Below are 57,671 nucleotides of genomic sequence, written 5' to 3' on the forward strand. Positions count from 1 at the left end.
ACAAGTCAGGATCGACGTCCACCATCACACCGTTTTGAATGGCGGTGTTATTGGTTAAGGTGTCGTGGGTAGAAGTCAGCAGGTTAAAGCGAACAGGTTCACCTAGGGTAAGCGAGAAACGACGACCACTTAAGCGGATCTCGTGTCCTTCTTCTGTACCTTTTGCAAGTAAACAAAGTGCTTTGCCCATCTTGTTCTTTTCTTGAAGATGTAAGAAGTAAGAACGCGCTGCACCACCACCAATTTTTAGCTGTGCACCACGACGTGCTTTACCAAACGCAACAGCACCTAGTGCAACAGACCAATCTGGATGTGGGTTATCTAATACCGTAACCGGAGCGCCGCGCCAATCGGACAGTAGGGTAGTGACTCGCTCAGTCACAAGTTCACTATTGAACACACCACCGTTAAGTAGCAAACCTACCGGAATTGCATTTTGTTTGTCGTCTTCAATGCCAAGAGCGGCACGAGCAACTTGTTGGTGCTGAGTTAAGAACTCGGCTACGTGTTTGCTCACTGCTGGGTCAGCAACGTATGGAAGACCAAACTCGACAACGGCGCTGCGGCGTTTGTCTGGTACTTCACTGAAATCAGAAAGCGGGAAGAAGCCATCCAAAGCGATTTGGTGCACTTCTTGTTTGCTCAGCCCAATACTCTTTGTTCCGCCAAGAAGTTTCGAGCCGCTGCCTAGCATGGTGATTTTTACTTCTTCAGGTGCACTTGCTGAAAGCAGGTTTTCTTTCGCCTTACGAGTTTGCTGAATCAGCTTAGTCAGGCTTGCAGCAGTGAGCTTCTTACTTTGGTTGAAGCGGCTTTCCGCAAGGTGCGCTAATGCTAAGTCGAGGTTATCACCGCCCAGCATCAAGTGTTCGCCAACACCAATACGATCAAGGGCTAGTTCATCTTGAGAAGAGAAACTTGCTTCAATCAAGCTTAAGTCGGTAGTACCACCGCCCACATCACACACCAGAATCAGCGGCAACTCTTTGAGTTCATCAGCTGCGGTTTGCTGGTGGCGTGCGTACCAGTCGTAACATACGGCTTGTGGCTCTTCGAGCAGGACGATTTTCTTTAAACCAGCCAGCTGTGCAGCTTCAAGCGTGAGTTTACGAGCGGTTTCATCGAACGACGCTGGAACGGTCACAACCACATCTTGGTCTTCTAGCTTATTGCTAGGATGACGGTAGTTCCATGCTTGGCGAATGTGGTTGAGGTAGCTTGCGCTGGCAATAACGGGTGAGACTTTATCTACGTCTTGCGCGCCAGCCCAAGGAAGAATGTCTGAGCTACGATCCACTGCTTGGTGCGATAGCCAGCTTTTAGCACTGGATACCTGACGTCCTTCCACCTTAGCGCCTAATTCACGAGCCCATTCACCCACGATCACATTGCTAATGTCGCCAGAGACAGGTTCGTTTTCCCAAGGAAGTGTTAGGTCAGAAGGGGAGATTTGACCAACTGCAGGGTGATAGCGGAAAGAGGGCAGCAATGGTTTACGAACCACTTCACCCGGACCAATCAATTGGTCGATGTCGAATAGGGATACTTCGGATTGTTCAAGGTTGTCGGTGATTTCACAGTACGCCACCACAGTGTTTGTGGTGCCAAGGTCAATACCAACAAGAAAACGAGGAGATGCCATACAAACCTTCGTGTATTTAAAAACGGCACCCGATTGGATGCCGTTTGATTTCTATTTATTCTTCTTCGTTTGAGTTGCTTTTCGCGTCTTCGCGCACATCGAACTCAACATGCCATTTTTGACCGTTATCAGCGGCAATGGCTTCTAAGTAAAGCGTACCAAGCTCTGTGACGCGAGAGGCTAGGGTTACCGGAACCACTTCACCTTCACGACGACCTTCAGATACAGGCAGCGTTACTTGGATTTCTGGAAGCTCTTCAAGCTCTTCTGGAGCCCAGTAGTCTAGGTGAGTACCTGCTAGGTCATCACGACGAACCGTTGAGCCGAAGAATTGGAAGTTAACAGGCTGACCGATGATCAAACCAAACTCTTGGCTTGGTACGTCAACGCTTGAGCCTTCTTCCATACCAAATGGTGCAACACAAAGTGCTTCCATTGGAGGCGCCATGCCCGGAATCGCTGGCATTGCACTTTCGATACCCACGTAGTACGCCGAAGCAATACCACCACGGATACGAACGCCTTGACCACGACGTACAGAGCCGTAGTAAGCCGCACCGCTAGCAACCGCAAGGTCTAGATCCACACCGGTTAGGCGTTTTGCCATTTCTGCATCTGCTTCAATTAGCCATTCGTTGATCGTGTCTTCTAGACGAGTTGCTAGAAGTTTCGATTTCAGAACTCCACCGTTGAATAGGATTGCGGTTGGCTTGATGAAGTCAGCTGATTGCGCTACATCCGCACCTGGCATACCAGGCATGTTCGCGAATGGGTTGAAATCTTGAGCTGCTGCTTCTGCGCCATTTCCTGAAGTAGAAAGAGCATTGGCTTGTTTAGACAAGAACGCAGCAATGTGACGAGTAATGCCTGCATCTTGTGCGTAAGGCAGACCCATTTGCGTTAGTGCACCACGGTTACGTTGAACAGGGTGGTCCGTAATCGCAACTTGAGGGAAGAAGCCGTCAACCAGTGTTTGTTGTACTTCTTCTTGAGTCAGTTCTGTTTTCAGTGTTGCGCCAAGCAGTTTAGAACCACGGCTTGGTACTACGATTGGCACTGACTGAAGTTCGCTGTCGTTCAATAGCGCTTCTTTCGCGTCACGACATGCGTGTGTCATTGCCTGAACCTGCCATGGTTGTAGCTCTTTGCCTTCTTGCGCTAGCTTCATCTTCAAGCGGTACGCAAGTGCAAGATCCATGTTGTCACCGCCAAGTAGGATGTGTTCGCCTACCGCGATACGGTTCAGAGTTAGGTTGCCGTCGTCTTCAGTTACTTCAACCAAAGAAAGGTCGGTTGTACCACCACCGATATCGACCACAAGCACGATGTCGCCAACTTCAACTTCGTCGCGCCATTTGTCGTTGCTGTTATCGATCCAGTTGTAAAGTGCAGCTTGTGGCTCTTCTAGAAGTGTTAGGTGCACAAAACCAACGTTGCGTGCTGCTTCTGCAGTTAGATCGCGAGCAGCAGGATCAAAAGAAGCAGGAACCGTAATGGTTACGTCTTGATCGGCAAGGTTGTGATTTGGGTTCGCGTGATTCCAAGCGTCTTTTAGGTGCTCTAGGTAAAGCTCTGTCGCACGAAGAGGGGATACTTTTTCCACTTCTTCTGGGCTACCTGCTGGCAGGAAAGCATCACGACGGTTCACACCTGCGTGGCAAAGCCAAGATTTCGCACTTGCAACAAGACGAATTGGTGTTTTTGAACCTAGGTTACGTGCAATTGCACCAACTAGAGCTTTTGGCTCGCTCGACCACGGAAGAACGCGTGATTGCGGGTTCATTTCGTGTTCGTGTGGTTGGTAAAGGAAAGAGCCTAATTGGCTGCGAGTCTCTACCGTACCCGGCGCAGTCAACTGCGGGATAGGCATCACTTCAACGCGAGCGTCTTCGTCGTGAGTATCAACAAAAGACATCACACAGTGTGTTGTACCTAAGTCGATACCAACACTGAATTTAGGCGTCTGTTGAGTTTCAACAGACGCTTCTTGAGAATGGTTTTCTTGGTTCATGTGTTCCATTACAGCTCAACCTCAGCTGGAGCGATCACAGATGCGTCGTAGTTCTCAGCCAGTTTAGGCAACGTCATTGATGTTGCCTTCCAACCTTTGTGAACTAGCGTGCCGTTAAATGGCGCGCTGCCTGTTACGTTGCCAGTTAGGCGGATTTCTTGTGGGTTGAAGCCTTCTTCAACCGTAATGCGAGTTTCTTCGTCTTCGTTACGAACGTGCGCTAGCGTCACGTAGTCGTTCAGTACTTTCTGACCACCAGTGTGGATTACGCGAGCGGCTGCGCCTACTTCTTCATCAGAGAATGACGTTAGGTCTTCTTTTAAGAAGTCAATCAGACGAGCTTCTTGTTGCATGATAGAAAGCAGCTGCATTGCAGAGTCTGTTGATGCGGTTGCAAGTTTTGATTCAACTTCTACAACACGCTCTACGACTTTCTCTACTTCTACTACTTTTTCTACTTCAACGATCTTCTCAACTGGTTTCTCAACCTCGACGATTTTCTCGACTGGTTTTTCTACCACTTTCTCGACCACTTTTGATTTGCGCGACACTGCAACTAGAAGAAGCAAAACGCTCGATGCGGTTAGGCCAGCGTGAAGCATATCGAACGTTTGAGGAATTAGGTTCAAATCAATGTTCATGACGTTTTTTCTCTTTCTATTGATTTATTGGTGCTCAGTATTGGCTCATATTTGTTCACTAAAACGATCGTCTTTGCGATCTTGCACCAAGTTTAGACATTAAAATGATGACGGATGGTAGCATATTCAAGGCTTAAGGCTGTAATAATTCGTGACTATACCGTACGAACAGCGTGAAAAATCGACGATCAGACTCCCCAATATAGGTTGTTGCTTGATGTTTGTGCGTTGCTAACGCAGTATTTCAATAGATCCCGAAGTTTAACTTACGGAAGTATCAAAAATTACGATATGACACAAAGCACCGCTCATAAGAGCTTTATAAAACGACATTCAGACTCTATTTTAGCTTTTTTGGCGACTTTATGTGTCACTGCTGGTGTAGTAGGTGCTGCTTATACAATGCAGCAACGGTATACACAGACGACGTTTGATACTTTAGCCGACCGACAAGCAGAATCACTTAAAGCAAACGTCGAGAATGATCTAAAGTTCATTGGTGCGGGCGCAAACTTTTTCCATTCGATTGAGCGAAGCTATTGGCCATCGTTTCCTATGTATGCGGAACAAGTGATTAATAGCTCGCGAAGTCTCATTGGACTTCAATGGATGCAAAAGGTCGAATTCGAAGATCTTGATGAACATATTTTAAAGACCCGTCAAAAATTTCCAAACTTCCAACCGTTTACCGTTCCTAAAGATGGTCCCAAAACCTACGGGTACATTTTTGAACACAATGAGCCAATTTTTATCGCGTCGGATATCTACCCAAGAACACCGGAAAACCTTTCTCTATTGGGTTTCTATTTTTCGCGCAAACGCTTCGATTTAATCTTGGATGATATTTCCGAAAATGGGCGAGCGAATGTCTCGGATAAAGTTCGCTTACTGCAAGATGGTTATGACAAGTCCATACCTAAGACTGGGTTGCTGGTGTTCCATCCAGTGTTCGACTTCGAGAACAAATATTTATTAGGAGTAGTGACCGGCGTTATCCGAAGTACGGTTTACTTTGAGGATTTGATTACGAAAACCGCGACGGAGCTCGATATGTCGGTGCGCGTAGAAGATTTGGGATTCGACGCAGCAGATGACCCTGTTCTCTTTCAAAGTGCTAGCTGGGATAACATTCGAGGAACCGTTATAAGCCGAACCATTCAACTGCCTAACCGTGAATGGCGTATTGACTTTAAGCTTTCTGACGCAGTCTCAGCTTGGGAGCGTTCTATTTTAGCGGGCACGACGCTAGCCGGATTGGTAATCGCCTTTTTGATCAGTTGGATTGTGAATTTACAGTCTCGAGAAAAAGAGCGCTTAGCGGTCATGTTGGAGCTCAAAACCGTTGAATTAAAAAGAATGGCAGAGCGAGACCCTCTAACTCAACTACTGAATCGCCGGGCATTCAACGATCATTTGCTTAATCAGATAAACAAAGGTGTTAACTTCGCCTTGGTTGGTTTTGATATCGACCACTTCAAAGTGATTAATGACAAACACGGCCATTTAGGTGGAGATGAAGCGTTACAACATGTTACTAAGCTGGTCAGTGCTAATTTAAAACCGGGAGATAAGTTTTACCGAGCTGGTGGTGACGAGTTTTGTATTATTTCTAAAGTCATTGATAGAGCAGTGCTAGAAGCTTACCTAGAAAAATTACGGAGTGTTGTGGCAAGTACGGCTTTTGATTATGGTGATGCGTCAATCATCTGTACGTTGAGTATCGGTGCGGTTATCCATAAAGAAGAAGATCCTGAGAGCTTGTATCACAAAATGGATAGTCAACTCTATTTGAGTAAAAAAAACGGCCGTAATAATGTGTCGATCGGCGATTAAATGGGCGCACAAATTCGAGTTTTACGCCGTGTTACGATAGAATCGCACGCTTTAAATTTTTATGTTAGGAACCAAGGCAAACTATGAACCATAACCGTATTGTATGCTTCGATTTAGAAATGTGTTGCTGGAACGAAAATGGCGTCGGCAGCACGGGTGAAATTATCGAAGTGGGGTTAGCTGAAATAGATTTGTCTAAAGGTGAGATAGTCAAGCGTGCTCAATACTACGTGAAACCAGAACAAGATGAAGTGTCTCTGTTCTGCGCTGAGTTAACGGGCATCACACCACGTAAGATTGAAAAACAAGGACGCCCACTAGAAGAAGTGCTTAAATCCATGGTTAAGAACTTCGGTGGTCGCAACAAAATCTTTGCATCTTGGGGGCGAGATGACCTCATTCTTCTAGAAGAGTGTAAGCAAAAAGGTATTGAAGCACCGTTCACAGAGTTCATCAACTTAGCGACACTCTACCGTATTCAAAATCGTCTTAAAGATAAACGTATAGGCCATCGAGCCGCTCAAGAAGCAAAAGGAATAGACTGGGAAGGGCGTCAACACTCTGGCTATGTAGATGCATATAACTTAGCTAAGCTTGCTTTGACCATGTTTTAGTTATTCGAACCTAGCTAGCTTGTAATTAAATAATCATCCAACCATTGTTGTTTTGTCATGCAGTCTGTTTAGTGTGGAAAGAGCTAAACACATACCTTGACCAGTATTTTAATAACAATGTCGTTGGCTTATTGAAAAACGCGCAGAGTGCGCGTTTTTTTATGGCTACAGAAGCGATATCTGTTGTCATTCTAGGGGTAGCTTAGAGTTAGCCAGCGACTTATATACTCATCTCGTCACTTTACTGAGACTGTAACTTCGCTCGAATGAACTCGCTGTGATCAACATAGAGTAGCTCTGCTGTTTTACGGATCACCGCGTCTTCTAGCGGGTCAATTTCGCCGTCTGCGTAAGCGACTTCCCACATGCTTTTGATTAAGTTGTAACGAGTTTCTTGAGTCAGTTCTCTTAGTTGAGAGGTAAAGTCGTACAGCGAAGCGGAATCTTTAATTTTCTGTTGCGCTTGCTCTAACAAAGTATTTGATTCCTCTTCATTTAACGAAAGCAGTTTCATCAATAAAGAGCGCTTTGTTTCTTGTTCTCTATCATCGACACTATGGTCTGCGCCAGAAACTTCACAAAGCAAACACGCGATAGCCATGTTAGGGGAAAGTGTGTTGGTTTGGCTTAAATCAGAGCCATCAATGAGTTGTTTAAATAATGATGTGAGAGAATTAAACATAATGAACACCGAGCTATTGTTTATTTGGTTAACATGGTAATAAATACGGAAGATCTCAAGGTGCGATACCAAATTTAGCACGCCGTTGACATTTAAGAACGGCCACTTTCTCCCCAAAAAAACCTAAACTCCTGAGTTAGTTCAAGGTGACTTGCCTCTTACAAAGGGCAAGTCATTTTGGGATTGATACTCAGCTTTCAGCACGTGTCGGTGGAAAATGAACTTCGTCACCATCACTCGTCAGAATACTAATTTGACTTGGTTTGCCTTCATCATCAAGGCGTAGCTCACCAATGGCACTATGGTTAACCAAGCGATAAAAGTTGTGCGTACTTGGTGCGCGTTTGTAAATCTTGAGTCGTTTACGTTTTGTGAACCAGTTTAAAGGTGAGCGAGGGCTGTATAGCAGTCTATCTAGGCCATCACACATATTGAGCAGTTGTGTAGGGAACTGATTTTTAATTCCACTACAGGTGATTTGATAGATATTCGGACTGTTTTTTCGATAGCGGAGCTTAATATCGTATGCAAAAGAGTAGTGCACGTCGCCAGAGAGAATAACAAAGTTAGTTGGTGTCTTTGTGTGTGTGAAAATACTAATAAGAGTATTCGCACTTCCGGGGTGAGCCATCCAGTTTTCAGCATCAACCATCAATGGTTTACCAAGCATGGTCACCACACGTTGTAGTGCTTCGATAAATTTCACACCAAACATTGGCGCGGCAGAAACAATAACAACCTTGTCTTGATGCACGAGCTCCTGATGGAACTCAATCATCGCTTCCCAGTCCATTAAGCCAGAAGGTTTGTTCATTTTAGACTCAGAACGCCAGCGTCTGGTTCGTGTATCTAGCACGACAACTTTTGGTGTCGTAGGAATAGTGTAGTGCCAATTCTCAAAGCGATACAAATATTGAATAAATGCATCTTGGGTTTGCGAGGTTCGCTCATCGATAAAGCGTTGAGCGAGGCTCATAAATTCATCATTGAATTTTTCTGGCGCATTTCCCCAACCTTGGCAAAGCCAGTAAGCAATCAAGCTATTACCGATAATGCGTTTTGCAAACGTGTTGCTGTATGCGGCTTGTTCCCAGCCTATGGTGAGATTCCAATCGTCGGTGACATCGTGATCATCAAAAATCATATAGGTTGGAATGTGAGCGAGTAAGCGTTGAACCTTGTCCAGACCTGCGACGAATTTATCAATTTGTTTTTTTTCTTCGCGGCATTGCTGCTGCCATTTGGGTTCAAGAACTTCTCCGCCGACAGTAAATTCGTTTTCTAACAAACGATCCGTTCGAACAAGCTTCCACAAGGTCGGAGACCAAACCAATAAGTACATTGCAAAGCACTCAGCAAAGCTTATTAGGTGATTCTCACACTCTTTGGCGCTGAATATTGGTGTCCCTCGGTGTGGAAAAAACTTGCTTAGTAAACTGTCATCACTCACATAATGAGGCAACAATTTATCTCGACCATAATAGCAAGCAGGGTGTTGGTAGAGCTCATTGGTATTTTTTATCGGAGCTTGATCGAATTCTTCGCCTGGCAAACCCAATAAAGCTATGACTTGCTCAATGGCATCGAGAGTGGGGCCTGCAACATGGTCTGCATAGATTTGATCACCACTCATGATGAGCATATCTGGTCTCTCTTCAATGGATTGAGACGCGATTTTATGATCCGCAGCGACCAATGTATCATCACTGAAGTGATGGGGATTACGGCAAGAGCCATGTAAGAGATAATCCGCTTTTTCACTAACGAGGAACTCAATACCCAAGTTTGGCGTATTATCTCGCTCATAAGTTAGGTGAGGGAGCAGTTCCGTCACTAAGCCATATTGCGTTTTTATTTGATAGCGTAACGCTTGATGGGTTGGAAACTCGCCTTCTAATTTAAGTAAGCAACACCACGCATTGAGGCCGATTTGAAGCTGTTCTTTTTGTTCACTTAAAGGGGCTTGATAAAGGATGGAGGCATTTTCATCCGTAATTTGCACCATACCCTCCAAGCGTTGGGTGGTGACTAGCCAAATATTGATTTCAGTTGCGGTCACTTTACGTAGGATCGGACCTGCAACGACAAGAGGAAGTGAAGAAATTTCAGTCGTGTTCATCAATGCTGGCAAAACGGCTCCTTATGTGTCAGCTTCTTCTTCTAATATTTCGATAACTTGCGAGCTACTAAGTTCATGTCCCATAAGGAACAAACCAAGCATCGCATCGGCTTTTGACGCGTTATCACTGTCTTCATCCAAAATTTGCTGAAGCCGAGTTCTAATTAGGTCGATTTCGTGTTCGACGAAGCCACGCCCTTCTTCGTCACCTTGACCATCTTCTGGTGCATTATCAAAGTGCAAAAACAACATGTCACCATCGAGTTGAGTCCCTATCAACCTCTCTGGCAGCCATGCTTCTCCCATCACAATGTCTGGGTCTGTATCTGCGGGTAAATGATTCAAGGTAGAGATGAGTTCTGATGCTTTCACTTTTTACTTCATTATGTTTGATTTAGAACTAAGCTAGAGTTTAAGCGCTTGTTGTGATGGTAAAATACTCGCAAACAAGCTCACCTAGTCGTGCAATATTAATATGATCTTGGGACTCAAACTGTCACGAGGATGACAACATTTGCCATTGTAACGGCTATCATCAGCAGAACATAAGCTTTTAATGGCAAATCATTGATGTTTGCCTGCTTCTCAACCAACATTTTTCGAACTCATGAAGAGATTAATTCTAACAACACTCGCTTTACCTTTAGCTGCGGCAGTTTCTTCTGCGCATGGTTCAGAAGAACAAACGTGGGGGATTGCTGCGATGTATCGCACAGCATCGATTCCGTTTTACACCGCCGATAATGACTCTACGGTGAGTACATTTGTACCAATGATGTTCTTTGAAAACGAACATGTGTATATCAATGGCATTGAAGGTGGCGCTTTTTTGTATAACGAGAGTGATTCCGACTGGCGCGCGAGCGCACTCATGCGATTGAGATTTGTCGATATTCCCATGTCGCTACAAAATGCTAATGAAGGGGACAGAGTCGATTTCGGTGGGCAAGTGCGTTATAGCATTAACGACACTTGGCGCGCAGAAGTAGAGTTGATGACGGACGACGAACTCCAGTTTCACTCTAATTACCGCCTTGCTGCCAATTATGTATTTGGTGATTGGGAATTAGAGCCATCGATTACGATTCGATACAAAGACGCTGATTTCAATAGTGAATATTATTCCTTTAAGGATATTACTGGCGAGAGAATTGGAGCTGGGCTTGACACCAATCTTGGTATTAAAGCGCGTTACCATGTAACTTCAAATTTGTATTTATTGGGTGAGACGAGTGTTACTCGCTTAGATGATAACGCCTACAACAGTCAGCTTGTAGAAGATCGGTATCAGGGAGAAGTGTTTGTTGGTTTTGGCTTTTTCAACGATAAAAGCCAAGCTCCGAAACCAACACTGAGCAATAAAGCATATCTACGTATTGCGCATGGTTGGGCGACGCCTTCGAACATCGGTGAAATATTTAGCTTTGAGAGAGAAAGAGACCCATACGACAATCAACTTACTTCATTGTTTTATGGGCATCCATTAACGGATGAGCTGTTTGGTTTTCCTCTTGATATTTATTTAACGCCAGGGTTGGTTCATCACTGGTCGTCCAGTGTTCAGTCTGCGAGCACAGAATACGTCATGGCGATTAAGGCTTATTATACGGTTAATTGGCCTACGACTTGGCGATTTGGTGTAGCGGAAGGTATGTCATACATTGATAGCATTACCTATATTGAAGGCACAGAAATGGAAGACAAGGGTTATACACCAAGCAAGTTGCTCAACTACCTAGATTTCTCGTTTGATGTCAATGTAGGCGATCTCTTCAACCAAAAGAGCTGGAACAATATGTGGGTGGGCTATTCATTGCATCACCGCTCGGCGATTTTTGAAAGCGCTTCCCAGTTTGGGCGAATTAAAGGTGGGAGCAACTACAATACTATTTATTTCCAGTTCGAGTTTTAGCGCATCGCGAGATGCATATAGGTCGGATTTGCAACTGACTTATTTATCGCCCATTATGAGTAAAGATGAATAATACTATGCTGCTTTCAACGAGAAATTTCGTATATCGTGCCAGAGTTAAGGCTGTTTGTGATGCATCTGATGAATCGGATGGCATGAGCACCATGAGTATCGACTCCTCATTCAATATTCAAATTGAAACGATAAATTGTACTAACTATGAATTTGCTAAACGCTTTTTTGCCATTCACGGAGAAGGGCATTTGGAGGGAGATGAATGGTTGGTGTTGTACGTCAACTCTCTTGACGTTAAGGCGGGAGACAATATAGAAATCCGTAGCGATGTCGCGTTTAATGCGATGATCGAGAATATGATAAGCGAAGCTGAGCGGTCTTTAGAAAAAGTCTACCTCGATGCAATACGCAACTTGGAGAAAGTGAATCGTCTTTGACGATGTAAGAGACCCTATAAATACGATCAAGGCATCAGGATCCAAAAAGGGATTAGCGCGAACCAATCCCTTTTGTATTCTGGTTTATTCTAACTTACGCCATTGTTGCAAGTTGGCTTTGCGCTTCTGAAATGCCTTTTGCAGCTGCATCTTCACCCATGTTTAGCGCTTCTGCGTAAACAAATTCTACATCAGTGATTCCTACAAAACCCAGTACAGTGCGTAGGTATGGCGTAACGTTGTCAGTTGGTGAATCTTTATGAATACCACCACGAGTCGTTACTACAATCGCCTTTTTACCTTCAATCAAACCTTGAACGCCGTTTTCTGTGTATTTGAATGTCACGCCTGCACGAGCAATCAAATCAATCCAGTTTTTAAGCTGAGTCGGGATGGTGAAGTTGTACATTGGAGCGGCAATAACCAAAGTGTCTGCGGCCTTTACTTCTTCAATAAGGGTGTCAGACAAGTCGACTACCGCTTGCTGTTCTTGTGAAAGATCTTCCGTAGCGCGCAGTGCAGTCGCAACGGCGAAGTCCAAAACAGGTAGCGGGTTTGCAGCCAAGTCACGAACAGTAAGCTTGTCTTGGTCTACATTTTTGATGAAGTCTTCAACCAATTTGTTTGATTGAGAGTAATCGCCAAGGATGCTTGATTTTAGAGCTAGTACACGAGACATAATGGTTATTCCTTAAATAAGTGCTTTCGACTATGGGAGCCATTATAAGCAACGTGAGTGAGTTCAAAAGCCTAGCGATTCGCTGAACATGTTCGAAAAAATTGAATGAGCTTTCGGTTATCTTGTTACAGATCTTGTGTGATACAATCCGCGCAGTTTTTGTAATGAAAAGAATAGGAAACGCTTTGACTTCGTCACAGCCCCCAAAAAAGAATCTAGCTGAAGAGCAAGCGACACCGTCAAATGGTGCGCAAAAAGCGACAGCGAAACAAGCTCAAACACCTCAGGCTCAAGTGAATAGTGCTGCATCTCTGCGTAAAGCGCTGAATCAGTGCATGATGCGCGACCGTTTCCGCTTGAGTAAACGTATTTCTGGTGCAAGCAAAATTAAGAAGGACGCAGCGCGTAATGCTGTGTTCGACGAAATCGCATTAGACATCGCCAAATCCATGATGGTTGTGGAGCAACGTAGTAGCTACAAACCAACGATTGAATACCCTGAAATTCTTCCAGTCAGCCAAAAACGCGACGATATTGCGAAAGCGATCGAAGAAAACCAAGTGGTTATCGTCGCGGGTGAAACCGGTTCAGGTAAAACCACTCAGCTACCCAAAATCTGTGCTGAGCTTGGTCGCGGTAAATTTGGTCTGATTGGTCATACTCAGCCTCGTCGTCTTGCAGCGCGTTCGGTTGCTAACCGTATTGCCGAAGAGATGGAAACCAAGCTTGGTGAGTTTGTTGGTTACAAGGTTCGATTCAACGATCAGATCTCTGAAAATACCCAAATCAAATTGATGACGGACGGTATCTTGCTAGCTGAAATTCAGCATGACCGTTTCTTGAATCAATACGACACCATCATTATCGATGAAGCGCACGAGCGCAGCCTCAACATCGATTTCATCTTGGGTTACTTGAAAGAGTTGCTGCCACGTCGTCCTGATTTGAAAGTGATCATCACGTCGGCAACCATCGACCCAGAACGCTTCTCAAAACACTTCAACAATGCACCAATCATTGAAGTATCGGGTCGTACTTACCCAGTAGAAACACGTTACCGCCCACTAAGCGGTGATGACGACAATGATCGTGACCAGCTTGAAGGCATCTTCGAAGCGGTAGATGAACTGTGCGATGAAGGTTTAGGTGACATCCTGATTTTCATGAACGGTGAACGTGAAATCCGTGATACCGCAGATGCATTGTCCAAACGTAATCTGAAGAGCACGGAAATTGTGCCGCTTTACGCGCGTTTGTCGGCAGGTGAGCAGAATAAGATTTTCCAACCTCACACTGGTCGCCGAATTGTACTGGCAACCAACGTGGCAGAAACCTCGCTAACTGTTCCGGGTATTAAGTACGTTATTGACCCGGGTACAGCGCGTATTAGCCGATACAGTTACCGTACCAAGGTTCAGCGTCTTCCAATCGAGCCAGTTTCTCAGGCGAGTGCGAACCAGCGAAAAGGTCGTTGTGGTCGTGTGGAAGAGGGTATTTGTATTCGTCTGTACTCAGAGGAAGATTTTGAGTCACGCCCAGAGTTTACTGATCCTGAAATCCTGCGTACCAACCTAGCGTCGGTTATCTTGCAAATGACGGCACTTGGTTTGGGTGATATTCAAGCGTTTCCGTTTGTGGAAGCACCGGATAAACGTAACATCCAAGACGGCGTGCGTTTGCTGGAAGAGCTTGGTGCGATTAACTCTGAGGTAAAAGACCCGAAAAAGCGCCTGACTTCCATTGGTCGCCAATTAGCGCGTTTGCCAATCGATCCGCGCTTGGCGCGTATGGTATTGGAAGCGCCAAAATATGGTGCGCTTAAAGAAGTGATGATCATTGCAGCGGCCTTGTCGATTCAAGATCCACGCGAACGTCCTTCAGATAAACAACAATCTTCAGACGATAAACATCGTCGCTTCTTCCATGAAGAGTCGGACTTCCTGACATTTGTGAATTTGTGGGAATACATCCAAAAGCAGCAAAAAGCCTTGTCTAGCAATCAGTTCCGCAAACAGTGTAAGCAAGACTATTTGAACTACTTGCGCGTTCGCGAGTGGCAAGACGTGTACTTCCAAATTCATCAGTCGATGCGTGAGATGGAGTTCAAGCTTAACGATGAGCCCGCTTCTTACCATGGCGTACACAGTGCCATTTTGGTTGGTTTGCTGTCGCACATCGGCATGAAAGACCAAGAAAAGAATGAATATCAAGGCGCGCGTAACGCTCGCTTTCATATCTTCCCAGCATCGGGATTATTCAAGAAACAACCTAAATGGATTATGTCAGCCGAGCTGGTGGAAACCTCGAAACTTTGGGGCCGCATTATTGCCAAGATTCAGCCAGAATGGATTGAGCCGTTAGCTAAACACCTTATTAAGCGCAGTTACAGCGAACCGCATTGGTCGAAGAAACGTGCTGCGGTGATGGCGCACGAAAAAGTGATGCTTTACGGCGTACCAATCGTACCGAAACGCTTGGTCAACTACGGCAGTATCGATTCGATCGTAAGTCGCGAAATCTTCATTCGTAGTGCATTGGTTGAGGGTGAATGGGAAACCAAACACGCGTTCTTTAAGCAAAACCGTAAGCTTCTGCAAGAAGTGGAAGAGCTTGAGCATAAATCTCGTCGTCGAGACATCTTAGTGGATGATGATGAGCTGTTTGATTTCTATGACCAACGCGTTGGCACCGAAGTGGTGTCTGGTAAGCATTTCGATACGTGGTGGAAAAAGGCATCTAAAGAAAATCCGGAACTGCTGAACTTTGAAAAAGAGATGCTGTTCAAGGGTGATGCTAGCCATGTGACCGATTTGGATTACCCGAACTTCTGGCATCAAAATGGTTTGAAGCTCAAATTGAGTTACCAATTTGAACCAGGCGATGATAGTGACGGTGTCACAGTGCATTTGCCGTTGCCGATTTTAAACCAAGTTGAACCAGCGGGCTTTGACTGGCAGATCCCAGGTTTACGCCATGAGCTTGTGGTTAGCTTGATTAAATCGTTGCCAAAGACAATTCGTAAGAACTTTGTGCCTGCGCCGAACTATGCCGATGCATTATTAGCGCGCGTTACGCCAATGGAAGCGCCGCTGTTAGATTCATTGGAGAAAGAGTTGCGACGCATGACGGGCGTAGAAGTGCTGCGTGAAGACTGGAACTTGGAACAAGTACCTGAGCACTTGAAAGTCACGTTTCGTGCGGTTGATCACCGAAATCGTAAACTGAAGGAAAACAAAGACCTTCATGAACTGAAAGAAAGTTTGAAAGACAAAGTTCAAGAAACGCTTTCCAAAGTTGCGGATGACGATATCGAACAGCAAGGTCTGCATACGTGGAGTTTTGGAGAATTGCCGAAAGTGTATCAACAAAAACGTGGCGGCTACGATGTAAAAGCGTATCCGGCGCTTGTTGATACCAAAGACAGCGTTGAAATCAAACTCTACGAAACGGAGTACGAGCAGATAACGGCAATGCGTGCTGGTCAGCGTCGCCTAATTTTATTGAACGTACCGTCGCCAATTAAATATTTGCACGCCAACTTACCGAACAAATCGAAGCTGGGTCTGTACTTTAATCCATACGGCAAAGTGCTTGATCTGATAGATGACTGCATTGCCTGTGGTGTCGATAAGCTTATTGAAGAGCAGGGTGGTTTAGTTTGGGAGCCAGAGAAGTTCGAAGCGTTGAAAGAACACGTTCGTGCTGAATTGGGTGACACCGTTGTAGAGATTGCTCAACAGGTTGAGACTATTCTGACCACGGCGTTTAGCATCAATAAGAAGCTAAAAGGCAAGATCGACTTCACAATGGCGTTTGCTCTGTCCGATATCAAAGCACAAATTGAAGGCTTGATCTTCAAAGGCTTTGCAACGGAATGTGGCTGGAAACGCTTGCCGGATATTCTTCGCTACATGCGCGCGATAGAGCGTCGTATGGAGAAGTTGCCAATCGATCCAAACAAAGATCGTTTACATATGCTGAAGATTGAATCTGTGACTCAAGACTATAAAGAGTTGCTGAACAAGATCCCGAAAGGTGTGGCCATTCCTGAAAATGTAAAAGAAGTGCGTTGGATGATTGAAGAGCTTCGCGTGAGTTATTTTGCTCAACAATTAGGCACTCCTTATCCTGTTTCTGATAAACGAGTCAAAAACGCGATTGATGCTTGCTAATCAACCAGTAAAATAGTGTCAGGTTTGTAATTATCGCTTAAGAAGTTGCTGGTACACTAATTGCTAGTAACTCAATAAGCATTATTTTTTAGTTCTGGGAGGCAATAGTTCGCCTCCCTTTATTTGTAGTACCAACGACTGAGTTATGCAGACGTGGGAATAATAAAGAGTAAAGGTAGATGATGAAAAAAACTCTATTAGCAGTGGCGCTACTTGGCGCATCTTCTGCGGCAATGGCGGATTCTTGGATTTACGGTGGTGCAACAGTAGGTCAGTCTGACTACAAAGGTGAGACAGACACATCATACTCTGTTCACGTTGGTACAGGCATTCTACCTATCATTGGTGTTGAAGCTGGTGTAACACAACACGGTGAATTTAACGTAAATGGTCAAGACACTAAGCTAACTTCTTACTACGCAGCACTTAAGCCAAGCATCGACTTCGGTCCGCTACACGTGTACGCAAAAGGTGGTTTCCATCAGTGGGACAAAAAAGTTAAAGGCGGCAAAGACGATGACGATTTGGACCTAATGTACGGTGTGGGTGCTGAGTACTTCATTTTTGGCCCAATGTCTGTTGGTGCTAGCTACATGAACTACACTGCTGGTAAAGACGATATCAGCACGTTCTCTGTTAACGCAACACTACATTTCCTATAAGCGTCAAGCTTTCTAACACCATATGAAACACACCGGCTTTATGTCGGTGTTTTTTTGTCTGGAAGTCACAAAACAAAAGTTGAACATAAATTATTCACTTTTAGAGTCTTAAAATGCCTATGCTTTCCAATATATAGTGGCGATTAAATGCGCATATTTGCGTAATGTTTCGCTTAGGAATCGATCAGGAAGGGATAGTATGAAAAAAACACTCTCGTTATTCGCTCTAACGTTGTGCTCAACGTCAGCAATGGCTGACTCTTGGATTTACGCTGGTGGCCAAATTGGTCAGTCCGATATCGACAGCGAAAATGATACAACTTATGGTATTCATGTCGGTACTGGTATTTTGCCATTCATTGGCATTGAGGCAGGCTACTTTAACCACGGCAAAGTGGATTTATCTTTGAGTGGCAGCAGGGGTAGCGCTGATTTTGATTCATTCTATTTAGCGGCGAAACCTAGTATCGACTTCGGCCCGTTACACGTTTACGCAAAAGGCGGCATCAATGCATTCAACGTTGATTATGACGGTGGACTGAGAAACTTAGACAAAGATGATGGCGTCTCTTATATGTATGGTGTTGGTGCCGAATACTTCTTGCTTGACAATGTGTCTGTGGGCGCGAGTTATCAAGCGTTTGGCGTGGATATTGAAGGCGATAGCGATACCGTTAGCAGCGTAACAGGGAACATCACCTTCCATTTCTTATAACGCTCGCTGGATGAAAGGTTTGCTGATTTGGTTTCGTCGTTAATTGTGAAACCAAATCAGCGCAGGTCTTCTCTATTTGCGCAGTGACTGGCTATGAACTTAAGTATTTCTTGTGTCTTTTCTAGTCTACAACCTACGACAAAATAAATCGTTAGACCTCATAATTTTTGTGTTGATATTATTTCCCCTTCATCTGTCTCGAATTGAGCTTAAAATGCAATAAATCACGACTTTTTGCAAAAATATGTGATTGCTGCTAAAATTCTTCCCGCTTTAAAACTTTAGAGTTCAAATTAATGGAGGGCGGTATTGGAGTTCTTCTCACCTGAGGGGCGTTTCAAATTCACGTTAAATTTGTATTTATGGATAATGCATTTAAAAAATATAGTATTGATACAACCGATTATCAGGTTGGACAGGATAACGTTCAAAAGTGGGGATTCGATATACATAACCCGGTTTTTGGCATTAGTGCGGGGCTCGTTGTTTTCTGTCTGATTTCACTTCTTCTTGTTGAGCCAACCACTGCTCGAGACGTATTAAACGGTCTAAAAAACGGAATTATCGAACAGTTTGATGCGTTTTTTATGTGGTCGACAAACTTCTTCTTATTGTTCGCCGTTGCTCTTCTTTTTTCTCCGCTAGGTAAAATCCGCTTAGGTGGCAAAGAAGCAACGCCGGATCACTCAACCGTTTCTTGGTTGTCGATGCTTTTCGCCGCGGGTATGGGTATTGGTCTTCTGTTCTGGAGTGTGGCTGAGCCGACCGCGTATTTCACTGATTGGTGGGGAATGCCACTGAACGCAGTACCATACACCGAAGAAGCAAAATCCCTCGCGATGGGTGCCACTATGTTCCACTGGGGTGTGCATGGTTGGAGTATTTACGCACTCGTTGCACTAGCATTAGCGTTTTTTGCATTTAACAAAGGTTTACCACTTTCATTGCGCGCGGCGTTCTATCCAATTTTTGGTGACCGTGCATGGGGCTGGTTAGGTCACGTTATTGATATCCTTGCCGTTTTGTCGACGCTATTTGGTCTTGCAACGTCGCTAGGTCTGGGTGCTCAGCAGGCGACCAGTGGTATTAACCATGTCTTTGGTCTAGAAGGCGGCATTGGTACACAAATGATTGTGATCACCTTCGTTACCTTTATCGCGGTGCTATCAGTGATTCGTGGTATTGATGGTGGTGTTAAGCTACTGAGTAACGTCAATATGGTGGTTGCGTTTGCGCTGCTTATTTTCATTACCTTCATCACGTTTGATACGGCGTGGAGCTCGCTACGCGACACAACAATGGCTTACATTGAAAATATTATTCCATTGAGTAACCCTCACGGTCGTGAAGATGAAACTTGGATGCACGGCTGGACGGTATTCTACTGGGCTTGGTGGGTATCTTGGTCACCGTTTGTTGGTATGTTTATCGCGCGTGTGTCTAAAGGTCGTACGGTTCGAGAATTCTTATTCGCAGTCATCGTTATTCCTACAGTTGTTACTTTGATTTGGATGTCTGTGTTTGGTGGTATCGCGCTTGACCAAGTGGTGAATAAAGTTGGTGAGCTAGGTGCAAATGGCCTAACTGATATTTCATTGACTCTGTTCCATGTTTACGATGCGCTTCCGTATAGCTCAGTGATTTCAATGCTTTCTATCGTGCTGATTCTGGTATTCTTTATTACATCGTCAGACTCTGGCTCGCTGGTTATCGATAGTATTACCGCCGGTGGTAAGATTGATGCACCAGTACCGCAACGCATTTTCTGGGCGTGTATTGAAGGCGCAATTGCAGCCGTAATGCTGTGGGTTGGCGGTAAAGAAGCCTTGCAAGCATTGCAATCAGGCGTTGTTGCAACAGGGTTACCGTTTACTTTTGTTCTGCTGTTGATGTGCGTAAGTTTGGTGAAAGGGTTAAGAACAGAACTGCCAGCTTACAAATAAATACAACACGATCCATGATTGAGTTTAAATGCCGAGCCTAATGTGCTCGGCATTTTTTATTTCTACTTTTCTTTTCCAATAATTTCGTTACAGTTTAGGCTTATTCCCACCTCATTAAACTGCATTATGTCACTGGCTAAACTCATTCTTATTCGTGGACTTCCGGGGTCAGGTAAAACAACCTTAGCAAAACAACTGGCAATAGAGCTTGGTGCTAAGCATTTTGAAGCTGACATGTATTTTGAAAATGATGAAGGTGATTATCACTTTGAACCGGTTCAATTACCTCAAGCGCATGAGTGGTGTTTTCAGCAAACTAGAAAGTGGTTGAACAAAGGGAGAGTCGTGATTGTGAGCAATACGTTTGTTCGACATTGGGAGATGAAGCGTTACATGGACTACTGCATGAAGAAGCGCATCGAGGTGGAAATTAAAGTGTGTCACGGAGCGTATCAAAGCATTCATGACGTGCCACCAGCGACGATAGAAAAGATGCGCCGCCAGTGGCAAGAGTGACCGTTACCAGAACCGGAAGTTATTGACCTCGTCCGTCAATCATCACAACGAATGTTTTGCTCATGATTGAAAGGTCCATTGAAATCCAAGAGTAAAACGAACCTAAGCTTAGTGCGTAACTGTGGTCAAACCCAACTTTGCGTCTTACATCTTCAATGCATGCATCATAGCCTTGGTTAACCTGAGCTAAGCCTGTGATACCCGGTAACACGCCATATGTGCGCTCTACAAAGTAGGGGATTTCATCTTCCAATTTCTGGTAGAAAGCTGGGCGTTCTGGGCGCGGCCCAATCATCGACATTTCACCTTTCAACACATTAAACAGTTGAGGTAGTTCATCTAAACGCGTTTTGCGTAAAAAGCGTCCTACTGGCGTGATGCGGGGATCATTTTCAGTTGCCCATACTGCGCCAGAGCGTTGCTCTGCATCAATATACATGGTGCGAAACTTCATGATTTGAAAAAGATCCATTTTTTCTGGTGTGCAGCGTCCTACTCGCAATTGGCGATAAATCACAGGGCCTTTCGATGTGGTTTTGATCGCTAGCGCGATAAATGGGAAAAGTGGTGCAGTGACGACCAAAATAAGCATTGCAACCAGTACATCAAACGTTCTTTTCGCGTGGCATACATTTGAATCGTAGCGTGAGTTTTTCATGATGCTTTCCTTATTGGTTGACGCGTTTCCAACGTCCATTTTCCATTCCGAGTAAATATTTCATACCGCCGATAAAGTTGGCGAGATGACCAATGACGATGTAACTAATCAGCTTAAAAGGTTTAATTGTGTTAAGTGCTGGCATCAAGTAAGTGATAAGCGCGATGCTATAAATACCAACTTGTGCGAACAGCATTACTTGAAACAGCGGATTGTGTGCCAGTAGTAGTGAGCAAATAAAGCAAACAATCATCAAATAGGGTGTTGCTAAGCGCAGGACCTTTCCCGATAGAAATGCAAAGGCAGTGCCACGATAGCGAGGTAGCAGTAATTTCTTTAATTGCATGAGCTGCTGCATGTTACCTGCTGAAATTCTTAGGCGTCGTTTGAAATCTGCGTCATCTGAGCTTTGTTCGAGCTCAAGCGCCAGCATGTTTGGCTCGTAAATAGCGCTATAGCCTCGCAAAACGATTCTCATAGGGAGAATAAAGTCGTCATTAATGGTGCTAACTTCCAGTGGTTCAAATAAGTGAGTTCTGAAAGTGTAAAACGCACCGTGGGAACCAATCGTTGAACCTAACAAGGATTCTTGGTGCTTTACTCGAGACTGGTATTGCCAATACGCCGCTTCACCTTGGTTATCAGTACTCATTATTTGATATGTTGCGTTAACCACTCCAACGTTCTCATTTTGATAATGCTGACTAGCTAGCAACAGAGAATCGCAAGAAATCAATGCCGACGTGTCACTCAGCGCGGTAATGTCCGAGCTAACATGACGCATTTCTTCGTTGAGTAGGGCAACTTTACCGCGATTGACTTGGTGATCATTAATAATGAACAGAGTATCAGAGCAGATTGCTTCTTGAATTGTCGCTTGCGCAATCTCGGCTGTGTTATCTGTGCAGCCATCACATGCGATCACTACCCTTAATTTATCCCTCGGGTAATCTAGGCTCGCAAGGTTACGGATCTTCTCTGCTATCCATTGTTCTTCATTGTAGGCGGGCACGATGACAGTAATAGAGGGTAGCTGGTTATCTGTTTTGGAGGCTTTGTAAGCTCGCTCTACAAATGGTGCTTTGGTTTCGGCTTGCCGTTTTAAAGGAAGCCATTTAAGGAGCAGTGGGTACCCAACGTGATGATAGACAATCAAAAATGCGGATAAACCAAACCCTATAATCCAAAGTAAATCATTCATAGCTAGCCTCCTTGGCCAAACGTGAGTAGCGACTCACCATGTCTCTGATATCAAAGTGTTTGAGAATAAAAGTTCGAGGAGAACGGTGTGATGATTCCAGTTGTTGTGATAACGCTTCGGCCAACAAAAACACGCGATTTGCTTCAACCAGTGTGCTGTTGTTCGGACAGAGCGTCTCTTTCACGCCGCCAACATCCGTCGCGACGCAAGGAATGTCACATGCTTGAGCCTCGAGGGTTGAGAGAGGAAAGCCCTCTTGAAGTGATGGTAAGCAAAACAAGTCTAGGCTTTGGTAAAAGCTGGGCATATCGTCCACCAAACCTAAAAAGGTTACTCGATCTTCAAGTTTTAACGTTCTAACTTGTGCTTCCAATTGAGTTCGCTGAGAACCATCACCGGCTATTGCTAGGTGTGTGTTTGGCGCAAGATGAGAGAAGGCTTCGATAAGCACTTTATGGCCTTTAACTGCTTCTAGACGCCCGGCAACGCCAATCACGATTTTGTCGGTTGGAAGTTCAAACAAGTGTCTTGTTGCCGTTTGGTCACCGCTTTTAAACTTCTGACAGTCAATCCCGTTATGGATAGTACAAATTTTGCGATACTTTAACTTAGTCTGTATTTGATGGGCGACAAAGTTAGCATCGGCAACTACTTGCGGGCGAATCATCGTTAGCAAAAGGGACTGTAGTCGAGCTGATTTTTTGTTATTAAGGTGCCATGCGTCGTGCTCGGTATGAATCACTACAGGTACGTGCGCTAAACGTGCAGCAATACCACCATACAGAAGTGGGCCGATATGGTGAGTGTGGACCACGTCAGGCTTAAGTCCTTTGAGCATGGAAGTCAGCGTACTGATGGTTTTTCCGCTGAATCCAGGTTTCTTATTAAGAAAGTGCAGTTGGCCTTGGTAGGGCAATAGTTTTTGCCAGCCTTGTAGTGCATGTTCTTTGCTTCCTTCTAAGCTCACGACAAAAACGGAATGGTTTGGCTGCGCAAAACGAAGCATTTCTAGTACGAGCGTTTCTAAACCACCAGGAGCTAAGTGTTGCACGACGTGTAATATCACTTTTTTGCTGTGCTTAGTGTTATTGTGTTTTTGTCTGAATTCCATTTTCAAACCCTCGTTGAGTTCTTTGTTTATTTAGGAATTGCAGACTGCGTGCCAAAAAATTAATCATTTAAAAACAATAAGTTAATATTGATGTTTGTGAGGCTTTATGTTTATTCTCAATTTGAGATTCATATTAGTGGACATGCTATGAGGCTGTATAAGGCAGTAGTAAAAGAAAAGCACTCGCCGACCGAGTGCTTGTAAATGAGTTCTTATGGCGGTTAGTTTCCGTACACTACGTTAGGTAAAGTGGTGATGACAGGAACACCAAGGTGTTTTTCTAATGCTCTTTTAGAGCGGATAGAGTTATCGGCTAACTCTAGTATCGTCGCTAATCCAATGCCTAAACCAGCGCCACCAATAAATCCTAAAATGACAAATACAAAACTAGGTAAGTTAGTTGGAATTGTTGGCGTGAACGGTTCATCAATGATTTTTACGCGCTTATTCTCTTCAAACTCTCCCAAAGAACCCGTTAGTTGGGCCATCTCATAGCGTTCGACGAGTTCATCATACATTTCTCTCTTCACTGCGACGTCACGAGCTAAGCGGTTTATTTCTGTTGCTGTGCTCCCAAATTGGTGCGCATTTCGCTCTAATTCTTGGATCATGTCTCGCAAGCTGTTGGTTTCTTCCGTAAGTGCTTCAAAACGTCCGCGCATCATTTGTAATTGATGTAGTTGGGAGACAAGTAGAGGCTGTGCTTCGCCAAGACTGTTTACTGTGGTATTGCTCGCGATATCCCATAGTTGAGCACTGTTTAGTTCTGGTTGTTTAGAGTTCAAGAGTACCGAGCGTTCCTGCTCCAACCGGTTTAATTCTCGCAACTTACCTTGCACTAAACTATGCGCCTCTGTGTATTTAGCGCGAAGCAGGGTAAGTTCACTACGAATGTCGATGATTTGCTCTTCCAGTTTACCGATAACCGGGTTCGTTTTGGATAGTTGTTGATCCAAACTGCCTAGACTTCGTGAAACACCAGCAAGCTCCGCCTCCTTTTCGGCTAGCGTTTGTTTGAGGCTAGCAAGGCGAGTAAGGCTTTGAGCTTGCATTTCGGGCGTCGCGTCTGAGTAAGTATTTTTATATTCTGCAAAGGCTTGCTCTGCCTTGTCTAGTTCTTCCCTGCGTTTGTTGATGTGGATAGTCAAAAAATGGCTCGAATCTTTAATCGAAGAACGCTCAGGAGCCAAAAGCTGTTCGACAAAATGCTCTCTGACAGAGAGCAGCATCGACTCCATTCCTTCTGATTTACCACTTTGCAATTGAATTTGAATGAAGTCTTTACCGAGTGGCTGAACAGACAGGCGCGACGCAAGATCTTTTATGATGAACTCTTGCTCTTTTGCACTCATCTCGTCATTGATCAGCGATTGTTCTTTTGCGACAGAATACAAAACGTGTCGGCTTTTTAGCAGAGTACTGAGTGCGCTCAATCGGTCTTTAAGCATTGTTGAGACGGCAAGGTCTTGAAGGAACGGGTTCATTTTCGCTGTCTCTTGAATAAGCATGCTGGTATGAGCAACATAAGTCGTCGGAACCAGCTTACTTACGATGAAACCCAGCACCGGTAAGACAAGCATTGGTATAACGATCATGTAACGACGTCGCCAAGCGCCATGTAGTAATACACTAAGGTTCTCTCTCAAATCGTTCATAGCGTCCTCACTAATTTCTCAACTTGGTTGGCTCTTGCTTCCCAGCTTTGCTGTTGAACGTATTGCTTTGAGTTTGCCGGGGGTGGGATCAGGTGAGCGAGACTGGCGCATACATCTTCGACATTTTGAACTATGTGGAGCATATGCTTGTACGGCATTAATGCGGGAAAGGGTGTGCTGATAACAGAGGTTCCTGTTGCCAAGTACTCAAGAAGTTTAAGCGGATTACACGCTTTGATTTGAGCGTTATCAACAAAGGGCAACCAACTGGCATCCCAGTGTTGAGAGTAACGTGGCAGAGTGTGATGCGCTCTCGGGCCCAGGTAGTATATGTTGCTTCTTTGTGGAAGTGGATTGTCACTGAACTCGTTGGGGCCGATGAACACGAGATCCCAGTCAGGCGCTTGGTCTGCGACTTGGGCAATTAAGTCGTAGTCTAACCATTCAGACAAACTGCCATAAAAGCCCAGCACTTTGCGACCATTATTAGGAAAATCTTCAGCCTTAGGTGCTGGCTCAGAGAACAAACTAAAGTCGACACCGTGAGGTAAAGTGACGGTTTTACCAGATGGAAATTGAGTGGCGAGTTTGTCACTTGCTGTAAAAATCACATCAGCCGCGTTAACCAGTGTACGTTCGTGCTTGGCTACCGTGTCGTGGTCAACGCCAGCTAAAGCGCTAAAGTCATCACCACAATAGTAAATCAGTCCACGTGGGTTCATTTCTGCACAAAGATCGGCAGCAGTCGGGAGCGACGTCCAAAATACAGGCTTATCAAAACCAAGAGCTTGTAATTGTTTGTTGAGTTGGTGTTTCATCATCTTAGCGGCCACTTTTCTTGCTAGTGCAGAACTAGGGGCAGGAATCGTGAGCAAGTTGATGATGTGAATGTTTGGGTTTGTTTCAGAGTCCAATGTTGGCTTGTGTGAGCCTACGTTATGAAATACACGAGTGAGTTTGTTTAACGCACGTTGTATGTCTTTAGAATCCAGCTTAGGTTGACGAAGGCCAATGGAGTTCACCCAAAGGATTCGATGGTTCGCTGCTAGTCGCTTGACAATATGCTGAGTGGAAGAGGGTAACCCACCAAAATCTTCTCCAAATACTACGATGTCCGTCATGTGGCTCTCCTTGAGTCTTGGTTATTTGATTACTAATCAAGTGAGTAATCACAATGCGTGCCAAGGAATTAGCCATTTTAAAACAGTGAGTTATGGGTTTTGTTTATGTTTGAAACTAGGATTTCTCATTTTGACAGTCACTTTGAACAATTCGGCTAACGACAACTGTTAATGCCGCTAGAATGTAAATTGGCCAGGTGAAACCTTGAGTCAGAAAAGTGCCTGATACGATGGTACCGATAAGCCCACTTAACACGGCGTTTGCTCCTACAGAGAGGGTGTAATCTGATTTTGGTGTCAGCAATGAGATGGAATGCAAAGAGGTGCGGATCAATGACACAATTAAAGTAATGAACACCGCGAGCCCGACAAAACCCGTTTCTGCTAACACGCCAAACCAAGTACTATGGACCGCGTGGTTGATACCATCCCAGTGTGGGCTGTAGAAATAGTAATTAAAGTAAAAGTTATCTAGACCTACGCCAGTCAACGGGTGATGCAGCGCCATTTTAAATGCCGCTTCCCACGCATAAAGTCGCCCCATCGCAGAGGCATCTATACCATCCTCAGCGGCTCCCCCCGATTCTCGTCCTGAAATACCAGCGAATGCGTAGAGTACGATGGCTGCTACGGCGCCTAGTACCAAGACTAATGTTTTGCTTTTGATGTGTTTAAAAGCAAAGTAGGCAAATACAGACAGTGAACCGAGTAACCCACCGCGGCTCTGAGTCTCAATGATCGCAAAGAACAAAACCAAACAGGTGATAAGGGCAAAGAGCCTGAGATGCTTGGGGGAATGCTTCTCCATCAATTGACTAACGGTAAAGGCAAGGGGAAACATCAGCACTAGTGCCAAATCGTTAGGATCGCCAAGTACTGAACCTATGGATCGTCCTATTGACACGCGCGTTCCTTCGACTAAATCAATGCCATTCGCTGCGTTTTGTAATGCCACTAGACCAATCAATAATCCGGCGAAAATAATTGCTTTTGACATCTGAGCGAGCTGTGAAGGTTTAGTAATAAGCCAGGTGATGGCCAACGTCATAATGATGATTTTCCAATAGGTGTTTTTGAACACCGTTATTGCGATATCACGACTGGAAGCGAATATGATTCCGATGATCACCAGACCCCAAAATATACACAGCCACTTTAATGAAGGGTGCCAAAAAGCTGTAATCTGGCGGCTTATAAGAAGGTGAAAGGCGAGTGCGGCGAGTGCCCCCAGTGATAACAGTAATGGGATCTTGAAGTTATAGATAACAGGAAAGGCTTCGTGAATACGAAAGAATGAAAAAATAACGAACAGTGTGACAAGCCAAAACGTTTGATTGAGAACAAACAGTAACGCGAGTGGTGCGAAACACAACGCAACAATCAAAATGGGATGAGGCATAACAATCCAAAGCAGGCCGATACAGACTGTAATCGTCAGTGCTGCGATGGACTGTTTTGTTCTCACCTTGGTTTCATTCATAACGAGTATCTCTTCACCTGTCCACGCCGTTTCACTATGTATCGAGTGAGAGCATTTAGCGTCTCTTTACTCATGTAGCGAGTGGCTATCCCTGCCAGCAAACTGCATGTCAAAATGCAAATTGCGATGGCGATGCCTATTGATTGTGAAGAGTGAAGCAGGAACAGTGCCACACCGGATATAATCTGTAATAAAACCATCAGACTTAGGTGGAAAGGCAACGCCATACATTGTTGGCCTACTACATAAGTCAGGCCCAGCTTACACAGTTGTGCGTAATAAAGCGCAATGAACACCCCATAAATACCCAGAGAAGATAAGCCAAACAGCAAAGCAATCGCAACGCACGCAGAGACGACATTTATACCCAGTAGCCAGCGAGTACGACGCTTGTACAAAATGGAAATATTAATGAGTTCGCTCCATTCTTTTAACATGGCGATAGGTAGCAAGAATAAGCTGAATAGTACCGCCTCATGATAGGTTTCTGGCAGTAAGTGGGTGATCATCACCATTGCTAATGTGCCGACCACTACACTCAAACCTGTAATGTAAATCATACCTAAGTGTGTGATGCGCACTGCTTCAGTGCTCTTGCGCCCTTCTAAGTAGTTAAATCGACGTGGCATCCACCACATGCCAAATGGCTGCACTAAAATACACATGCCCACTGCAAATTTTACCGCTATCGCGTAAATCCCTAACGTCGCAAGAGAAGTGTTGGCACCAATGAACCAGCGTTCAGCGCCATTGAGACAAAATGCTACTGAACCGGCCATCATCATTGGTAGGCAGTAGTTTAGGTATTGTTTTGCCAATGTCAGTTTAGGAAGGGTGACATTGTAACGGTTAACTATGTGCAGCCAAACAAATTGAGTAATAGCAGCCAACAAGCCACCCCACAAAACAGAAATAACATGGGGATGAACAGACAGCGCCGCGACGATAAAAATGACCTGAAAAATGGTGGTAGTGACCATGACGTTAAGCAGTGTTCTTGCTTTGTCGTCTTGTGTTCTTAACCAGGCAGTGCCGATTGCAATACTGCCTTCTAGAACGATAGCAAACATAACAATAGCAAATTCGACTCGCGTAAAAGGCGCGGGAATGGGGGCGATTAAAATGATAGTGAGCAAGCTAAGAGCGACGACGCCAGCGATGAGTAAAGCAAGTGAGTACAGCTGGTTTAGTAGGCTTGTGCGCGTATTTTGATCCTTTTCAACGCCGACGAATCGATACAGCGCTTCATGCAAAGAGAAACTGACAAACAAGGTCGTAACAACACCAAAGGTTGTTAGAAGCTCAAGCTTGCCCATTTGCTCTGGTGAGAGAAAGTGGGGCAATACAGGCAGCATGATTAGGCTGATGCTTTTATTGATCACTAAGGCGATAGCAAATAGCGTCATGTTGGTCATTGCTTTAGACATGATCATATCCTTTGATGTCTCGCGGTGTCTTGAGTGTGCAATCATTGTTGGTAGCAATTTCGGCAGCAAGGTGCTGGGCGATTGGCAAATAACAACGTTCGGCTGTGTATAGTTGAGAAACATTGAGTGCTTCGATACCCATCGTTACTTTCATCCACGGCGATTCATTCAAAAGGCGAATTGCGTTGTGTAACGAAGCCACATTGTTAGGCGTGTATTTAATACAATTTCGGCCGTGAGTTAACACGCGGTCCCAATAACTATCATCATGTGGAATGACGACACACATACCTGCAGCGAGCGCCTCCAAAATAGATAACCCAAAAGGTTCGTTGAGACTGGTGGAAACAAACACACCACACTGTGAACGCAATTCATCTAAGTTGTTTGGGCACTCATGCCATTCAACACCTTGTGTGTTGAAGTCAGGTGTTGAATATTCCACACCTGCCACGTTAGGTTTGATGTAACACACGGTGGATTTGATCTTTTTCGACTCATCAAGTGTTAAAGCATCAAGCAAAAGATCGATGTTCTTCCATTTTAGTAAGCTAGCTGCCCAGAAAACGCGGCTTGAAATTGGATTCGCTTGTTTTGGCCAGCGATCTTTCGATAATCCATTAACAAACGTAGATGTATTCAAACCACACCAATAGCGTTCGGTGGCTGGCTTCTCTGTTTTGAGGTAGGCCTGTAATGCTTCTACCATTGATTCGCGGGTGTTTGCCAAGTAGTAAATTGCCGATGCTTTTACTAAGCAGTAGCCAGCAGATCTCGATCGTCCAATAGGGCCATGAACCATCTGTACCACAGGCTTTTTGCTAATTAATCGTAGTAAGTACAAAGGCATATCATTACTTGGACAAGATAGGCCCAAAAAGCTATCTATTTTTGGCAGCTTCATGCACGCGTAGAGAAGTTGGAGAAAGTAGTAAGCGTTCATCAACCAGTAGGTCAGTCCATGAGTCGAGTTAAATGGTGATGGTTTTATTTTTATAACTTGCACACGCGGTGTATCACTAAGCAGTGACGCCCAATGCTCTGGATTTGTAGTGAGTAGATAACCAATCACGTTCAGCTTATCGCACTGCTTAAGGAGCTCTGCATTCGCGATTTTGGATCCACCTTGCATTGGGATGGCGTCGAACATCAATACACGTTTCATGACCGGGCTCCTCAATTGATGCTCAACCAGCGTGAAAGAGGCTTCATGCAGTGAGTCATTGGCATTGGTGTAATGGCGTTGTTATTAAGTTCACCTTCGTAAATACGTTCAATAGCGTTGATAGATGCAGTCGTCGTTAAGTTCTGGCTAGCATGTAGGTAAGCGTTTTCCGCCAGCTTGTTTCTTAATGCCGCGTCTTGCATGACTTGTTGAATCGCGTTTAACAGGCTCGCCATTCCACTGTTCTGGTACAGCAATGCAGAGTGATTATGCTCGAACAACTCAGGAATGCCTCCCGTTTTAGGAGCCACGATAGGCAGTTGAGCTAAAGCCGCTTCCCCGAGCACGAGACCAAAGGCCTCTTCATAGGCGCCGCTAATAAAAGCGTCTGCATTACCACACATCCAAGCTCCGGCATTGTGTTGCTCCCCGACAAAGTGCACTCGTTCTTGGATACCAAGATCCGCGGCAAGCTGTTGCAATGCTTCTCTTTCTTCGCCGTCACCAACAATAACAAGGTGAGGGTTGTGGTGGTGGTAGTTGTGCATGCGCATTGCGCGAATAAGGCGGTCGAACCCTTTGCGCTTAATCAGCGAACCCACCGACAGAAAGGTAAAGGCCTGTGATGGGATTCCGAGGCGATCTTTAATGTCTATGGGTGTATCCACGCCTTGAAGTGACACGCCGTTGTGTACGACATGAAGTTGGTTTTGTGGGTAGCCGTCCTGAAGAATTTCGCGTCCAACATCTTTGCTAACGCAAATCAATTTTGGAGAGAGGTGAAGTCCGAGAGAGAAGCGATCGCGCAATGTATAATGGCAATGAAGTTGCGTGACAAGTGGTATATGATTCATGCGAGCAGCCAAACACATCCATTGACAAGGGCCGCCGCTATTGACGTGTACCAAGTCGATGTTGTGCTTTTCGATCAATGCTGAGCCTTGTTTGATAAGGCTATTCCACCCGCTAATATCCCAGCGCGGAGCGCTCCAACCACCCACCAAATTGAAGGTTGAATGTTCCGCTTCAATTCCGAGCGATTGGCACTTATCGATTAATGGTTGGCAGTTGGACCATACGAATGGCTCAAACTTATCGCGGTCGATTCCTGAAATGAGATCCAGAAGCACCACTTCACTGCCGCGAATCCAATTATCACCATAATGAACATATAGAATGCGTTTTGGCGTAGTCATAAGTCACCTCTGTCTCATCATTAATCTGCGTTAACTGCTGAGCTGCAATAGAGATGCCAAAATATGCCATTAGTTTATGTGATTGAATCTTATATGATATTTATGTTTGGAACCCATCATTCTCATATTGAGAACCAATATGGATTAGTGATCCGTTTCAATTTGATATTTATGTTTGGAACCCATCATTCTCATATTGAGAACCAATATGGATTAGTGATCCGTTTCAATTTGATATTTTTGTAGCAATACGGGAATCACACTTTGCGCTGAGAAATCATCAATGATGGTTTGTCGAGCATTCTGGCGAATGAGTGATTGTTGCACTTCACCAATCGATATCCAGTCATGAAGACATTTAGCAAGAGAGGGAATGTCTTCGACGATAAAACCATTTTTACCCGTTTGGATAATATCTGGAAGACGACCTACACGTAAGCTCATCACGGCAATGCCTCTCGACATGGCTTCAAGCGCCGCCATCGGAAGACCCTCATAACGAGAAGAAATGATAAGTACACTGATATTTTCCCAAACACCTTCCATATCGGTTTGATGGCCGAGGAAAGTCACGTTTGAAGGGGCAGTTTGATTAAGCGACTCTTTTTCTGGGCCATCACCGTACACACTAAACTGTAATGTTGGACAGAGCCTCGCTACCTCAATAAATTGATCGGCGCCTTTTTCCTGACTCAATCGGCCGACAAAAGCGATCTCCTGATAGTTGAGTTGACTGTTGGGAATCGAAACAAAGTTATTCAGCAGTTCTGAAGAACAAAAAACTTTGCGCTGAATACTTGGACTGACAGCAAAGCAATGGTCAGATAGGCAGCCTGAGCTTCTATCAAGCCAATCGTATAGCCATAGCTTCCCTGAGGACGATTCACCAGCATGATAAGTTGAAATCAAACGAGGAAACGTACGGGTGAGCAGTTTGGCGCAGCGTGACAAAATCGACGCTTTATAACCATGGGAGTGAACCACTGAGGGTTGGTGATTGGCGACGGCGCTTGTTAGGTGTTTAATTTTTAAAGCTTTATTGGGCTCGCCAGACAAATAGTTTAAGTAACTCACAGGGATCGCGGCTTCTTTTGCCTTCTGTACAATCTGAGCGGCTGGCGAATACTCAGTGGTTAGCACAACTCGAGCTTTGTTTCCAAAGGCGATTAATCCCCGAGCTAGCTCGATAACGTGACTTTCAATGCCGCCGAATAGACGGCTATCAAGCAAGATCCAAATTTCACCAATGGCAGGTTTATCAAGATTGTTCGAGATTAATTTCATCCGCTTCCCACGCTTGTTTTTTTCGGTAAACCGTAGATGGGCTTAACTCCAGCATGACAGCGGCGTTGAGGACGTTGCCATCACAGTACGCGATTGCGTTTTGAATTGCTTCACGCTCTACTTGCCACATAGGACGAATGGTTCCATCAGAGTTAAAGTACGGTGAGGTAGCAGCAGAGGACGGTGTACCAGGCAGCTCCGCTGCGGTAATCGACGGTTCGACCGCAGAAGGTGAAAGTTCCTCAGTATAAACAGGTGGTGGTGTGATTGGTGCAATGTTTGCTGACTCTTGAGCAACATGCGCAGGCGTCGTTGTTTTCGTCACTTTAGACTTTTTAGTAAGTTGAGCGGGTAGGTGGCTCACCGTGACTTTTTCGTCGTTATTAAGCACCACAATGTTACGTATGATGTTTTGTAGTTGCCTTACATTACCCGGCCATTCGTAATGCTTGATGATATGTTGAGCTTCGCTGTCGATTGTTGAGAATTTCTTTTTGTCCTGTTTGGCGTAAGTGGTCAAGAAGTGCTTGGCAAGCGTGACGATGTCACTTCCTCGTTCACGTAATGGGGGCATATCGATAGGTATAACGTGCACACGGTAGTATAAGTCTTCACGAAAACGACCTTCTTCTACTTCTGTTAATGGATCTCGGTTGGTGGCACAAATGATTCTCACATCCACTTTCATTTCTCGAGTGCCACCAAGAGGGGTGTAAGTGCCCGTTTGTAGAAAGCGGAGCAACTTCTTTTGCATCTCAAGTTCCATTTCACACAGCTCATCAAGAAAAAGCGTGCCACCATGTGCCAGCGTCGCCGCACCTTTTCGATCTGTTGTTGCTCCAGTAAAGGCCCCTTTAACGTGACCAAAAATCTCACTTTCCATCAAATCTCGTGGAATAGCCCCACAGTTAATTGCAATAAAAGGCTTGTCTTTACGGTCGCTCTGGCGGTGGACGGCTTCAGCACAAACTTCTTTACCTGTGCCGCTTTCTCCCACAATAAACACACTGGCAGAAGTTGGCGCAACAGCATCAATGGTCTTGTATACCGCCTGCATCGGGAGGCTTGAACCGATGAATCCGTGATAGTTGTGGCGATCAAACTTGGACTGAATATTTTCCACCAAATCTTCCAATTTGGCGCGTTTGAGGTGCAATGCGACTGATGTTTTTAGGCGATCAGCGTTTATGGGCTTTTCTAAGAAATCTTCCGCACCTTTTTGAATTAGATTAACGGCTAAGTCGACGCTGCCGTGTGCCGTAGCAATAATAACGGACGTAGGAATGTCATTCTGGTTGATCCAATCCAACACGTCTTCGCCAGACATGTCGGGCAGTTTCAAATCGAGAATGATGAGCTGAGGTTTGCTTCTTTCAATAAATTGAATCGCTTCGCGACCTGTCTCGACATGAAAAATGTCATAAGGTTCGTCTTTCACATACTGCTTATAAAGTATGGCTAGTGAAGTAGAGTCCTCTACCAGTAACACCCTTGGTCTCATAGTCCCATCCCAACGTAGTTTGTTTCATTTTTTATGATTTTTGTCAGCACTACTATTTGGCATTATGAGTGGTTTATAGCTCTCTAGTGCTGAAAATTCTCAATTTGAGAAAAGCGTTATTTAAGTATTAGCACAAGGTAGGAAATTTGCGAAAAATCCATACTTTTTAATTGATTAAGTTATACCCAAATAATTTCAAGGTGTGTGGCTTGGCGAGGGTGACTGAATTTGGAGCCTAAATTTCTGAGATGATGTCGGCATCGCGCTTTATCAAACGCGATGCTTCGCTAGGGAGTAAGACACTGATACTACTCAAACCCTTGAGCTTTTCGCTTTTCTAACGCATCAAACGATTCATTGGCGAGTTGAGGAAGTGTTTCACAAAGCTCCAATGCTTTTGGTATTTTTCCTTCGACACAGTACTTCTCAATCATTCTTGCTTGTCTTGAAAGCGTTCGATTGCCTAGAGCGAGAGCAGAACTGCCCAGTGTGTGAACCTCGAACTCTAATGTTTGAAGGTCTTTTGTGCTTAATGCTTGCTCTATTTTCTCCATGCGATCGCGTGACTCTTCGACATAGTGATCAATCAAGGTAGGGATGATTTCGGCGCACGTATCTTTGATCATTTGCTGAAGAATATGCTCATCCACTAATTCTTGCTCGATAGTCAATGTGTTATTTATCGTCATAATAGCGCTCCCTATAACATAAACAGTTCGCTTTTTTTAATTTGCTGAGACAGTTTTTCTTTCCACTTTTTTGGTAAGAAACGCAGCTTGGAAACTTGGCGGATTAACTCATCTTTCAGGCTTGGAGTGTGCTTCATGTTCAGTACAGAACCAATCAAGTTCGCATCGCTAGCATCGAGTAGCTTTTTGGCTTGCTCGAGCTGGGTTGCAGTCGTAGAGCCATAATGCGCTACTAACAAAGTAGCATCACATACGCCAGCAATCACTTGAGGCGCAATATTGCTTCGGTTGACACTAAGAAGTGGTGATGTATCTATCACGACGCGCTCGTACTGCGTTAACCATTGTGCAATGTTTTGTTTCAGCGTTGTTGGGTCTCGGTACGCTAACTGAGTGCTGGCGAGAGACGGAGCAGGGAGGCCGACTAAAGTTTGATGTGTATTCTCTCGTGTGATCAAATGGCCAACCTTCTCGTCATCATCAAATTCGTGAACAGTGTGATAAGCGGGTTTGAATAAGTTAAGGTCTACATACAAAGTATTGTGGCCTGCTAAAACCAAGCGCTCTGCAAGAGATGAAGCCACGGAAGTGACACCATCTTCAGATTTACAACCCACAACACAAATCGTTTTGTGGCCCTTCTGTTCACTCTGAAGATAAATTTGCTCAATCTCAGCGTGAGTTGCAGGAATAGTCATTACAACGCTCCTATTAACACGATGGTTGTGGTGATTTGTAAAATATCTCTTAATCCGGCCCTCGCTTTTTCAACAAAGCTCTCGTCTTTATGGGGAATGTAAATCGTGTCGCCTGCGCGAATGACTGGCAGCTCATAAATGTTGGCTGTTTTACTAAAGTTCACCAAATCAAATGTTCGGGCTTGGCCTTGGCAGCAAGACATATTGACCACACTGATCTTTTCAAGGTAGGCATTGTCAGTTGGTCCTCCTGCTTCCGCTAACAGATCAAGCACAGTCATGTTGTCATTGAATACGTATCGCCCTGGGTCTCTTACTTCACCTAATACGCGTACCGTGGACTCTTTTGAACGATCTAACCAGTTTTTGTTTTTTTCTGGAATGTAAATGGTATCACCAGGACGAACGTGGGGCAGAATTGACTCATCGCCTGTTTCAAAGTACATCGATAAATTCAATTTACTCACTTTGGCATAACCTAGGCCTCGGTGTGTGACACGGATGTTGTGAATATCTGCATCCATTGTCGGTCCATCGGCGGCAGACAAAATATCCAGAAAATGCATATCTTCGGTGAAACGATAGCGCCCAGGTGCATTGATTTGCCCGAAAACGTATATCGATGCGTCAGAGCTTTGGCTTACCCATTGCGATTTATTATCGGATGGGTCGTCAGGCAATGCATGTACCCTTACGACTGTACCAGCGGAAACTCGAGGTAGGCTTGATGTTGGTGAGCCATCCAGAATGTATTGGTCTAAGTCAAATTGTGTCATTTGACCGTTATTGGCGACTTCAATTTTGGTGGTATCAGCTCGTCGAGTTGGGCCACCAACGTGTGCAAGCAGATCAATCAAATCCATTTCGTCTGACCACTCGATGCGTCCAGGGCGAACAACTTCTCCCATCACTGCGACCGCTCGACTAGGTGCTACTTTTAACCAAGACTTCTCATTGAAATCGGTTTTCTCCGGCACGAAAATCGCGTCTCCTGGTCCAACATTTGGTGGTCTGGCTGAAGATAGTCCTTCTGTATGCGCGGTAAGATCGAATTTGATGACTTTGCCATCGGCTTTTATAACGCGAATTTGGCGAGATTCTGCGTAGCGAGTGGGCCCGCCAGCGTTGGCGAGGATATCCATGAAGCTAGCGCCTTGCTTGCCTTCGTATGCCCCAGGATGGGCGACTTCACCCATCACGTAAACCACATTTGCACCTGCTTTGATTTCTTCTTCCTGTTTTGGGACAAAGATGGTGGCACCTGGCAGGATCTCCGGCAGTAGGCTTTGGTCTCCAGTATCAAGGTACTTTTTCAGGTTAAACATGGTTGGGTTATTGTTTGTTATCACGCGAATTTGCTCAACACTGGCATATCGTGTCACGCCGCCAGCTCGCATTACGACATCAACTAGCGTGGTGTTTGGCTTGTATGAGAACGAGCCAGGTGCGTTGACTTCACCAAAGACTTTGATTGCACGAGCGGAATCTGCGCTGTCACCTGAATTCGCGAGTTTTGCTGCATCAAACTCTTGCTCAATATTCCCTACGAGTGGGGAAGCGGGGACAAATAAGACATCCAGTGATTCTAGTTTTGGCAGCCGGCTATTGTCACCCGTATCAAGGAAGCGTTTGTAGTCAAATTCAATGTTTTTATTTCCACGTTTCACGATCATTTTATCAAGCTGAGCCCCTGCGCGCAGGCCGCCAGCTTCGTACACAAACATTTGAATGTTGGACCCAGAAGGTAAGGTATATTCACCGGGTTTGACCACGTAGCCTTGAACGGACACTAACAACTGTTGCTGTTTAATAAAAACTCGAGCGTTGTTAACGTCACGATACACGGTCTTTAGCCTGTCGATAATCACGTCTTGGAGTTGTTGTACATTGTAGCCGGCCACTAATACAGGGCCGACTTCTGGTAAATTAATTCGTCCACGACGATCAACCTGAAACCCTTGGTTTAACGACGCCTCTCCAGGTAAGTTAATCTGTATTAAATCACCGACCTTAACAGTATTGCTCTCATCCGCTATGGAAGAAGGTACCCACGCGACCAGACACAACAACATTAAGAGGATAAATGGTTTCATCGTGTTCATAGCGCGCCTCCTGCCGTTGGGTTGCGGTTTATTGAGGTATCGCTATCTGAATTAGGGCTAATAACCTCGATGCTTACTCGACGATTAGTTAAACGCACGGCGGATGTTTCACCTTCATAGAGTGGCAGGTTATCTCCGACAGATTTGGTAGTGACTCTCTCTGAAGTGATACCAAATACGGTTAGGTAACGCTTTACTTGTTCCGCACGCGCTTGAGCAAGTTTCTGGTTGTAATCGGGTGTTCCAGTTGCATCCGCATGCCCCGTTACTACAAGAGATAGGTTGGGGTGGTCACGTAAAATGTAGGCTGCTTCTGCCAAATGTCCCATGTACTTCGGGTTGATTTCTGCTGAATCGACAGCAAACTGGTTGTCGATATTAAGTAGTGCATAGATATCCGAGACTATGTTTAGGTCGCTACGTAGTGCTTCAATATCATCGGGCGGTGTGCAAGTTGTTTGGCTCAGTACGTAGTCGAGTTGTTGTTCGAGCTGGTTTAAGCGTCGACGCTGAATCACAAGGTCGTTGGCAGCGTCGAGTAAAAGCCCACCTTCTAACTCGCGCGCAATTCTATTTTGTTTTTCAAGGGCCTGAACAACTGCCGCAGGAAAACACCAGCGCGCGCCCTCTTGGATTAGTGCGTCTAGATGTAACTTGGTCAGTTGCCAATCAAACCTTAACCCATGTTCTGGACCTAAAGGCTCGTCAGGCATTACTGGGGAAAACTGATAATTCTCGATCGAGATATCTTGATAGCTTTCCGCCAAGCCACCTTTCCCGTGTTCTGGGTAGTCAAACGACGAACAACCAAACATGCCGACAACAAGACCGCTTACTGCATATCGTCGTAAAAGATTTACCATGCCAACCTCCGTTTAAACCGGTATTTTTAGTGTCCTTTTGAGTTAACGGGAATGGCATGGTTGATACGAAGCAAGCTCATGATTTCTAAAGGTTGGCCTGATACGTTTTCAATACTCATGCTTCTTTCACGTTCAACTAGACGCTTATATAAGTAAACAATGGCACCAATCCCTGAAGAATCAAGAAATTGGACGTGCTGTAGGTTAATTTCGACTTCTTTGTGATGATTGTTGTGAATTACTTCATCAATGTGATGTTGTGCTTGTCGACAGCCACTTGCGTCTAAGTCACCAAAAAACTCAATGGCTAACTTGTCTTGATTGATTTCTAGTTTGCGTAATTCCATGACTCTGTCTCCGTTTGTTTTTCTAATTGGATATAGAGCAGGTAACGTGCCAATTTGAAATTAATGAAAAATCAAACAGTTAAATATTGTTAATTATATTGTTCAATTTGAGAAAGGACTGATTCTCAAATTGAGAATCAAAAACGCACAGAGAAATGGTTTGCTTATAAGAGGTTTTGAGCCGAAAGAAGTCGTTAGACCGGGGGAGGCACGTCATGATTAGATTCCAACTCGATTGACGAACCATCCGCCATACGAGAATAATGTGTAACGACTAAATGCAAAACCTGTCTAAAGTTTATGATTATCTTTGCAAATTATTACTAATGTTGATTGTTATGAGTCGAAGAATAACTAGTAATAAATAGGTCATCGAGAGGACTTACGTTTCAATAAAGGCGATTTTTTGTACAAGGTCTTCTTATGCCATTAAAAATGACATTAATTGCGCTGGCTGTTATGGCTGCGTCTTCACAGCCTCAAGCGGATACTTCTCTCGCACCACCAGTTTCTCTTGCACAAAGCTATCAGGATGGCATTGATGTGTCTGAATATTGGTATAGCGAAAAACTTGATGGTGTTCGCGCTTATTGGACTGGGCAACATCTCGTGACGAGAAATGGTAATCGAATCTACGCCCCAGATTGGTTTACAGGACCTTTACCTGATTATCCATTGGACGGTGAACTTTGGGCTGGGAGAGGTAATTTCCATCTTGTTCAGCAAACGGTGTTAGATAAAACTCCTGTAGAGTCTGCTTGGCGACACATCGACTTTATGATCTTTGATATGCCATATTCCGCTGGTGATTATCGGAAGCGTTATTACAACATCAAAGACTTAGTGCTTGAAGTCGACCAGCCTCATATCAAATATGTCGAGCACCGAGCGATTCAAAATGAAGCTCATCTGTTTACACAGTTGGATAAAATTTCAATATCCGACGGTGAAGGGGTGATGTTGCGGAAGGTATCAAGCCGCTATCAGGCTGGACGCGGTAGTGATTTGCTTAAACTAAAACGATACGCAGATGATGAAGCGTTAGTTGTGGGTTATAAGCCAGGAACAGGGCGCTTATTAGGTATGATGGGAGCAATGTTAGTTCGCTTACCAAATGGCATTGAGTTTTACATCGGTAGCGGATTTACCGATGAAGTGCGTCGCCAGCCTCCGAAAATTGGTTCAACCATTACATTTAGATATAACGGTTTTACACATACTGGTAAACCGCGTTTTGCTCGATTCTTGCGTGAAAGGTTGAAGGAATAGAACGCTCTGCACTTACTAGTTGCCAACGGTTACGCCACATCGTTTGAAGAGACCCTGCCAAAACTGAACGTGGTTTAGGGTTTCTTGCCTAAATGTCCTATGTGCCTCAATGATGCCATACTGGTGACCATGGAGTTGCATACGGTTCTCCACCAAGGTGGCACCATCATTAAGTTGTTGATAGGTACTGTCTAAATAAGCCAAATAAGGTTGCACTTCTTCAACGTAAATGGATTGAAAGACATTTCTTAAGTAGCGGAACTGAGTGGTGTCTCTGTTCGGCCCGCACAATACATTGCTCTGGTTCTGCTCAAGTAGCTGAGTTGTCGCTTTTAACCAAAGGGATGTGTTTACCATTGAATAGTAAAGTCGTCCGAGTAAACGAGATTTCTCTAACTCTTCTTGATATTGCGTAACTTCCACGTCGGGTAGACGTGAGACCGCGCGGTGGGGTAAATCATACATTTCGCTGAAAATACGATAGACATCGTTAATGCGTGCAATATCATTCGTCGTATTTTGAGATAGCCAATCAGAGGCAGTTAGTTGCTTTTGCATGGCGTCACTTACGAGTAGTAAGTTGTCGAGATGAATGTCTAAATGTTGCCACTTGGTTGCGTAAAGCTCTGCCAATGTCGCGCGTTCTTCATCGCTAAGTGGAAATTCGGATAAACATCGATTCATGACTCTTAAAAGGGCAGTTTGATAATCAAAATCATGAAAGGCATCCTGCACCTTTCCAAGTTGTGAGTTTTTCTCGGCAAGTAAATTAAAGAGTCCGCACTGTCGTAATTGATAGCTCTCTAGCAGGCCAATAGATAGCCTTGGCAATGGCTCGAACAAAACGCGTTTCGCAGGAATCGTTACCGTAGACTGTAATGTTATTGGAATAGCAGGAACTTCCAATACATTGGCTACACGTTGATGATACTTATCAAACATGGCGTTCTCTGGATTGAACCAGTTATCACAACCATTAAGAATCAAGATTAAGAACAATAAAATAGACCGCACAAATATCCTTTTTATAACTTCGTATCCGTTGTCTAGAGAGCAAAATCAACCGCTTCGTAATCTTGTTATAAGTATACTCAACCGTGTGATTATTCGATCAAAAAAGCCAGCGGAAGCTGGCTTTTTTTACTTTTTATTGAACTGAAAAGTTCAATTGCACTTCTGGCTCTTGGCGATGCATCCAACGCATTCTGACGCCTAACATAAAGGCCGCAGAAGATAGGCCGATGATAAAACCAAGCCAGAAGCCTTGTGCTCCCATTGGCTCGACAATCCAGTCTGTACGGCCAAGGACGTAACCAATTGGCAGCCCAAGAATCCAATAAGCAATAAAAGTACGGTTGAAGATGGCTCGCATGTCTTTATAGCCGCGTAATGCACCAGCTGCGATCACTTGAACCGCATCCGTACATTGATAAACAGCGGCAAACACGAGCAGGTGCATCGCTAGAGTGATTACCTCTGGGTTGCTAGTATAAAGCTCGGCGATCCACTCGCGAGACAAGACGGTTAAAATCGCTGTGAGAACGGACAATGCTAGACCAACCATAATGCCGACTCGTGACGCTACGCGCGCGCCATCTACGTTTTCTTCACCAAGTCGATGGCCTACACGAATGCTTACTGCTGCACCAATACTCATTGGTAGCATAAATACCAACGAGGAGAAGTTAATCGCGACTTGATGCGCTGCCACAATGATAGGACCCAGTGGTGAAACGAGCAGTGCAACAACAGCAAACAGTGTCACTTCAAAAAACAGCGCTGCTGCAACAGGAAAGCCGAGCTTGAATAGACGAACTTGCGCTTTCCATTGTGGGCGATGCCATTCTCCAAATAGGTTGATGCTTTTCAATCGCTCTGATGTCATCACATACAGCAATAGCATGGCAAACATGACCCAGTAAACAATCGTGGTTGCTACACCACAGCCAACGCCGCCTAATTCAGGTGCACCAAACTTGCCGTACACGAAAATCCAGTTTAGAGGAATGTTGAGCAGTAAACCGATAAAGCCAATAACCATTGCCGGTTTCGTCAATGACATACCATCCGTAAAGCTTCTAAGCGTTTGGAAAAGTAAAAAAGCGGGTACTGCTAGTATAACGGCATGAATGTATCCCACCGTTTTTTCAGCCATCAGTGCTTCAACATCCATCAGCCCGAGAATAAACTGGGTTTGAAGCAGGACTGCAATTATCGGCACACTGATCAGCAATGCCAAAACGACGCCTTGCTGAATTTCAAACGGGATTTTCACTCTACGACCAGAGCCATTTAACTGTGCGACAACAGGGACCAATGCCATTAATAAACCCACCCCAAACAAAATGGATGGTAGCCAAATACTTGAAGCGACAGAAACCGCAGCCATGTCGGTGGCGCTAACGCCGCCAGCCATTACGGTATCAACAAACCCCATACCAGTTTGAGCGACAGATGCGATCAATACCGGGGTCGCCAATTTGATAAGACTTGATGCTTCTTCTTTATAGCGATGCACGAAAAATACTCCAGAGCGGAACAATAAGTTGAAAGAATGAGAGTACTCGAGGGCAAAAGATGTGGTGAACGGATCTGATGGTTGATTTTAGTCACGATAAGGTGAAAAAATGCCTCGGAGAAACTCCGCGCAAATGATAAACAATTGTATGTTTATATTCCATAGCTAGGTAGTGAATAGTCGATAACACTGACTGGACGCTCTCCAAGCTAAGGATACGCTTTTACTGAGAACAGCAGCGAATCATGGTAATGTTGAAGCATGCATGAGAACAAACCAGTGTTCATTAAGCCATGGCTTTATCGTCTGCGGTCTTTATTTCCGACCTGTAGCGCAGTGTTTAGGGCTTAGTCTTCGACTACAGTTGGTATTAAATCAATAGGTAAAAAGAAATGTTTACAGGAATAGTTCAGGGTACGGCGAAGGTCGTTAAAATTGATAAAAAAGAACGCTTTCAAACGCACGTTGTCGAGTTAAGCGATGAACTTTGTAAAGGGTTAGAAATTGGTGCATCCGTTGCACACAACGGATGTTGTCTAACTGTGACTAAGATCGAAGGCAACCTTATCAGTTTTGATTTAATGCAAGCGACATTGGCTCTTACTAATTTAGGTCGGCTGGTGGAAGGGGATAGCGTAAACATTGAGCGCGCGGCTAAGTTTGGTGACGAAATAGGCGGGCATAGCATGTCTGGTCATATTAGTTTAACGGCAGATATTGTCGATATCATCGATACGCCCAATAACCGCACGATTTGGTTCCAACTGCCGCAAGAATCAATGAAATATGTATTAGCGAAAGGTTACATTGGTTTAGATGGCTGCTCGCTAACTATTGGTGAAGTTGAAGCGTGTCGTTTTTCGGTACACCTAATTCCAGAAACCTTGCAGCGAACGCTTTTCGGAGTGAGACAAGTAGGGGAGCGTGTTAATATTGAGTTTGATCCTCAGACTCAAGCAATTGTTGATACTGTTGAGCGCGTTCTTGCAGCAAAACAGCTTTAGAATGAGAAAAAGGAGCCTAGTGCTCCTTTTTCATTTAAGCGTTTTTATATTTCTGATGTTCACATGCTCGAGCTGCTATTCGTAATTGTCATCGATAAATAGTTCGACCTTATCTTGTAACTCATCCACTCGCATATTTAGGTGGATAGCGTGGCAACAAGCTGGGCAATCATCATAAAACTCTTGGTCACCATTACTTGCATCCAGTGTAATGCCGATAGAGTGTCCGCAATGCTGGCACTTTACATACCTTTCGGTATAATTTTTCATACAACAACTCCTAATCTCGCAGGGCTTTTAAACACACTATTCATCAAGGAAGTACAGCCCTTTACTTACTTTGCCTACAAGGAAAATAGGCACAATCCAAAGTTAAGTCTCCTTTGATATTAGGCAGAGTTGTTGCTAATTGAGTCGAAATAAGTACAAAACTTGACCCCAAACTCAACCTTGAGCTTAGGGTGATTTTCTGTAGTGATGTGCCTCGAGATTTTACATCTTGAAATATGCAGTGGCTTCCAAATTAATAAGAAATGATTTTATTAATAACCAGTTGAGCCTGTTCCAAGTAATGGCCGCCAAACAAATTACAATGGTTGAGAACATGGTAAAGGTTATAGATATCTTTACGTTCCTCATAGCTTGAAGAAAGTGGCATAACCGATTCGTAGCCTTGATAAAATTCTGGCTGAAATCCACCAAAAAGCTCTGTCATCGCAATATCACACTCCCTGTCCCCCCAATAACACGCAGGATCGTAACAGATAGGACCGAATGCAGTGAGTGCCGCATTTCCATTCCATAAATCGCCATGCAACAAAGAAGGTTCCGGAGCATGGTTTGCTAGCCGCTGTTTTACGACGTCGATAAAGTCATCGATATCAACCAAGGTGACGCCTTTTTCTTTAAGGAGCTGTAATTGCCAACCTATGCGTTGCTCAGCAAAGAATACACACCATTTCTTGTGCCATTTGTTGGGCTGTAGAGTCGAACCGAGATAGTTGTCGGTATCAAAACCAAACTCTTTTTGCTCACCCCACTGGTGTAGGTGAGCTAATTGCTGCCCAAATTTAAAGCTGTTGGGACCATCTTCTAATGGTTTCGTTGGAAGGTAGTTAAGAATTAGGAATGAGGCATTTTTGGTTTTACCAACCAATACCACCTCAGGTACAAATAGGGTGGATGTTTCACGCAAAAGATGCAGGCTTTCAGCTTCTACCTCAAATTTAGACAAAAACTCGCGATCGTTAATTTTCACAAAATAACGTTGCTCGCCATCATTGATCATGTAGCTTTCACTGATATCCCCACCAGACAGCCTTACTTTTTCCGTGATCTGGTAATCGAACAATAAAGTATCAGAAAGCTGTTGCGATATTGCTTGCCACATACAAAACCTCGCGAATCTATTTGACCACCAATAGTTTAGGATAAATAGCAGGGAGTTGGCGCTATGTTGAGCATACTTAGTAAAGAAACCTTCCTCTTAGTGTAGTCAATTTGTATAAATGTGAATCAAATCGCTTATAAGCCTCTGATTTGTTGGCTTAGCATATGGAGATGAACGTTTACAACAGGTATTATGATTTTTTTGACGTTAGTTCCATTGGTGGCATGAAAATACTGATATGTGATGACTCAGCTGTTGCAAGAAAGCTTATTGCGCGTTCTATCGTACAAGATACATCATTGCATCTTATTGAAGCGCAAGATGGTTATGAGGCGCTTAATATTCTTGCTGAGCAAAATATCGATATTTTGTTTCTCGATTTAACGATGCCCATAATGGATGGTTTTGAGGTCCTCGAATCATTACCTGTTAGTCAGTACGCGACCAAAATCGTCATTATTTCTGGAGATGTTCAACAAGAGGCAAAACAGCGCTGTCTCGATCTTGGTGCTCAAGCTTTTATCGCTAAGCCTCTGACAGAAGAGCAGGTGCTCCCACTATACGAACAATTAGGGCTGCATTATGCGTTCAAACCTAGTCATTCGGTTGATTCTAAAAACCAGGGTTGCGAAGAGCTTTCCTTACTAGCCAAATTCCGTGAAATTGCGAACATTGCCCTTGGTAAAGGGGCTGCGATTATGGCCGACCATTTACATGAGTTCATCCAACTTCCTGTTCCTCATGTTGGACCTTTGTCCTACGGCGAGCTTCATATGACACTGGTTGATGTGGTTGGGCGTGACAGTTCCGTTGCGGTAGCGCAGAGGTTTGTCGGTGGTGGTATTCACGGAGAGGCACTGGTGTGCTTACGTGGTAGGGATATCAATCAGATTGGGGAAAAATTAGGTTACCTCCTTGAGTTTACGCCTCATAATGAAATCATCTTGAATATCTCTAACCTACTGGTTTCGTCATTTCTCACGTCGTTAGGCGATCAACTCGACAAGCAGTTCTCACTTCGTCAGCCAGGCATTGTGGATACCTTAACACCTTATTGTGAAGAGCAAGGCGAGTTGGGCGAGCTCTTTACTATCGAATACACCTACATGGCAGAAGCGCTCGATTTCGAGTGCGAGGTACTGTTTTTAATTGATAAGCCATCCGTAGAAATAATCTATGAAATCATGGAGCTAATCTAATGTCCGATATCACGCTGGACATAGCAGACTTTCATTGGGTCACACAAATTCTCGATACGATGGATTCAGGGCTTATTGTTTTGGATCAAGAGTATAAAGTGTGTGTGTGGAACAGTTTTATGCAGTCATACAGTGGCATTCTATCACAAGAAATTCTTGGTGAATGTTTATTTGAGCATTTTGAAGAGCTGCCAAGAACTTGGCTAGAAACCAAGATAAAAGCTGCCGCCGATCTGGAAACTCGTTCTTTTTCTAGCTGGGAAAACCGACCGTATCTTTTTAAGTTCAACAATTTTTCTCCGGTTTCAAACAGCAGTGATTTTATGTATCAAGATATCGTGATCACGCCGTTAATTGGGCTCTCAGGAGAGGTCAGCCACATAGCGATTCAAGTCAATGATGTTTCTGAAACTGCGAGAAATCGCATTCATTTGAAAGAAACAAATCAACATTTGTCGGAAATCAGTCGCAAAGATGGTTTAACAGGTTTATTTAATCGCGCTTATTGGGAGCAATCATTGAAAGATGAGTTTGCTCACTTAAAAGTTATCGACGGACCATGTTCATTAGTAATATTCGATATCGACCACTTTAAGAAGGTGAATGATACTTATGGTCACCCGACAGGGGACGAAGTCATTCGTCGAACCTCTGCCTTGTTGAGAAAAACAGCAAGAAGCAGTGACATCTGCGGTCGTTTTGGTGGTGAAGAGTTTACGGTACTACTTCCTCACACAAACCAGGAGCAAGCTTGCTATTTCGCAGAGCGTTTGCGCAAAAGAATTGAGCAAGAGATCGTGAAAGTGGAAGATTTTTTGATTAATTACACGATAAGTATTGGTGTTTGCGAGTATAAGCCTTATTTTGAAACTCACACTCAATGGTTAAAGAGTGCCGATGCTGCGCTGTATCGTGCAAAAGAAAATGGTCGTAACCAAACCTGTTTGCATGAAAATGACTGAAATATAAAAAGGTTTGAAGAAACCCTGTATCCGAATTCAGTGAAGCAAAGCTCAATTGTTTGAAAATCATCCAGTTGGTTCGTGAATGTTTGTTAATATGAAATAAGTTAATGAAATTTTCTCGGCATGTCTTACTATTGAAACTATTCTGCTTTCAGCTTCGAAGGCTTGCAATAAACGGAGAAAAACAGTGGTTTTAGAAACCGATGGATATCTCGCTCTTATCGAGCACTTGTCTCTAAATCTAGATATTTTTACGACCGAAATTGGCGACACTGGATCCGAAAGCATCGAAGATGTTGTCACCGATATGGTGGCTTCAAACATCATGGCGATTTTTGAGCAAAATCCAGAACTTCACTCGAGCGTACGCTTCAAATTGTTGAAAGAGGCTGATGCAGTTGTTGAAGATCTTGGTGAGATATTGGCTGGGGTATGGCATAAAAAAGCGACCAATGAACAGATCACGTTCCTTGATGAATACATCGCTCTGGTCAAAAATCTGTTCGATAATGCTGTTGCGACTTACGACTGATATTGTTTTAACTTACAGCAATGTCCGGTTAAAGAGTGAGAGGAGTTACATTGTAACTCTTCTTATTTGCCAAAACTTAGATGCCCAGTATGGGTTGTCGATTCTTGAAATAATCACACCTCTAGACGTCGATGCATGCATGAACTGCTTGTTACCCAAGTAAATTCCGACATGATAAGTTGTACGTCTTGTTTTAAAAAACACTAGATCCCCTTGCTTGGCATCCGTCCAACTTAACTCCACACCTTGCTTTGATTGCTGCTTCGTTGTCCTTGGTAACGAGAGCTGATAAGCCTCAATAAACGCTTTTTGTACAAATGCTGAGCAATCAATTCCAGATTTCTGTGTCCCGCCTAAGCGATAAGGCGTGCCGTGCCACTCTGTGTAAAAGTCGAACAAGTCTGGGTTGTCCGACAATAGCTGATTTGTAGGTGTTGTCACCTGTGCTTGCTCACTAGGCTCAGGCCCAGAAGAGCAGGCGCTTAGTAGCACACTGATTATCAAAGGAAAATATACTCGACGCAAATCACCACCTGTCATCTCTATGACTCACAACTGAAATATTAGTGTCATAACCAATCCATAGTATGGGCTGCAAATCACGGTTTTGTCTCACAAATGTGACGGAATCACTGCAGAACCGATTCAACCTTAAGAAAGAATAAAAATTGATTATGGCAAAGCGAAAACGCTCACGCACATCACTTTCACTGATTCAGGCTGTCAGTGCAACATTTTTAACTATCATTGCTCTTGTTATAGCCCTTTCTGTCTCAAGTTTCAAAGGAATGGAACAGGTAGGGGAACAATTTGAAGACTTGTCGCAAAAAGCGTTACCAATCGCGATGGCAAACGCAAAGTTAACCAGGAATGTATTGGAGATGGTTAAGCTACTCAACCATGGTATGCAGATTACTGAGCCGAAAGAGTTGCCTCTCATAAAAGAGCAAATCGACTCTCTTGCAACTCAAAGCACGACTTTGGTTGTGGAAGCGTCTGGTGTAGCTCAGCAACTCTCGGAGGAGTTAGACACCAAACTAGCGCGTTTACATAACATCACGCAGTCCATTTTGTTGAAGCAATCTTCGGTGATACAAATTCAAATGGATATTGATGCCGCTGTTGGTGGTTTTCGCTATGGGCTTAGCTCTATCGGTCCGGAAATGAATCGAATCAGTTCATTCCTTAGTGCTGATAATCCTGAGTCGAGCGATGCCGCTAACCGTTTCATTGCTTCTGCAAGCTCAATGGAAAGTACGTTCTTAGTCATGATGATGCACTCAGAATTAAACAAAGCCGAAAAAGAATACCGAGAAATGCGAAATCGCATAGCAGGTATTAAACTCGCCTATGAAGACTTCCAATCTTTTCATCCTGAAGTAAGTGAATATGCAAGCTTAACCGCACCATATGAGATGGTGAAACAAGGCTTTAGTGAAAAGGGCGTGCTGCGTTTGATCCTCGCCAAACTAGAACAAGGGGAATTGCAACGTTCAGAGTTTAAACAGGCTTCGATGCTTGCGGATGAAACCATGCGGTTACTTGATCAAATCTCCCAAACCGCTGGTCAGTTGATCGATGAAAAAGAGCGGGTGGTCAACGAGACCATTGAATCGGTGAGCGTTGTGCTCGTGTTTGCGGCGTGTGTGATTTCTTTTATTATTCTGGTTACTTGGTTTAGTCTCAAGTCATGGACAAACCGAGGGTTAAGGAATGTACTAACGCGTCTTTCAGCACTTACCGAACATGATTTTCGTGACAAGGCAGAAGAAGTCGGCCCCTATGAGCTGAAAGAAGTAGCACGAAAGTTGAATCAAGTAATCGATTCCACACATGACTCCATTCAAACGGTGACGCGCAATTGTGAAACGCTTTATCAGACGGCAGAAGTAAGTCACAGTGCAGCCGAACAAACAAGTGATGGGTTGGCAACACAAAATGAAGCGTTGTCGAGTATGATCACGACCATAACGCAGCTTGAAGCCTCTATTCGTGAAATAGCAATGGTGACAAATGCATCTTCACAGGACTCGCTCCTTGCAACCCAACACACTGAAAAAGGGGTTCAAGTCGTGGAACAAAACCGCGAACGTTTGGAGTCATTAGAAAGCTCTTTGGATGTAAATGAACAGTCAATGTTAGAGCTAGACCAGCGTGTTAAACAGATTCGTGAAATGGTGGATATGATCAGTGGGATCGCGGACAACACCAACTTACTTGCTCTCAACGCGGCAATAGAGGCTGCCCGTGCTGGTGAGCAAGGGCGTGGATTTGCGGTTGTCGCTGATGAAGTTCGCAAACTTGCAAGTGATACCTCTCAACAAACGACGAACATCCGAGAAATGATGAGCGAGCTTATTACTGCCGCAGAGCGTTCGCGCCAAGCAGTTAATGATTCAAGAGAAGAAATGACCCACGCGCTACAGTCCAGCAATGAAGTGAAATCGACATTTTCTGATATCAACCTCGCGGTTAAGCACATTCAAGAACGTGTTGAACAAATCTCAGTTGCTACAGAAGAACAAGAACGAGCGACGGCAGATGTATCTCAATCCATCACGCATATTTCTGATCTTGGCGAACGCACAAAGCTGCAGCTTGAGTCTATGGTTGAGAGTTCTGAGCAAGTGGCGGAAATTGCCGGGCACCAGCAAGCAATGCTGCACAAGTATGAGCTTCATCAGACCAAGTAAATGAGATGTTTCCACCGACTAAAAGCAGAACCTCGGTTCTGCTTTTTTGTTACGGCTACCCATTCAATGGCTCCTATTTGCATCGCAAAAGTGAGTTACATCTCATCTCGTTCATTTCTAAAGGGTTTAGTTATCACAACGTGATGTTAATGCTTTGTTCGAGGGACTCGTTGACTAGAATGTCGCCAGAATTCAAAGGAATGAATCATGCAGCTTCACGCGATTTTTTTATATCCAGAGAAAGCTAAAGCCATAAGAAGGAGTGGTTTTGTGATCGATAAAGTTTGCCCCGTCGTTCTACGTAATCAAAATCAAGAGATCCTACTTTTTAAACATCCGTTGGCGGGTGTTCAGCTCGTCAAGGGCACTGTTGAAGTGTTTGATGAAAGTTACATCATAGCGGCCAAGCGGGAGCTCGCTGAGGAGTCTGGTATCACACATGTTCGTTCCGCACGATATTTATGCTCATGGGACAGTGGCTTTCAAAATCAAGCATGGCATTTTGTTTTGTGTGAGTGTGCTGATCTCGCTAATTCATGGCTGTTTCATACGCAAGACGATGGTGGACATGATTTCGCGTTCTTCTGGCACGATGTCGAGAGCGGCCTTCCCGCGAATGCACATACTGTGTTTCAGCGCGGGCTGGAAAAGGTACGAGAGTTGCTAAACCAAGGCGTGATTTAAAGGAGGATTCTGTCGTTGCATTGGCGGATTTGGGACAATGACAAAGCAAACACTATGCTTCTACTAGAAGCAAATAAAGAAGGTAGAGTCGCCGTTACTGTTCTCATCGTGTTGATAATGGCACTGTCGATCTCAAAAATGGCGATGAGATTACAAATGTTTAAGTGACTTCTATATGCTTTGCTCATTCATTCAGATAAGGAAACGGTAATGGATAAATTCGTCTTGTTTCTCTTATGCCTTTTTATGACAGTTGGCGGAGTGGTTCATCTTTATGACAACATTGTTGGTGGCTTTTTACCTTACGATTTTGCGCCACGCTGGTTGAATATGTATTGGAGCGCTTTGGGACTATTGGACTTATTAGCAGCGTATCTATTGGTCAAGCATCGCCGCTCTGGCCTAGTTGTTATGTTATTGATTCTTATAACCAATGTTATCTTTAGTTCCCACGCTCACTATACATTAGAAATATTAGATAACAACGTCGCCCTACAAATGAAGACACTGTTTTTAGGGTTCTCATTTGGGGTATCTATCTGGTTATGGAATGCGCGAAAACATAGTCAATCGCGCCAAATATTTCGTTAATTATTATTTTCACAACACTCGATTAAGGATTGTAAACAGGGACTCGTTATGAACGATTTTAAAGACTTGGCCAGTTTTGCTGGTTTCAGCGTACTGACAGGTTTGAGCTTTGCCACCACTTTCTTCAGCCTTGCTTTTCTATACAGCTCAATAGAAGCACAGCAAGTAATGAACACCAATGCTTTGGCATGTGCAGTGCTTGGTGTTGTTGGTTTATTTGTTGGTATTACTCAGCTAAACAAAAAGCGTCAGCTAGCAGAAAACTAATCTGTTCTTACACATCATGAGGATGAAGTAGTGTTTAACTGGGGTTTAGGCTTGGTCTATTCGTTTTGTTGACATACTTCATCCAACAATATTTTTTCACCCATTACTTCTTCTCTTTATTGTAGCGAAAGGGCTGCGTTAACAGCTTATCTAATCTTTGCTCTTCTTCGTCTCTAATTTCCGGCACACCAATAACAACATCATCATGACCCAACTTAGGCTGAGCTCGGTATGTCCCAAAAAAGCGGTCCCAAACTGAAAGGAAAAAACCAAAGTTTGAGTGGGTCTCTTTTACTATCACTGAATGGTGCACGCGATGCATGTCTGGTGTAACGATGACGTTTCGCAGTTTTTGGTCTTTAGATAAAGCCAGTTTTGCATTACTGTGATTAAACATCGCGCTCGCATTAAGCACAATTTCAAATACCACAATTCCGATAGGTGAAACACCTAAGATAAACACGGCTGCAATTTTTACTCCCATTGAAATGATTATTTCGAAGGGATGAAAGCGTGCACCTGTAGTTACGTCTATGTCGAGATCGGCGTGATGCATTCGGTGAATCTTCCACAGCGGTTTTACATGATGAAAGACAATATGCTGAGCGTAAATGACGAAATCAAGCAAAATGACGGTTAGAAAAATATTTAACCAAGCGGGGAGGGACAGAACATTGAGCAGCCCCCATTGTTGTTCCTGAGCTATGACCGCAGCTTGAAAGGCAGCGATAGGCATGATTAAAGCAATAACTAGGCTGTTAAAAGCGACCAATGACAAGTTATTGACCCAGCGAAACCTGCGCGAAGCGGTCAGTGTTTTTCTAGGCAATTTGTTTTCCCAAATGGCACAAAGCAATAATACGCCAAGGAAAAAGCCTAATCTGAGCCATGAGGGTTCTTGAAATGTCGTTTCTGTCACTGTCATTCCCTTATTTATTTCTTTATCTATGACCGAGATAAGAGTGAAATTATTTCAACACACTGCTGATGGGCTTATCTTGAGGCGAAGCCATAATATCAGTAGAATCGCGCTCTACTTTTTACTTGGCATTACTTACCATGAGAATTCACGCTTTCCACCGTTTATATCAGTACCGACAATCTATCTCAACCAAGCCTTTCAATGCGCGTGGATGTAAAGTGGTTCGTTGCCAATATTGCCAGGTTTCTGAGCAACACTGTTTGTGCGACCTTCAGCCAAACATCAAGGCCAATATTGCATGTATGTTGATTGTTTCTGAAAACGAAGTGTTTAAGCCAAGTAATACCGGTCGTCTAATCGCTGATACGATTCAAGAGACTTACGTGTATCAATGGAACCGAACAGAACCGTCTGAAGAGATGCTCGCGCTACTACAGGATGACAGTTATCAACCGGTGATTGTATTTCCTGCAGACTATGTGGATGATCCCTCTCGTTTAATTGAAGATCTAGAGCCAGGGCGATTGGTAAAAGAAGATGTCGAGAACAAAAAATGGTTGCTGATCTTTATTGATGGTAGCTGGCGTGAGGCACGAAAGATATTCCGTCGTTCTGATTTTCTTAAATCTTTGCCTGTGCTTTCCATTGAGCCGGAATCTCTGTCTGAATACATCATGCGCCGCTCCGAGAATGATCAGCATCTTTCAACCGCCGAAGTCGCGACATTAGTTTTAAAACAAGCTGGTGAGCCTAAAGCTGCGGAATGCCTTCAATTGTGGTTTGAAGCCTTCAGAGAAACTTACATGCTGAGCAAGACTCGAGTCAAAAGCGACCCTAACCAGCCACACTTGAAACGTTTCAAAGAGTGGATGAAAACCGAGAGCTGACTCTAAGGAATGAGCTTTTGTTGATGGTATGTTGTTCAACTGGCTTCGGTGAGGGGATAAATCTGCATTCGGTCACGGTTTGCAGGCGTACAGATATGGATAATGCCATCAGTTTATACTTTTGACTCTAGCCATTTTTGAGAGTCGTTTGAAGCATTTTTTAGGAGAGAAATACATGTATTACGGCTTTGATGTCGGTGGCACTAAAATTGAATTTGGTGCATTTAACGAGAAGCTTGAGCGTGTAGCGACGGAACGTGTACCTACACCAACAGACAACTACGAGCTGCTGGTTGATACCATTGCGGAATTGGTGAATAAATACGATACAGAGTTTGGCTGTGAAGGTACGATTGGTCTTGGCCTACCAGGTATGGAAGACGCCGATGATGCAACGGTACTAACAGTTAACGTTCCTGCGGCAAAAGGCAAACCACTTCGTGCTGATCTAGAAGCTAAAATCGGTCGCAGCGTAAAAATTGAAAACGATGCAAACTGTTTCGCGCTTTCTGAAGCCTGGGACGAAGATCTTCAAGATGAACCATCTGTACTAGGTTTGATCCTTGGTACTGGTTTTGGTGGCGGCTTTATCTACGAAGGCAAAGTATTCTCTGGCCGCAACCACGTAGCGGGTGAGGTGGGTCACACACGTCTTCCTATCGACGCATGGTTCCACCTAGGCGAAAACGCACCATTACTGGGTTGTGGTTGTGGCAACAAAGGCTGTTTAGATAGTTACCTATCTGGTCGTGGTTTCGAGCTTCTTTACGCGCATTACTACGGCGAAGAGAAGAAAGCGATCGACATTATTAAAGCGCACGCAGAGGGTGAGGAGAAAGCAGTAGAGCACGTCGAGCGCTTTATGGAGCTGCTAGCGATCTGCTTTGCAAACCTGTTTACTGCAACAGACCCACACACCGTTGTACTTGGTGGCGGCTTATCTAACTTCGAATTGATTTACGAAGAGATGCCAAAACGCATCCCTAAACACTTATTGTCTGTGGCTAAGTGTCCTAAGATCATCAAAGCAAAACACGGTGATTCAGGTGGTGTACGCGGCGCTGCGTTCTTAAACATCAAGTAATGACTTAAACCTTACTCGATATAAAGTAAGAAGAAATTTAAAGCCCCGTTTAGACTTTCAAGGTTAAACGGGGCTTTTACTTATATACCTAAGTAATTTCGGTATGCTCGGGTATAGATCATGAACAAAAGTAGCATGCATAAAAAACTCACGACGAATCGTGAGTTTTCTGTTTGCAGCTAAGCTTATTTGTTCTTTTTGCCTACGCCCAGGTTTTCTTTTTGAGCTAGGGTGATTTTGCTAAAGCCTAATTTTCTGAAGTAGTTGTCGCGGTAGTTTCGCACCGCTTTAGTGTCAGACACTGCTTCGATTTGTTGCTCCATCTTTAGGAACTCAGTGATATCGATACCTTCGGCTTCTGCAACTGCTTCTTGAATGTTGCGGTGCTGCTGGTATGAGAACGTCAGTTCTTTGTCTTGGTCTTTGTAAGTGTAAAGAATGGTGCGAGCCATAGCTGTCTCTCTGAAAAGGTTTCTGTATTAAACAAAAAGGCCAGACTCGCTGACCTTTGAATTTCTAGTTTGAGCTAGATTCTGCCTTGAAGTGGGATAATTGTCACGCTTTCTCCCGCTTTTACTGTATCAATAGCTGGGGAGATTTCGATCAAACAGTTCGCCTCACTCATTGAACGCAGAATACCAGAACCTTGCTTGCCTGTTGTACGAACGGTTAAACGGCCAGTTTCATCCAGCTCATAGACGCCACGGCTAAACTCGGTACGACCTTGGCGAGAGCGAAGATTCTCAGTCGCGATGGCATTCACTTTCAGAGGGTTCCAGCCTTGTTCGCCTTGCATCTTACGCAGTGCAGGCTCAACAAAGTTGATGAATGAAACCATCACTGCCACAGGGTTGCCCGGCAGACCAAAGAACGGCTTGTTGTTGATTTGACCAAACGCTAATGGACGTCCCGGACGCATGTTGATTCGCCAAAAATCTATTTGACCAAGTTTATCCAAGGCAAGTTTGATGTAATCCGCATCACCAACAGATACGCCACCAGAAGTCATAACCACGTCCGCTTGCGCCGATGCGTTTTCCAACGCTTCAATCATTAACTGTTCGTTGTCTTCCAGAATACCGAAATCCAAGATCTCGCAGCCGAGCTTTTCAAGCATGCCCATGATGGTAAAACGGTTGGAATCGTAGATAGAATTCGCTTTTTGCTCTGTTCCCGGCGCTTGTACTTCGTCACCGGTGGAGAACACGGCAACTTTCAATTTTCGGAATACATTCGCTTCACCAAAGCCAAGCGAAGCGATCATGCCCATTTCTGGAGAGGCGAGGCGAGTGCCTGCGGTAAAGACGTCACTGCCGATAGCGAGATCTTCACCTGCTTGACGAACGTTTTGGCCTGCTTTGATATTCGCACCGTTAAAAGTGACCTTGTCACCTTCTTGAATGGCTTGCTCACGCATGACCACTGTATCGCCGTTACGTGGTGTTGGTGCGCCAGTCATGATCTTCACCGCTTGACCAACGTCCAGAGGTTGATCGTAAGCATGGCCCGCCATCACTTCAGCAACCACTTGGTAGCTATCACGGTCAACATCATCACTGCGGATGGCATAACCGTCCATCGCGGAGTTGGTGTATTGCGGCACATTTACTAGTGAAACGATATGTTCCGCAAGAACGCGGCTATAGGCGTTTTCAATCTTGCATGCTTCTATTTCCGAAACCGTGTTCACCAAAGAAAGGATTTTCTCTTGGCCTTGAACCACAGAAAGGAAAGCAGGAGAAAGGGTATCGCAACATGCGGCTTCTTTCTCTTTATTTTTTGGTGCTTTCGCTTCTTGAACATACTGAATAACGAACTGAGCAATCGCTTCAAGATCATTGATGTTCATTTGTGGCAGTTCAGAGTCCAACTCGCCGCCGTCTGAAGCGATAGCGATGATGTTTTCATCGTTTGGATAAAGCCAAGGCTTGCCGACTTCTTCACGGTGCAATTCGATTTTAGGAAACGCGATGTTTTTGCAGCCTTCGACCAAAACCACATCAAGCATGTCTTCATCAAAACGTGTTAATAGGTATTCAAACTCCGCTTCGGCTTCTGGCGTTTCTGTCATTAACGCAAAACGGTTGCGAGAAGCAATCAGCATTTGAGATGCGCCAGCTTTGCGTAAACGGTAGCTGTCTTTACCCGGCTTATCGACATCGAAGTTGTGGTGCGCATGTTTTAGCATGCCAATGCGTAAACCTGCTTCGGTCAGCTTTGGCAATAGGGCTTCAAGTAGCGTGGTTTTGCCTGTGCCTGAATAAGCTGCAAAACCAAGAATAGGAATGTTTAGCGTGTGTTTCATGATTCTAATTGTCCAAATTGCGCCAGTTCTTCCGGAGTGTTCAAGTTGACGAAACAGTTTGGTGAGTCGCTAAAGTCAACGTAACTGGTGTTGCACTCTTTGTAGAGCAGAATGATTTTGCGGTCGCCACGTTCTAAAAACGCGGTGAGTTTTGGCAGTACGCGCTTGTGGTAGAGCGTAAAAACAGGTTGCTGATGGTCACCATCATGCGCGACCAAAATATCGCTGTCTTCTTTGACGGCCTGGCAGAAACGCTCGACAAGGTCGGTG

Annotated in this window: 52 protein-coding genes (2 of these 52 cut by a window edge); 20 read left to right on the forward strand and 32 right to left on the reverse strand. The window is 44.4% G+C overall.

What is annotated here, in order from left to right; translation table 11 throughout:
• The 3 genes in view from H9L11_RS14245 to H9L11_RS14255 are tightly spaced (at most 55 nt apart) and all read right to left on the reverse strand, a layout consistent with a single transcriptional unit that may run on beyond the window.
• Positions 1 to 1,642, reverse strand: partial view of an Hsp70 family protein gene (locus H9L11_RS14245; RefSeq protein WP_205390861.1) — the 5' portion only. The gene continues 1,169 nt to the left of window position 1, outside the view; only the first 1,642 of its 2,811 coding nucleotides appear in the window; it begins with the start codon at positions 1,640 to 1,642; the stop codon falls past the left edge of the window.
• Positions 1,643 to 1,697: 55 nt separating this feature from the next.
• The gene (locus tag H9L11_RS14250) at positions 1,698 to 3,662 is read right to left on the reverse strand and encodes an Hsp70 family protein (RefSeq protein WP_205390862.1); all 1,965 of its coding nucleotides are present in this window, start codon (positions 3,660 to 3,662) and stop codon (positions 1,698 to 1,700) included.
• A complete protein-coding gene (locus H9L11_RS14255) occupies positions 3,662 to 4,294 on the reverse strand; it encodes a DUF2760 domain-containing protein (protein ID WP_017634945.1) in 633 nt (210 codons plus the stop codon). The genes H9L11_RS14250 and H9L11_RS14255 overlap by 1 nt, the downstream gene beginning before the upstream one ends.
• A gap of 291 nt (positions 4,295 to 4,585) precedes the next feature.
• Here H9L11_RS14255 and H9L11_RS14260 point away from each other — a divergent pair, with 291 nt between their 5' ends.
• Positions 4,586 to 6,127 (forward strand): sensor domain-containing diguanylate cyclase, encoded by a 1,542-nt coding sequence (locus H9L11_RS14260; protein WP_005377686.1) that lies wholly within the window; start codon positions 4,586 to 4,588, stop codon positions 6,125 to 6,127.
• Between the two features lie 83 nt (positions 6,128 to 6,210).
• Positions 6,211 to 6,741, forward strand: coding sequence for a 3'-5' exonuclease (locus H9L11_RS14265; RefSeq protein WP_042522915.1), 531 nt, complete (start codon positions 6,211 to 6,213; stop codon positions 6,739 to 6,741).
• 241 nt (positions 6,742 to 6,982) lie between these two features.
• Here the strand turns inward: H9L11_RS14265 and H9L11_RS14270 are convergent, their stop codons facing one another.
• From H9L11_RS14270 to H9L11_RS14280, 3 genes are all read right to left on the reverse strand, one after another.
• Positions 6,983 to 7,423 (reverse strand): TerB family tellurite resistance protein, encoded by a 441-nt coding sequence (locus tag H9L11_RS14270; protein ID WP_017820644.1) that lies wholly within the window; start codon positions 7,421 to 7,423, stop codon positions 6,983 to 6,985.
• Positions 7,424 to 7,613: 190 nt separating this feature from the next.
• Complete coding sequence (locus H9L11_RS14275) at positions 7,614 to 9,554, reverse strand: alkaline phosphatase D family protein (RefSeq protein WP_205390863.1); 1,941 nt, start codon at positions 9,552 to 9,554, stop codon at positions 7,614 to 7,616.
• A 9-nt stretch (positions 9,555 to 9,563) separates the two neighbouring features.
• Entirely contained in the window at positions 9,564 to 9,914 is a 351-nt protein-coding gene (locus H9L11_RS14280) for a hypothetical protein (protein ID WP_005377676.1), read from the reverse strand.
• Between the two features lie 235 nt (positions 9,915 to 10,149).
• Between H9L11_RS14280 and H9L11_RS14285 the strand changes: the two genes are divergently transcribed.
• Together H9L11_RS14285 and H9L11_RS14290 are read left to right on the forward strand one after the other, a co-directional pair.
• Positions 10,150 to 11,454 (forward strand): MipA/OmpV family protein, encoded by a 1,305-nt coding sequence (locus tag H9L11_RS14285; protein WP_205390864.1) that lies wholly within the window; start codon positions 10,150 to 10,152, stop codon positions 11,452 to 11,454.
• 65 nt (positions 11,455 to 11,519) lie between these two features.
• The gene (locus H9L11_RS14290; protein WP_225455410.1) at positions 11,520 to 11,906 is read left to right on the forward strand and encodes a hypothetical protein; all 387 of its coding nucleotides are present in this window, start codon (positions 11,520 to 11,522) and stop codon (positions 11,904 to 11,906) included.
• A 94-nt stretch (positions 11,907 to 12,000) separates the two neighbouring features.
• Here the strand turns inward: H9L11_RS14290 and H9L11_RS14295 are convergent, their stop codons facing one another.
• On the reverse strand, positions 12,001 to 12,585 hold the full coding sequence (locus H9L11_RS14295) for an FMN-dependent NADH-azoreductase (RefSeq protein ID WP_005377667.1): 585 nt from the start codon (positions 12,583 to 12,585) through the stop codon (positions 12,001 to 12,003).
• 185 nt (positions 12,586 to 12,770) lie between these two features.
• Between H9L11_RS14295 and hrpA the strand changes: the two genes are divergently transcribed.
• The 5 genes from hrpA to H9L11_RS14320 all read left to right on the forward strand — a co-directional run bounded on the left by hrpA (position 12,771) and on the right by H9L11_RS14320 (position 20,593).
• Positions 12,771 to 16,757 carry an ATP-dependent RNA helicase HrpA gene (hrpA, locus tag H9L11_RS14300; RefSeq protein WP_205390865.1) on the forward strand — a complete coding sequence of 1,329 codons (3,987 nt, stop codon included), beginning with the start codon at positions 12,771 to 12,773 and terminating at the stop codon, positions 16,755 to 16,757.
• A gap of 182 nt (positions 16,758 to 16,939) precedes the next feature.
• Complete coding sequence (locus H9L11_RS14305; RefSeq protein WP_021033871.1) at positions 16,940 to 17,419, forward strand: outer membrane beta-barrel protein; 480 nt, start codon at positions 16,940 to 16,942, stop codon at positions 17,417 to 17,419.
• A gap of 199 nt (positions 17,420 to 17,618) precedes the next feature.
• Complete coding sequence (locus H9L11_RS14310; RefSeq protein WP_005377661.1) at positions 17,619 to 18,134, forward strand: outer membrane beta-barrel protein; 516 nt, start codon at positions 17,619 to 17,621, stop codon at positions 18,132 to 18,134.
• A gap of 362 nt (positions 18,135 to 18,496) precedes the next feature.
• Positions 18,497 to 20,077 (forward strand): BCCT family transporter, encoded by a 1,581-nt coding sequence (locus H9L11_RS14315; RefSeq protein WP_005377659.1) that lies wholly within the window; start codon positions 18,497 to 18,499, stop codon positions 20,075 to 20,077.
• A 126-nt stretch (positions 20,078 to 20,203) separates the two neighbouring features.
• Positions 20,204 to 20,593, forward strand: a complete 390-nt coding sequence (locus H9L11_RS14320) for an ATP-binding protein (protein WP_005377656.1) — start codon at positions 20,204 to 20,206, stop codon at positions 20,591 to 20,593.
• 19 nt (positions 20,594 to 20,612) lie between these two features.
• Here the strand turns inward: H9L11_RS14320 and H9L11_RS14325 are convergent, their stop codons facing one another.
• The 16 genes from H9L11_RS14325 to H9L11_RS14400 form a co-directional block, all read right to left on the reverse strand.
• Complete coding sequence (locus H9L11_RS14325; protein WP_205390866.1) at positions 20,613 to 21,251, reverse strand: sugar transferase; 639 nt, start codon at positions 21,249 to 21,251, stop codon at positions 20,613 to 20,615.
• Between the two features lie 10 nt (positions 21,252 to 21,261).
• Positions 21,262 to 22,452, reverse strand: coding sequence for a glycosyltransferase family 2 protein (locus H9L11_RS14330; protein ID WP_205390867.1), 1,191 nt, complete (start codon positions 22,450 to 22,452; stop codon positions 21,262 to 21,264).
• Positions 22,445 to 23,563, reverse strand: coding sequence for a glycosyltransferase (locus H9L11_RS14335; protein WP_205390868.1), 1,119 nt, complete (start codon positions 23,561 to 23,563; stop codon positions 22,445 to 22,447). The genes H9L11_RS14330 and H9L11_RS14335 overlap by 8 nt, the downstream gene beginning before the upstream one ends.
• Before the next feature lie 221 nt (positions 23,564 to 23,784).
• On the reverse strand, positions 23,785 to 25,218 hold the full coding sequence (locus tag H9L11_RS14340) for a chain-length determining protein (RefSeq protein ID WP_005377649.1): 1,434 nt from the start codon (positions 25,216 to 25,218) through the stop codon (positions 23,785 to 23,787).
• Complete coding sequence (locus tag H9L11_RS14345) at positions 25,215 to 26,339, reverse strand: glycosyltransferase family 1 protein (RefSeq protein WP_205390869.1); 1,125 nt, start codon at positions 26,337 to 26,339, stop codon at positions 25,215 to 25,217. Before H9L11_RS14345 ends, H9L11_RS14340 begins: the two co-directional genes overlap by 4 nt.
• A gap of 115 nt (positions 26,340 to 26,454) precedes the next feature.
• On the reverse strand, positions 26,455 to 27,819 hold the full coding sequence (locus H9L11_RS14350; protein WP_167415198.1) for an O-antigen ligase family protein: 1,365 nt from the start codon (positions 27,817 to 27,819) through the stop codon (positions 26,455 to 26,457).
• Positions 27,816 to 29,246, reverse strand: coding sequence for a lipopolysaccharide biosynthesis protein (locus H9L11_RS14355; RefSeq protein ID WP_205390870.1), 1,431 nt, complete (start codon positions 29,244 to 29,246; stop codon positions 27,816 to 27,818). Before H9L11_RS14355 ends, H9L11_RS14350 begins: the two co-directional genes overlap by 4 nt.
• Positions 29,239 to 30,411 (reverse strand): glycosyltransferase, encoded by a 1,173-nt coding sequence (locus tag H9L11_RS14360; protein WP_005377641.1) that lies wholly within the window; start codon positions 30,409 to 30,411, stop codon positions 29,239 to 29,241. The genes H9L11_RS14355 and H9L11_RS14360 overlap by 8 nt, the downstream gene beginning before the upstream one ends.
• 11 nt (positions 30,412 to 30,422) lie before the next feature.
• On the reverse strand, positions 30,423 to 31,607 hold the full coding sequence (locus H9L11_RS14365; RefSeq protein ID WP_205390871.1) for a glycosyltransferase: 1,185 nt from the start codon (positions 31,605 to 31,607) through the stop codon (positions 30,423 to 30,425).
• A gap of 213 nt (positions 31,608 to 31,820) precedes the next feature.
• A complete protein-coding gene (locus tag H9L11_RS14370) occupies positions 31,821 to 32,891 on the reverse strand; it encodes a glycosyltransferase family 4 protein (protein WP_205390872.1) in 1,071 nt (356 codons plus the stop codon).
• On the reverse strand, positions 32,866 to 34,392 hold the full coding sequence (locus H9L11_RS14375; protein ID WP_031777249.1) for a sigma-54 dependent transcriptional regulator: 1,527 nt from the start codon (positions 34,390 to 34,392) through the stop codon (positions 32,866 to 32,868). The genes H9L11_RS14370 and H9L11_RS14375 overlap by 26 nt, the downstream gene beginning before the upstream one ends.
• A 308-nt stretch (positions 34,393 to 34,700) precedes the next feature.
• A complete protein-coding gene (locus H9L11_RS14380; protein WP_005377636.1) occupies positions 34,701 to 35,081 on the reverse strand; it encodes an Hpt domain-containing protein in 381 nt (126 codons plus the stop codon).
• Between the two features lie 11 nt (positions 35,082 to 35,092).
• Positions 35,093 to 35,779, reverse strand: a complete 687-nt coding sequence (locus H9L11_RS14385) for an AAA family ATPase (protein WP_005377635.1) — start codon at positions 35,777 to 35,779, stop codon at positions 35,093 to 35,095.
• A complete protein-coding gene (locus H9L11_RS14390; protein WP_205390873.1) occupies positions 35,779 to 37,881 on the reverse strand; it encodes an SLBB domain-containing protein in 2,103 nt (700 codons plus the stop codon). Before H9L11_RS14390 ends, H9L11_RS14385 begins: the two co-directional genes overlap by 1 nt.
• Positions 37,878 to 38,744 carry an OmpA family protein gene (locus H9L11_RS14395; protein WP_017634930.1) on the reverse strand — a complete coding sequence of 289 codons (867 nt, stop codon included), beginning with the start codon at positions 38,742 to 38,744 and terminating at the stop codon, positions 37,878 to 37,880. Before H9L11_RS14395 ends, H9L11_RS14390 begins: the two co-directional genes overlap by 4 nt.
• A 26-nt stretch (positions 38,745 to 38,770) precedes the next feature.
• Positions 38,771 to 39,091, reverse strand: a complete 321-nt coding sequence (locus tag H9L11_RS14400) for an STAS domain-containing protein (RefSeq protein WP_017634929.1) — start codon at positions 39,089 to 39,091, stop codon at positions 38,771 to 38,773.
• A gap of 423 nt (positions 39,092 to 39,514) precedes the next feature.
• On the opposite strand from H9L11_RS14400, the gene H9L11_RS14405 reads away from it, so the two are divergent.
• The gene (locus tag H9L11_RS14405; RefSeq protein ID WP_017634928.1) at positions 39,515 to 40,360 is read left to right on the forward strand and encodes a DNA ligase; all 846 of its coding nucleotides are present in this window, start codon (positions 39,515 to 39,517) and stop codon (positions 40,358 to 40,360) included.
• Positions 40,361 to 40,375: 15 nt separating this feature from the next.
• Here H9L11_RS14405 and H9L11_RS14410 read toward each other — a convergent pair whose 3' ends face one another.
• Positions 40,376 to 41,374 carry a DUF3080 domain-containing protein gene (locus H9L11_RS14410; protein ID WP_081107491.1) on the reverse strand — a complete coding sequence of 333 codons (999 nt, stop codon included), beginning with the start codon at positions 41,372 to 41,374 and terminating at the stop codon, positions 40,376 to 40,378.
• A gap of 133 nt (positions 41,375 to 41,507) precedes the next feature.
• Complete coding sequence (locus tag H9L11_RS14415) at positions 41,508 to 42,878, reverse strand: MATE family efflux transporter (protein ID WP_005377626.1); 1,371 nt, start codon at positions 42,876 to 42,878, stop codon at positions 41,508 to 41,510.
• Positions 42,879 to 43,270: 392 nt separating this feature from the next.
• On the opposite strand from H9L11_RS14415, the gene H9L11_RS14420 reads away from it, so the two are divergent.
• Entirely contained in the window at positions 43,271 to 43,882 is a 612-nt protein-coding gene (locus H9L11_RS14420) for a riboflavin synthase (protein WP_005377625.1), read from the forward strand.
• A gap of 75 nt (positions 43,883 to 43,957) precedes the next feature.
• Here H9L11_RS14420 and H9L11_RS14425 read toward each other — a convergent pair whose 3' ends face one another.
• Together H9L11_RS14425 and H9L11_RS14430 are read right to left on the reverse strand one after the other, a co-directional pair.
• A complete protein-coding gene (locus H9L11_RS14425; protein WP_205390874.1) occupies positions 43,958 to 44,152 on the reverse strand; it encodes a CPXCG motif-containing cysteine-rich protein in 195 nt (64 codons plus the stop codon).
• 253 nt (positions 44,153 to 44,405) lie between these two features.
• Positions 44,406 to 45,272 (reverse strand): fructosamine kinase family protein, encoded by an 867-nt coding sequence (locus tag H9L11_RS14430; protein ID WP_005377623.1) that lies wholly within the window; start codon positions 45,270 to 45,272, stop codon positions 44,406 to 44,408.
• Positions 45,273 to 45,496: 224 nt separating this feature from the next.
• On the opposite strand from H9L11_RS14430, the gene H9L11_RS14435 reads away from it, so the two are divergent.
• From H9L11_RS14435 to H9L11_RS14445, 3 genes are all read left to right on the forward strand, one after another.
• A complete protein-coding gene (locus tag H9L11_RS14435; protein WP_033905358.1) occupies positions 45,497 to 46,471 on the forward strand; it encodes a response regulator in 975 nt (324 codons plus the stop codon).
• Entirely contained in the window at positions 46,471 to 47,433 is a 963-nt protein-coding gene (locus tag H9L11_RS14440) for a GGDEF domain-containing protein (protein ID WP_005389546.1), read from the forward strand. Before H9L11_RS14435 ends, H9L11_RS14440 begins: the two co-directional genes overlap by 1 nt.
• Positions 47,434 to 47,623: 190 nt before the next feature.
• The gene (locus H9L11_RS14445; RefSeq protein WP_005377620.1) at positions 47,624 to 47,968 is read left to right on the forward strand and encodes a DUF3802 family protein; all 345 of its coding nucleotides are present in this window, start codon (positions 47,624 to 47,626) and stop codon (positions 47,966 to 47,968) included.
• A gap of 45 nt (positions 47,969 to 48,013) precedes the next feature.
• Here the strand turns inward: H9L11_RS14445 and H9L11_RS14450 are convergent, their stop codons facing one another.
• Positions 48,014 to 48,508: an NlpC/P60 family protein gene (locus H9L11_RS14450; RefSeq protein ID WP_025998640.1), complete on the reverse strand. Its 495-nt coding sequence runs from the start codon at positions 48,506 to 48,508 to the stop codon at positions 48,014 to 48,016.
• 134 nt (positions 48,509 to 48,642) lie between these two features.
• Between H9L11_RS14450 and H9L11_RS14455 the strand changes: the two genes are divergently transcribed.
• The 4 genes from H9L11_RS14455 to H9L11_RS14470 all read left to right on the forward strand — a co-directional run bounded on the left by H9L11_RS14455 (position 48,643) and on the right by H9L11_RS14470 (position 52,203).
• Complete coding sequence (locus H9L11_RS14455) at positions 48,643 to 50,661, forward strand: methyl-accepting chemotaxis protein (protein ID WP_005389543.1); 2,019 nt, start codon at positions 48,643 to 48,645, stop codon at positions 50,659 to 50,661.
• A gap of 270 nt (positions 50,662 to 50,931) precedes the next feature.
• The gene (locus H9L11_RS14460) at positions 50,932 to 51,345 is read left to right on the forward strand and encodes an NUDIX domain-containing protein (RefSeq protein WP_025766662.1); all 414 of its coding nucleotides are present in this window, start codon (positions 50,932 to 50,934) and stop codon (positions 51,343 to 51,345) included.
• Positions 51,346 to 51,555: 210 nt separating this feature from the next.
• The gene (locus H9L11_RS14465; RefSeq protein ID WP_169628672.1) at positions 51,556 to 51,936 is read left to right on the forward strand and encodes a hypothetical protein; all 381 of its coding nucleotides are present in this window, start codon (positions 51,556 to 51,558) and stop codon (positions 51,934 to 51,936) included.
• A gap of 48 nt (positions 51,937 to 51,984) precedes the next feature.
• Positions 51,985 to 52,203 (forward strand): hypothetical protein, encoded by a 219-nt coding sequence (locus tag H9L11_RS14470; RefSeq protein WP_005389537.1) that lies wholly within the window; start codon positions 51,985 to 51,987, stop codon positions 52,201 to 52,203.
• Positions 52,204 to 52,306: 103 nt separating this feature from the next.
• Here H9L11_RS14470 and H9L11_RS14475 read toward each other — a convergent pair whose 3' ends face one another.
• Positions 52,307 to 53,122 carry a sterol desaturase family protein gene (locus tag H9L11_RS14475; RefSeq protein WP_064376599.1) on the reverse strand — a complete coding sequence of 272 codons (816 nt, stop codon included), beginning with the start codon at positions 53,120 to 53,122 and terminating at the stop codon, positions 52,307 to 52,309.
• Positions 53,123 to 53,262: 140 nt separating this feature from the next.
• Between H9L11_RS14475 and H9L11_RS14480 the strand changes: the two genes are divergently transcribed.
• Positions 53,263 to 54,012, forward strand: coding sequence for a tRNA-uridine aminocarboxypropyltransferase (locus H9L11_RS14480; RefSeq protein ID WP_005389532.1), 750 nt, complete (start codon positions 53,263 to 53,265; stop codon positions 54,010 to 54,012).
• A 175-nt stretch (positions 54,013 to 54,187) separates the two neighbouring features.
• The gene (gene nagK / locus H9L11_RS14485) at positions 54,188 to 55,096 is read left to right on the forward strand and encodes an N-acetylglucosamine kinase (protein ID WP_005377586.1); all 909 of its coding nucleotides are present in this window, start codon (positions 54,188 to 54,190) and stop codon (positions 55,094 to 55,096) included.
• A 185-nt stretch (positions 55,097 to 55,281) separates the two neighbouring features.
• Here nagK and H9L11_RS14490 read toward each other — a convergent pair whose 3' ends face one another.
• From H9L11_RS14490 to mobA, 3 genes are all read right to left on the reverse strand, one after another.
• Positions 55,282 to 55,548 (reverse strand): DUF2960 domain-containing protein, encoded by a 267-nt coding sequence (locus H9L11_RS14490; protein WP_005377584.1) that lies wholly within the window; start codon positions 55,546 to 55,548, stop codon positions 55,282 to 55,284.
• A gap of 74 nt (positions 55,549 to 55,622) precedes the next feature.
• Positions 55,623 to 57,401, reverse strand: coding sequence for a bifunctional molybdopterin-guanine dinucleotide biosynthesis adaptor protein MobB/molybdopterin molybdotransferase MoeA (locus H9L11_RS14495; RefSeq protein WP_005389529.1), 1,779 nt, complete (start codon positions 57,399 to 57,401; stop codon positions 55,623 to 55,625).
• Positions 57,398 to 57,671, reverse strand: partial view of a molybdenum cofactor guanylyltransferase MobA gene (mobA, locus tag H9L11_RS14500; RefSeq protein ID WP_005389527.1) — the 3' end only. The gene runs 314 nt beyond the window's last position; 274 of the gene's 588 nt are visible here — the last part of the coding sequence; its start codon lies beyond the right edge, outside the window; it ends in the stop codon at positions 57,398 to 57,400. The genes H9L11_RS14495 and mobA overlap by 4 nt, the downstream gene beginning before the upstream one ends.

This window comes from Vibrio sp. sp1, assembly GCF_016920955.1.
Lineage (GTDB): Bacteria > Pseudomonadota > Gammaproteobacteria > Enterobacterales > Vibrionaceae > Vibrio > Vibrio alginolyticus.

Coding starts and splice junctions, on each gene's coding strand:
- H9L11_RS14250 (WP_205390862.1), bottom strand. CDS start 3,662: ATGGAACACATGAACCAAGAAAACCATTCTCAAGAAGCGTCTGTTGAA.
- H9L11_RS14255 (WP_017634945.1), bottom strand. CDS start 4,294: ATGAACATTGATTTGAACCTAATTCCTCAAACGTTCGATATGCTTCAC.
- H9L11_RS14260 (WP_005377686.1), top strand. CDS start 4,586: ATGACACAAAGCACCGCTCATAAGAGCTTTATAAAACGACATTCAGAC.
- H9L11_RS14265 (WP_042522915.1), top strand. CDS start 6,211: ATGAACCATAACCGTATTGTATGCTTCGATTTAGAAATGTGTTGCTGG.
- H9L11_RS14270 (WP_017820644.1), bottom strand. CDS start 7,423: ATGTTTAATTCTCTCACATCATTATTTAAACAACTCATTGATGGCTCT.
- H9L11_RS14285 (WP_205390864.1), top strand. CDS start 10,150: ATGAAGAGATTAATTCTAACAACACTCGCTTTACCTTTAGCTGCGGCA.
- H9L11_RS14290 (WP_225455410.1), top strand. CDS start 11,520: ATGAATAATACTATGCTGCTTTCAACGAGAAATTTCGTATATCGTGCC.
- H9L11_RS14295 (WP_005377667.1), bottom strand. CDS start 12,585: ATGTCTCGTGTACTAGCTCTAAAATCAAGCATCCTTGGCGATTACTCT.
- H9L11_RS14305 (WP_021033871.1), top strand. CDS start 16,940: ATGAAAAAAACTCTATTAGCAGTGGCGCTACTTGGCGCATCTTCTGCG.
- H9L11_RS14310 (WP_005377661.1), top strand. CDS start 17,619: ATGAAAAAAACACTCTCGTTATTCGCTCTAACGTTGTGCTCAACGTCA.
- H9L11_RS14315 (WP_005377659.1), top strand. CDS start 18,497: ATGGATAATGCATTTAAAAAATATAGTATTGATACAACCGATTATCAG.
- H9L11_RS14320 (WP_005377656.1), top strand. CDS start 20,204: ATGTCACTGGCTAAACTCATTCTTATTCGTGGACTTCCGGGGTCAGGT.
- H9L11_RS14325 (WP_205390866.1), bottom strand. CDS start 21,251: ATGAAAAACTCACGCTACGATTCAAATGTATGCCACGCGAAAAGAACG.
- H9L11_RS14330 (WP_205390867.1), bottom strand. CDS start 22,452: ATGAATGATTTACTTTGGATTATAGGGTTTGGTTTATCCGCATTTTTG.
- H9L11_RS14335 (WP_205390868.1), bottom strand. CDS start 23,563: ATGGAATTCAGACAAAAACACAATAACACTAAGCACAGCAAAAAAGTG.
- H9L11_RS14340 (WP_005377649.1), bottom strand. CDS start 25,218: ATGAACGATTTGAGAGAGAACCTTAGTGTATTACTACATGGCGCTTGG.
- H9L11_RS14345 (WP_205390869.1), bottom strand. CDS start 26,339: ATGACGGACATCGTAGTATTTGGAGAAGATTTTGGTGGGTTACCCTCT.
- H9L11_RS14350 (WP_167415198.1), bottom strand. CDS start 27,819: ATGAATGAAACCAAGGTGAGAACAAAACAGTCCATCGCAGCACTGACG.
- H9L11_RS14355 (WP_205390870.1), bottom strand. CDS start 29,246: ATGTCTAAAGCAATGACCAACATGACGCTATTTGCTATCGCCTTAGTG.
- H9L11_RS14360 (WP_005377641.1), bottom strand. CDS start 30,411: ATGAAACGTGTATTGATGTTCGACGCCATCCCAATGCAAGGTGGATCC.
- H9L11_RS14365 (WP_205390871.1), bottom strand. CDS start 31,607: ATGACTACGCCAAAACGCATTCTATATGTTCATTATGGTGATAATTGG.
- H9L11_RS14370 (WP_205390872.1), bottom strand. CDS start 32,891: ATGAAATTAATCTCGAACAATCTTGATAAACCTGCCATTGGTGAAATT.
- H9L11_RS14375 (WP_031777249.1), bottom strand. CDS start 34,392: ATGAGACCAAGGGTGTTACTGGTAGAGGACTCTACTTCACTAGCCATA.
- H9L11_RS14380 (WP_005377636.1), bottom strand. CDS start 35,081: ATGACGATAAATAACACATTGACTATCGAGCAAGAATTAGTGGATGAG.
- H9L11_RS14385 (WP_005377635.1), bottom strand. CDS start 35,779: ATGACTATTCCTGCAACTCACGCTGAGATTGAGCAAATTTATCTTCAG.
- H9L11_RS14390 (WP_205390873.1), bottom strand. CDS start 37,881: ATGAACACGATGAAACCATTTATCCTCTTAATGTTGTTGTGTCTGGTC.
- H9L11_RS14395 (WP_017634930.1), bottom strand. CDS start 38,744: ATGGTAAATCTTTTACGACGATATGCAGTAAGCGGTCTTGTTGTCGGC.
- H9L11_RS14400 (WP_017634929.1), bottom strand. CDS start 39,091: ATGGAATTACGCAAACTAGAAATCAATCAAGACAAGTTAGCCATTGAG.
- H9L11_RS14405 (WP_017634928.1), top strand. CDS start 39,515: ATGCCATTAAAAATGACATTAATTGCGCTGGCTGTTATGGCTGCGTCT.
- H9L11_RS14420 (WP_005377625.1), top strand. CDS start 43,271: ATGTTTACAGGAATAGTTCAGGGTACGGCGAAGGTCGTTAAAATTGAT.
- H9L11_RS14425 (WP_205390874.1), bottom strand. CDS start 44,152: ATGAAAAATTATACCGAAAGGTATGTAAAGTGCCAGCATTGCGGACAC.
- H9L11_RS14430 (WP_005377623.1), bottom strand. CDS start 45,272: ATGTGGCAAGCAATATCGCAACAGCTTTCTGATACTTTATTGTTCGAT.
- H9L11_RS14435 (WP_033905358.1), top strand. CDS start 45,497: ATGAAAATACTGATATGTGATGACTCAGCTGTTGCAAGAAAGCTTATT.
- H9L11_RS14440 (WP_005389546.1), top strand. CDS start 46,471: ATGTCCGATATCACGCTGGACATAGCAGACTTTCATTGGGTCACACAA.
- H9L11_RS14450 (WP_025998640.1), bottom strand. CDS start 48,508: ATGACAGGTGGTGATTTGCGTCGAGTATATTTTCCTTTGATAATCAGT.
- H9L11_RS14455 (WP_005389543.1), top strand. CDS start 48,643: ATGGCAAAGCGAAAACGCTCACGCACATCACTTTCACTGATTCAGGCT.
- H9L11_RS14465 (WP_169628672.1), top strand. CDS start 51,556: ATGGATAAATTCGTCTTGTTTCTCTTATGCCTTTTTATGACAGTTGGC.
- H9L11_RS14470 (WP_005389537.1), top strand. CDS start 51,985: ATGAACGATTTTAAAGACTTGGCCAGTTTTGCTGGTTTCAGCGTACTG.
- H9L11_RS14480 (WP_005389532.1), top strand. CDS start 53,263: ATGAGAATTCACGCTTTCCACCGTTTATATCAGTACCGACAATCTATC.
- nagK (WP_005377586.1), top strand. CDS start 54,188: ATGTATTACGGCTTTGATGTCGGTGGCACTAAAATTGAATTTGGTGCA.
- H9L11_RS14490 (WP_005377584.1), bottom strand. CDS start 55,548: ATGGCTCGCACCATTCTTTACACTTACAAAGACCAAGACAAAGAACTG.
- H9L11_RS14495 (WP_005389529.1), bottom strand. CDS start 57,401: ATGAAACACACGCTAAACATTCCTATTCTTGGTTTTGCAGCTTATTCA.